Source organism: Tritonibacter mobilis F1926, from assembly GCF_000376545.2.
GTDB classification, from domain to species: Bacteria; Pseudomonadota; Alphaproteobacteria; order Rhodobacterales; family Rhodobacteraceae; genus Epibacterium; species Epibacterium mobile.
In genome coordinates, this window is record NZ_CP015231.1 from 1 (window position 1) to 57,671 (window position 57,671).

The 57,671-nt window shown below is 53.0% G+C and carries 55 protein-coding genes and 1 pseudogene; 37 read left to right on the forward strand and 19 right to left on the reverse strand.

Going from position 1 to position 57,671, the window contains the following annotated elements; all coding sequences use genetic code 11:
• Nucleotides 1–455 precede the first annotated feature (455 nt).
• The 5 genes from K529_RS15440 to K529_RS15460 form a co-directional block, all read right to left on the reverse strand.
• Complete coding sequence (locus tag K529_RS15440) at nt 456–812, reverse strand: HNH endonuclease (protein ID WP_052032004.1); 357 nt, start codon at nt 810–812, stop codon at nt 456–458.
• Between the two features lie 186 nt (nt 813–998).
• Nucleotides 999–1,217, reverse strand: coding sequence for a hypothetical protein (locus tag K529_RS15445; RefSeq protein ID WP_131665004.1), 219 nt, complete (start codon nt 1,215–1,217; stop codon nt 999–1,001).
• Complete coding sequence (locus K529_RS15450; RefSeq protein ID WP_040641568.1) at nt 1,214–1,405, reverse strand: hypothetical protein; 192 nt, start codon at nt 1,403–1,405, stop codon at nt 1,214–1,216. Before K529_RS15450 ends, K529_RS15445 begins: the two co-directional genes overlap by 4 nt.
• Nucleotides 1,392–1,811, reverse strand: a complete 420-nt coding sequence (locus K529_RS15455; RefSeq protein ID WP_005613704.1) for a hypothetical protein — start codon at nt 1,809–1,811, stop codon at nt 1,392–1,394. The genes K529_RS15450 and K529_RS15455 overlap by 14 nt, the downstream gene beginning before the upstream one ends.
• Nucleotides 1,812–2,006, reverse strand: coding sequence for a hypothetical protein (locus K529_RS15460; RefSeq protein ID WP_005613705.1), 195 nt, complete (start codon nt 2,004–2,006; stop codon nt 1,812–1,814).
• 96 nt (nt 2,007–2,102) lie between these two features.
• Here K529_RS15460 and K529_RS15465 point away from each other — a divergent pair, with 96 nt between their 5' ends.
• The 19 genes from K529_RS15465 to K529_RS15550 all read left to right on the forward strand — a co-directional run bounded on the left by K529_RS15465 (nt 2,103) and on the right by K529_RS15550 (nt 19,963).
• Nucleotides 2,103–2,588, forward strand: a complete 486-nt coding sequence (locus K529_RS15465; protein ID WP_005613706.1) for a P27 family phage terminase small subunit — start codon at nt 2,103–2,105, stop codon at nt 2,586–2,588.
• Nucleotides 2,581–4,269 carry a terminase large subunit gene (locus tag K529_RS15470; RefSeq protein WP_005613709.1) on the forward strand — a complete coding sequence of 563 codons (1,689 nt, stop codon included), beginning with the start codon at nt 2,581–2,583 and terminating at the stop codon, nt 4,267–4,269. The genes K529_RS15465 and K529_RS15470 overlap by 8 nt, the downstream gene beginning before the upstream one ends.
• 36 nt (nt 4,270–4,305) lie before the next feature.
• Entirely contained in the window at nt 4,306–5,514 is a 1,209-nt protein-coding gene (locus K529_RS15475; protein WP_005613712.1) for a phage portal protein, read from the forward strand.
• Nucleotides 5,507–5,671: a hypothetical protein gene (locus K529_RS23505; protein ID WP_157859747.1), complete on the forward strand. Its 165-nt coding sequence runs from the start codon at nt 5,507–5,509 to the stop codon at nt 5,669–5,671. Before K529_RS15475 ends, K529_RS23505 begins: the two co-directional genes overlap by 8 nt.
• A gap of 233 nt (nt 5,672–5,904) precedes the next feature.
• Nucleotides 5,905–6,378 carry an HK97 family phage prohead protease gene (locus tag K529_RS15480; protein ID WP_005613715.1) on the forward strand — a complete coding sequence of 158 codons (474 nt, stop codon included), beginning with the start codon at nt 5,905–5,907 and terminating at the stop codon, nt 6,376–6,378.
• 48 nt (nt 6,379–6,426) lie between these two features.
• Complete coding sequence (locus K529_RS15485; RefSeq protein ID WP_005613717.1) at nt 6,427–7,518, forward strand: phage major capsid protein; 1,092 nt, start codon at nt 6,427–6,429, stop codon at nt 7,516–7,518.
• A gap of 72 nt (nt 7,519–7,590) precedes the next feature.
• Nucleotides 7,591–8,136, forward strand: a complete 546-nt coding sequence (locus tag K529_RS15490; protein WP_005613719.1) for a head-tail connector protein — start codon at nt 7,591–7,593, stop codon at nt 8,134–8,136.
• Nucleotides 8,133–8,444, forward strand: coding sequence for a phage head completion protein (locus K529_RS15495; protein WP_005613720.1), 312 nt, complete (start codon nt 8,133–8,135; stop codon nt 8,442–8,444). Before K529_RS15490 ends, K529_RS15495 begins: the two co-directional genes overlap by 4 nt.
• Entirely contained in the window at nt 8,441–8,806 is a 366-nt protein-coding gene (locus tag K529_RS15500) for a hypothetical protein (RefSeq protein WP_005613722.1), read from the forward strand. The genes K529_RS15495 and K529_RS15500 overlap by 4 nt, the downstream gene beginning before the upstream one ends.
• Nucleotides 8,807–8,852: 46 nt before the next feature.
• Nucleotides 8,853–9,320, forward strand: coding sequence for a hypothetical protein (locus K529_RS15505; RefSeq protein WP_005613723.1), 468 nt, complete (start codon nt 8,853–8,855; stop codon nt 9,318–9,320).
• A 54-nt stretch (nt 9,321–9,374) separates the two neighbouring features.
• Nucleotides 9,375–9,596 (forward strand): hypothetical protein, encoded by a 222-nt coding sequence (locus K529_RS15510; protein WP_005613724.1) that lies wholly within the window; start codon nt 9,375–9,377, stop codon nt 9,594–9,596.
• A gap of 131 nt (nt 9,597–9,727) precedes the next feature.
• A complete protein-coding gene (locus tag K529_RS15515; protein ID WP_005613726.1) occupies nt 9,728–9,946 on the forward strand; it encodes a hypothetical protein in 219 nt (72 codons plus the stop codon).
• Nucleotides 9,947–10,065: 119 nt separating this feature from the next.
• Nucleotides 10,066–10,347 (forward strand): hypothetical protein, encoded by a 282-nt coding sequence (locus tag K529_RS15520; protein WP_005613727.1) that lies wholly within the window; start codon nt 10,066–10,068, stop codon nt 10,345–10,347.
• Between the two features lie 60 nt (nt 10,348–10,407).
• Complete coding sequence (locus K529_RS15525; RefSeq protein WP_005613728.1) at nt 10,408–10,887, forward strand: HK97-gp10 family putative phage morphogenesis protein; 480 nt, start codon at nt 10,408–10,410, stop codon at nt 10,885–10,887.
• Complete coding sequence (locus tag K529_RS15530) at nt 10,887–13,148, forward strand: phage tail tape measure protein (protein ID WP_005613729.1); 2,262 nt, start codon at nt 10,887–10,889, stop codon at nt 13,146–13,148. The genes K529_RS15525 and K529_RS15530 overlap by 1 nt, the downstream gene beginning before the upstream one ends.
• Complete coding sequence (locus K529_RS15535; RefSeq protein WP_005613730.1) at nt 13,148–13,756, forward strand: hypothetical protein; 609 nt, start codon at nt 13,148–13,150, stop codon at nt 13,754–13,756. The genes K529_RS15530 and K529_RS15535 overlap by 1 nt, the downstream gene beginning before the upstream one ends.
• Before the next feature lies 1 nt (nt 13,757).
• A complete protein-coding gene (locus tag K529_RS15540; protein ID WP_005613732.1) occupies nt 13,758–14,321 on the forward strand; it encodes a hypothetical protein in 564 nt (187 codons plus the stop codon).
• 47 nt (nt 14,322–14,368) lie between these two features.
• Nucleotides 14,369–19,411: a phage tail protein gene (locus K529_RS15545; protein WP_131665010.1), complete on the forward strand. Its 5,043-nt coding sequence runs from the start codon at nt 14,369–14,371 to the stop codon at nt 19,409–19,411.
• Nucleotides 19,412–19,423: 12 nt separating this feature from the next.
• Complete coding sequence (locus K529_RS15550; protein ID WP_005613737.1) at nt 19,424–19,963, forward strand: DUF4376 domain-containing protein; 540 nt, start codon at nt 19,424–19,426, stop codon at nt 19,961–19,963.
• 124 nt (nt 19,964–20,087) lie between these two features.
• Here the strand turns inward: K529_RS15550 and K529_RS15555 are convergent, their stop codons facing one another.
• Complete coding sequence (locus K529_RS15555) at nt 20,088–21,446, reverse strand: SIR2 family protein (protein WP_005613740.1); 1,359 nt, start codon at nt 21,444–21,446, stop codon at nt 20,088–20,090.
• A gap of 318 nt (nt 21,447–21,764) precedes the next feature.
• Between K529_RS15555 and K529_RS15560 the strand changes: the two genes are divergently transcribed.
• Nucleotides 21,765–22,571 (forward strand): hypothetical protein, encoded by an 807-nt coding sequence (locus K529_RS15560; RefSeq protein WP_040641574.1) that lies wholly within the window; start codon nt 21,765–21,767, stop codon nt 22,569–22,571.
• Between the two features lie 48 nt (nt 22,572–22,619).
• Here K529_RS15560 and K529_RS15565 read toward each other — a convergent pair.
• A pseudogene (locus K529_RS15565) lies at nt 22,620–22,862 on the reverse strand (PaaI family thioesterase); the annotation flags it as partial.
• Between the two features lie 58 nt (nt 22,863–22,920).
• Nucleotides 22,921–23,790: a methylenetetrahydrofolate reductase [NAD(P)H] gene (gene metF, locus K529_RS15570; protein ID WP_005613746.1), complete on the reverse strand. Its 870-nt coding sequence runs from the start codon at nt 23,788–23,790 to the stop codon at nt 22,921–22,923.
• 157 nt (nt 23,791–23,947) lie between these two features.
• Between metF and K529_RS15575 the strand changes: the two genes are divergently transcribed.
• Nucleotides 23,948–24,853, forward strand: coding sequence for a LysR family transcriptional regulator (locus K529_RS15575; RefSeq protein WP_005613748.1), 906 nt, complete (start codon nt 23,948–23,950; stop codon nt 24,851–24,853).
• A gap of 187 nt (nt 24,854–25,040) precedes the next feature.
• Nucleotides 25,041–25,826 (forward strand): inositol monophosphatase family protein, encoded by a 786-nt coding sequence (locus K529_RS15580; protein WP_005613750.1) that lies wholly within the window; start codon nt 25,041–25,043, stop codon nt 25,824–25,826.
• 183 nt (nt 25,827–26,009) lie between these two features.
• On the opposite strand, the gene K529_RS23120 is transcribed toward K529_RS15580, so the two are convergent.
• From K529_RS23120 to putA, 3 genes are all read right to left on the reverse strand, one after another.
• Nucleotides 26,010–26,396, reverse strand: a complete 387-nt coding sequence (locus tag K529_RS23120) for a GFA family protein (RefSeq protein ID WP_005613751.1) — start codon at nt 26,394–26,396, stop codon at nt 26,010–26,012.
• 27 nt (nt 26,397–26,423) lie between these two features.
• Nucleotides 26,424–27,194, reverse strand: coding sequence for a rhomboid family intramembrane serine protease (locus K529_RS15585; protein WP_005613753.1), 771 nt, complete (start codon nt 27,192–27,194; stop codon nt 26,424–26,426).
• 178 nt (nt 27,195–27,372) lie between these two features.
• A complete protein-coding gene (gene putA, locus K529_RS15590) occupies nt 27,373–30,780 on the reverse strand; it encodes a bifunctional proline dehydrogenase/L-glutamate gamma-semialdehyde dehydrogenase PutA (RefSeq protein WP_046002720.1) in 3,408 nt (1,135 codons plus the stop codon).
• Between the two features lie 112 nt (nt 30,781–30,892).
• Here putA and K529_RS15595 point away from each other — a divergent pair, with 112 nt between their 5' ends.
• The 3 genes from K529_RS15595 to K529_RS15605 all read left to right on the forward strand — a co-directional run bounded on the left by K529_RS15595 (nt 30,893) and on the right by K529_RS15605 (nt 33,446).
• Nucleotides 30,893–31,369: an Lrp/AsnC family transcriptional regulator gene (locus K529_RS15595; protein ID WP_005613216.1), complete on the forward strand. Its 477-nt coding sequence runs from the start codon at nt 30,893–30,895 to the stop codon at nt 31,367–31,369.
• 48 nt (nt 31,370–31,417) lie between these two features.
• Nucleotides 31,418–31,987, forward strand: coding sequence for a tetratricopeptide repeat protein (locus K529_RS15600; RefSeq protein WP_005613214.1), 570 nt, complete (start codon nt 31,418–31,420; stop codon nt 31,985–31,987).
• Nucleotides 31,988–32,306: 319 nt separating this feature from the next.
• Nucleotides 32,307–33,446: an AI-2E family transporter gene (locus K529_RS15605; protein WP_005613212.1), complete on the forward strand. Its 1,140-nt coding sequence runs from the start codon at nt 32,307–32,309 to the stop codon at nt 33,444–33,446.
• A gap of 44 nt (nt 33,447–33,490) precedes the next feature.
• Here K529_RS15605 and K529_RS15610 read toward each other — a convergent pair whose 3' ends face one another.
• From K529_RS15610 to K529_RS15630, 5 genes are read right to left on the reverse strand one after another with little or no spacing between them, the layout of a single operon-like run.
• Nucleotides 33,491–34,816: an aspartate aminotransferase family protein gene (locus K529_RS15610; protein WP_005613210.1), complete on the reverse strand. Its 1,326-nt coding sequence runs from the start codon at nt 34,814–34,816 to the stop codon at nt 33,491–33,493.
• 8 nt (nt 34,817–34,824) lie between these two features.
• Complete coding sequence (locus K529_RS15615; protein WP_005613204.1) at nt 34,825–35,934, reverse strand: phosphotransferase; 1,110 nt, start codon at nt 35,932–35,934, stop codon at nt 34,825–34,827.
• Complete coding sequence (locus K529_RS15620) at nt 35,931–37,220, reverse strand: ArgE/DapE family deacylase (RefSeq protein WP_005613202.1); 1,290 nt, start codon at nt 37,218–37,220, stop codon at nt 35,931–35,933. Before K529_RS15620 ends, K529_RS15615 begins: the two co-directional genes overlap by 4 nt.
• Nucleotides 37,221–37,238: 18 nt before the next feature.
• Nucleotides 37,239–38,801 carry an acetolactate synthase large subunit gene (locus K529_RS15625; RefSeq protein WP_005613201.1) on the reverse strand — a complete coding sequence of 521 codons (1,563 nt, stop codon included), beginning with the start codon at nt 38,799–38,801 and terminating at the stop codon, nt 37,239–37,241.
• Entirely contained in the window at nt 38,798–39,826 is a 1,029-nt protein-coding gene (locus K529_RS15630) for a histone deacetylase family protein (RefSeq protein WP_040641523.1), read from the reverse strand. Before K529_RS15630 ends, K529_RS15625 begins: the two co-directional genes overlap by 4 nt.
• Between K529_RS15630 and K529_RS15635 the strand changes: the two genes are divergently transcribed.
• The 5 genes from K529_RS15635 to K529_RS15655 all read left to right on the forward strand — a co-directional run bounded on the left by K529_RS15635 (nt 39,791) and on the right by K529_RS15655 (nt 45,789).
• Complete coding sequence (locus K529_RS15635) at nt 39,791–40,609, forward strand: GntR family transcriptional regulator (RefSeq protein ID WP_005613196.1); 819 nt, start codon at nt 39,791–39,793, stop codon at nt 40,607–40,609. The two genes, K529_RS15630 and K529_RS15635, sit on opposite strands and share 36 nt — an antisense overlap.
• A gap of 97 nt (nt 40,610–40,706) precedes the next feature.
• On the forward strand, nt 40,707–42,281 hold the full coding sequence (locus K529_RS15640) for an ABC transporter substrate-binding protein (protein WP_005613191.1): 1,575 nt from the start codon (nt 40,707–40,709) through the stop codon (nt 42,279–42,281).
• Nucleotides 42,282–42,356: 75 nt separating this feature from the next.
• On the forward strand, nt 42,357–43,328 hold the full coding sequence (locus K529_RS15645) for an ABC transporter permease (RefSeq protein WP_005613190.1): 972 nt from the start codon (nt 42,357–42,359) through the stop codon (nt 43,326–43,328).
• Nucleotides 43,325–44,164 (forward strand): ABC transporter permease, encoded by an 840-nt coding sequence (locus K529_RS15650; protein WP_005613188.1) that lies wholly within the window; start codon nt 43,325–43,327, stop codon nt 44,162–44,164. The genes K529_RS15645 and K529_RS15650 overlap by 4 nt, the downstream gene beginning before the upstream one ends.
• On the forward strand, nt 44,161–45,789 hold the full coding sequence (locus tag K529_RS15655) for an ABC transporter ATP-binding protein (RefSeq protein ID WP_005613183.1): 1,629 nt from the start codon (nt 44,161–44,163) through the stop codon (nt 45,787–45,789). Before K529_RS15650 ends, K529_RS15655 begins: the two co-directional genes overlap by 4 nt.
• A 215-nt stretch (nt 45,790–46,004) precedes the next feature.
• Here the strand turns inward: K529_RS15655 and K529_RS15660 are convergent, their stop codons facing one another.
• Nucleotides 46,005–47,027, reverse strand: a complete 1,023-nt coding sequence (locus K529_RS15660) for a LacI family DNA-binding transcriptional regulator (protein ID WP_227512251.1) — start codon at nt 47,025–47,027, stop codon at nt 46,005–46,007.
• Nucleotides 47,028–47,264: 237 nt separating this feature from the next.
• On the opposite strand from K529_RS15660, the gene K529_RS15665 reads away from it, so the two are divergent.
• The 7 genes from K529_RS15665 to K529_RS15695 all read left to right on the forward strand — a co-directional run bounded on the left by K529_RS15665 (nt 47,265) and on the right by K529_RS15695 (nt 54,932).
• Nucleotides 47,265–48,248: a substrate-binding domain-containing protein gene (locus K529_RS15665; RefSeq protein ID WP_005613178.1), complete on the forward strand. Its 984-nt coding sequence runs from the start codon at nt 47,265–47,267 to the stop codon at nt 48,246–48,248.
• Nucleotides 48,249–48,323: 75 nt separating this feature from the next.
• Nucleotides 48,324–49,829: a sugar ABC transporter ATP-binding protein gene (locus K529_RS15670; protein WP_005613175.1), complete on the forward strand. Its 1,506-nt coding sequence runs from the start codon at nt 48,324–48,326 to the stop codon at nt 49,827–49,829.
• Nucleotides 49,822–50,814, forward strand: a complete 993-nt coding sequence (locus tag K529_RS15675; RefSeq protein WP_005613173.1) for an ABC transporter permease — start codon at nt 49,822–49,824, stop codon at nt 50,812–50,814. The genes K529_RS15670 and K529_RS15675 overlap by 8 nt, the downstream gene beginning before the upstream one ends.
• Entirely contained in the window at nt 50,811–51,821 is a 1,011-nt protein-coding gene (locus tag K529_RS15680; protein WP_005613170.1) for an ABC transporter permease, read from the forward strand. The genes K529_RS15675 and K529_RS15680 overlap by 4 nt, the downstream gene beginning before the upstream one ends.
• Nucleotides 51,821–52,669, forward strand: coding sequence for a sugar phosphate isomerase/epimerase family protein (locus tag K529_RS15685; RefSeq protein ID WP_005613167.1), 849 nt, complete (start codon nt 51,821–51,823; stop codon nt 52,667–52,669). Before K529_RS15680 ends, K529_RS15685 begins: the two co-directional genes overlap by 1 nt.
• The gene (locus K529_RS15690) at nt 52,669–53,316 is read left to right on the forward strand and encodes a nucleoside/nucleotide kinase family protein (RefSeq protein WP_005613164.1); all 648 of its coding nucleotides are present in this window, start codon (nt 52,669–52,671) and stop codon (nt 53,314–53,316) included. The genes K529_RS15685 and K529_RS15690 overlap by 1 nt, the downstream gene beginning before the upstream one ends.
• A complete protein-coding gene (locus K529_RS15695; RefSeq protein WP_005613161.1) occupies nt 53,313–54,932 on the forward strand; it encodes an FGGY-family carbohydrate kinase in 1,620 nt (539 codons plus the stop codon). The genes K529_RS15690 and K529_RS15695 overlap by 4 nt, the downstream gene beginning before the upstream one ends.
• Before the next feature lie 161 nt (nt 54,933–55,093).
• Here K529_RS15695 and cydB read toward each other — a convergent pair whose 3' ends face one another.
• Together cydB and K529_RS15705 are read right to left on the reverse strand one after the other, a co-directional pair.
• Nucleotides 55,094–56,095, reverse strand: a complete 1,002-nt coding sequence (cydB, locus tag K529_RS15700; RefSeq protein WP_005613157.1) for a cytochrome d ubiquinol oxidase subunit II — start codon at nt 56,093–56,095, stop codon at nt 55,094–55,096.
• On the reverse strand, nt 56,092–57,516 hold the full coding sequence (locus K529_RS15705) for a cytochrome ubiquinol oxidase subunit I (RefSeq protein WP_198528128.1): 1,425 nt from the start codon (nt 57,514–57,516) through the stop codon (nt 56,092–56,094). The genes cydB and K529_RS15705 overlap by 4 nt, the downstream gene beginning before the upstream one ends.
• Nucleotides 57,517–57,671: the final 155 nt, after the last annotated feature.

The following is a 57,671-nucleotide window of genomic DNA, read 5'->3' on the forward strand; positions in this document are numbered from 1 at the left end:
GTATGAAGTTCAAGCATTATTCTGCCAACTGACTGGCCGTTATAACAAATGATCCAGTCATTTTGCCGGGGTGCCCGCCGCCGATCACTGTTTTTCTCATTGTCCACATGTGAGAACACTTAGTGAACATCTGTGGTGTGTCAACGTGTGATAAATATACAACAAAAACCAGCCAAAATCACCGTTTTAAACCTCAAAAACACATGGAAAATCAGGCAAAATCGCCAAAATGAGCATGTTTTGAGAGCGAAAAATACACAGCCACTCCAAGAAATGGCAAAACAGGGGTCGAAAACGGGTTTTTCGAAAGATGAAGGGGCAAAAAAGTCGTAAAATGGGCAAAAAACGCCCCCAAATTATAAAGTCGTTTTTTACGGAAAAGCACACAGCCATTGTAATTTTTTGCACGTCTGCGAATGGACCATTTTGAGAATGGTTCACAACTGGGCTGCTCCTTAGTTTTCTTCCATATACTTCTTCACCACGTCGCTAAAATCCCATTCCTCGATATAGTCAACGCCAGCCGCGTTTTCGGCTGCTGTTTTCCTGCTGTGGCAACTGTTTGTTCCGGGACCGTGGCACAGTGGCTGCACATTATTCATGTCGATGAAGAGTGACCAGTTTTTACGGAAAGAGCGGATGTGATCAACGTGGCTGGCTGGCGTGATCACACCAGCGGCATAACATGACGCACAGATCGGCATACGGCCTAAGCAAACGTCTCTAATGGCCTTCCACACCTTCGTAGCATAGAAGCGGTGATGTTCGTTGCCTGTGCGCGCGATCTGGTGGACCTTCACGCTCTTACGCAAGCAGCCATCCTCACCGCACTTGAATGCGCGGCAACCGGGAACTCTCGTGCACAACCGCTTAATCTTCCTGTTCTTCATCTTCGGCCACACAGTGCGTCTACACGCGCGAGATAGTTGTCCCACTCAATGATAGACTGTTCCGTATCGTGGCGGCTCACAGTTGGCAGGGGGATGGAGCAATATGTATCAGTCGCGTAGCCGTCCGGTCTGGCGCAAGCGCTCAACAGCACTAGCGCGGCCAACATTAATTTCTGTTTCAATGACACGTTTTGTTGCCTCCTTATCCTTTTCAAAATCTTTTATATTATCATCATAATCTTCTTTAATTCGCCCCATCTGATAGGCTGTGAAAAGCGCAAACATTGCGCCAGCAATCCACATAGCTATTTTCTTTAATCTATTCATTTCTTCACCTGCTTCGCGAAAGCGTCTAATCCAAACGCCGCGCCAGCCATGGTGAATGATGGCACAAGTAGTAGTTCAGCCACTTCTTTAAAATACGGATGCCAGAACCCTGCTACGAAACAGGCCATGGTGATGACAACCATGAAGGCTGCAAATTCTCGTTTGTATGTTTTATTACTTCCCATCATTCATTACACTCACTACACTATAATCTCCAAATAATCCTTTGCATTCATGAACCGCTTCAATATGCAATTCGTCAATTTCAAAATTGGTGAAAAGTCGCCAAGGGCCTGCAATGTTAAATCCTTCGGGTCTGCTGTGGTAGCTATCACCCGTTGTGTCTAAAAAGTTGAAGTTCACTCTGTATCCGAGAGGGTCATTCATTCTCAGGCCGACAAAATCGCAATCTCTCAATTTGTCGAACTTCACGAATACTTCTTGCACCCCGTCGTCTACTTTGTGACCTTCCACTAATTCAATTTGTCCAACGACAGGGAAAAACGCGGTTTCCAAATCCGGTTTCGCCCATGAAATAAGTGCAGTTGCGAGAGACGCGGCAAGTAAAAACATTTGGAAATTAAACATTTTCATTTAAAAGCCTCCTTTGAACACAAAGGTAAGGACGCCGACGACTACAAACGTGATGACGATCCAAACGACTTTTTTTGCGTTTTCTTCAAGCCCGCTGACATCAGTTTGAATATTTTTAATATTAGTTTCGTTCACAGCTATTCTTGAACTGTGCTCGTGCACTTTGTCGCGTATTTTTACAATTTCATCTGACACACCTAATTCCTCAAATTTAATTTCTCTAATTATTTAGGAATATAAACGTGCGTTTTGCCTAAATAATTAAAACAAGACACGATAAGAGGAATGAAAATGGCGGGCGTAAAAGGAAGGAGCGGAGGCAGTAACCGGAAAAGTCTCGCAGAACACGAGCGCGACGGCACGTTCAGGAATGATAAGCACGGTTCATTGTTGGTGAAGCCAGATCAATTAACGTGGTTGGAGATGCCGACTATTCTTGATCACACTCAACCAGTCACCAAAGAGATAATTTTTAAAACAATATCCGCGTATCTCTACAAATATGGCCAATCAGCAGCCGAAGATGAGCTAATGCTATCTCTTCTTGTTGATCAAGTGCAGATTTATCGTGACGCCAAGGAAATATACGAGACAGAAGGCGCAACAGCCACAATAGGCCGAAAATTAGCGTCAACTATCATTTCGGATACAGGCCGAGAAATTAGCCGCTATTTGGCCGAATTCCATTTAACGAAAAATACTCGCGCACCGATTCCTATTGAAGGTGAGAGCGAGGAAGTAGACCTAGTGGCAGATTTTTTGAAAGGAAATGAATAACTTTATATTAGACAGGAAAAGCACAGTTGATGATGCGATTGAATACGCGCGAAAGGTAGTCAACGGTGATCTGGTAGCGGCTGAATATATTAAAAAGCAGGCTGCGGTATTTTTAGAAGATATTGAGAAAACCCAATTTGAAAGCGGGTTTAGGTGGAAGTTTGATGCGGGTCTTGCTTCGCATGTAATTAACTATTGCCAGTTGCTGAACTTCGTGGAAGGCGCACAGGCGGGAACCAACATAATACTTCAACCATGGCAAGCATTTTTGCTGGCGAATTTATACGGCTGGGTCGATAAACAGGATATCGAAATAAGGCGCTTCACGAGAGCAATCGTTTTGGTCGCGCGTGGTAGTGGCAAATCAACGCTTCTCGGCGCTCTTGCTCTATATGAGCTAATTTATGCACCGATGGGTAGCCAGATCGTGACGATAGCTACCAAAAAAGATCAGGCCGAACTGGTCTGGGATATGTCGGATCGGATGCAACAAACATCTGATCCGAGACTGACACCGGGATACAAAAAATTAACGAACAAAATTAGCAACACCGAAAAATGGAACCGCTACACTGCATTGAGCAATAAGAGTGAACGCCAAGACGGTTTAGCCGTGCGCCTTGGTATAGCGGATGAGAGTGCTGCAATTAAAGACGACAACTTGTTTAACGTCGTCTTGTCTTCTATGAGTAAACCAAAATCACCGCAATTTATCCATATTACGACTGGTCAACCCGGCGCAGAGAATGGTTTTTTCTATGGTCAGTTAGATTATGCGAAAAAGGTGCTTGATGGAATTCTCGAAGATGAACGTATTTTTTGTTTAGCATACCAAATTGACGCGGGTGATGATTGGCAAGATATCGCTAATGTAATCAAAGCGCAGCCGAATTTAGGTGTATCTGCCTCTATTGAATATTACAAGGAACATTTGGAGCAGGCAAAAGTAATCCAGAGCATTGCTGCTAACTATCGCACGAAATATTTGAATGAATTCATTTCTACTACTGACTCGTGGATAGATATCAATAGCTGGAACAAGAATAGGGGCAAGATTGATAAGACTCTTCCCTGTTACTTGGGTCTCGATCTCGGCGCTACAGATGACCTTGTTGCGGTATCTGCTGCCTATGGGCCAGATAGTAATGGTCGTTTTCACTTTGATAGCACCTGTTTCGTGCCAGAGGCTGCATTTAGGGAAGCACCTAAGCACGTGCGCCCAATCTACTCGGCTGGTGTGGAAAGCGGCAAACTAATCGTTACAGAGGGTCAAGTTCGTGATGATGCGGCCATTCGCGAATATATCCGCAACTTGAGCCAAACTCATGAAATCCGAGAAATTTGCTATGACGATTGGTCAGCTTTGACGTTGGTAAACCAGCTTCAAGAAGACGGCTATGAGATGGTGAACATCCCTCAAAATATGAAGGCGCTTTCACCGATCACCAAAGAAGTAGAAATAAAGGTGAAGAATGGTGAGGTGATCCATGACGGCGATACGTTTTTGGCATGGCAACTCTCCAATTGTGAAGTCTACACCGATTTAAACGAAAACATCAAAGTTCGAAAGGGCAGGGACCGCGCGTGTAAGATTGACGCCATCATTGCATTTTTGATGGCGATGACACGAGCCAATATTAACAAACCAAAATCAGAGTTTAGTTGGTTCATACCTGAATAAATAACTGAAAGGAATTTAATGAGGAAATAATAAGAAATGGCAGGAAATTGGCTAAGTTGGTTGCGCCCCAAGGATGAGAGCGCAGCACCGATGGGGATGTATATTAGTCCCTACGTCTCAATCAAAAATGTAAATCTTGAGCCACAAGATGCACTGAAAAACCCCACGGTCTTTGCCTGTGTCAACGTGCTTGCAGAGACTGTTAGCCAGATGCCGTGGTCTACTGTTGACGCGACCAAGGCGGGCTTTGCGCCAGTCGATCACGATCTGAACAAGCTGCTGCGCCGACCTAACAGCAGCATGACGCGCGTGGAGTTCAAGAAGAAAATTGTTAGCGATCTTATGGTCTACGGCAACGTCTATTTGTTGAAGATCATGACGTCACAAGGGCGCGTCACTGAGCTTGTGCCGTTCGATCCGCCGAAGATCAAGTGCACTATCAGCATGTCAGGGGCCAGAACGTTCCATCATGAAGGTGGTCGCACGTATTCTGAGCGCGAAATCATACACATTCGAGACTTCATTTCTCTGGACGTGACTGGTCTGAGCCGTGTGGAGCAGGCAGCAGAGCTTATCGTTCAAGCTAACACCCTGGACTCTAATCTCACCCGATCCACTCGTGACAGTAGCAAGCTATCTGGCGTGATTTCCGTGGCCGAGTCTGTGCCACCTGAACAGGCGGCTGCTTTTACTGCTGACTGGAAGAAGAAATACGGCGGTGACGTAACCTTGCTTGGCGGGGGCGCGACCTACACGCCGATGACAAAGAGCAGCCCAGCAGACTCCGAGACACAAGAGCTAACCAAGCTCGAAATCGCCCGCATTGCGTCCATTTTCAGAGTCCCAAGCGCATTTTTGGAACTTTATGACGGCTCAAAATATTCCAACCTGAGCCAGAAGAATAGCAGCTTTTATCGCGACAGTATCAGCCCGCTAACTAAAAATATTTCTGAAAAACTGTCTCAGGCGCTTATCACTGATCCTGACAAAGAAATAGCTTTTGATCCGACAGAGCTAACCAAAGGCGATCTTGCTGCAACAACAAAAATAGCCAATGAAAGCTTCAATGCCGGAATTTTGACATTGAATGAAGCAAGAAATCTGGCGGGTTACTCTGCCGTAGATGGTGGTGACAAGTTTGTTGAAGCACCAAAATCACCAGAGCCAACCAGTCACAATGACTATGATGCAAATTCAACAGGCCAGTATGGGCCACGCACCAGTGAGGGATATTCCAATGAGTAAAAAGAAAGAAATTACAAAGAACATTGAGGCTCCAACGGTGGCAACTGTGAAGCACCCGGACGGTCACATATACGTAAATCGTAACATTGCAGAGCTTGAGGCTGCTTATGGCATGTCAAAAGCAGAATTGATTAAAAAAGGGTGGTCCTTCGAGTAAGGCCACCTGATTAATTTCACTAAATACAATCAGAAAGGAAATTTTATGAGGTAATAAAAGTTGAAACTCATCACAAAAGAATTGCCGACATCGGTAGAGGAAGTCACCGATGATGGCGAAGTAGTTGCTTACCTGTCTACTTTTGAAAATAGCGACAAGGTAGGTGACGTGATAGCGCGAGGCGCTTTTGACGACTTTATTATGTCGTTTGACCCGGAAGTTACAAAACTCCAATGCTTTACGGCCACCAGAACACCAAACTTATTGGCGAGTGGGTAGACCTTAAAGTTGATGACAAGGGCCTTATTGGTCGCGGTGTTATTTACAAAGAAACCACACAAGGTTCAGACGTTCACGCATTGCTAAAACGCAAAGCTCTGTCTGCCGTTTCCATTGGTTTCAGATCAAACGACTACGAGAGTCTGTCAAGTGGTGGTCGCCAGTTCAACAAAGTTGAGTTGGTTGAAACGTCCATTGTTCTCAATCCTTGTAACCCTGCTGCCGAAATTCTGTCAGTAAAATCTGATGATGGGTTGATAGCAGTTTCCGATTTGAAGTCTGTTTTGCGCAATGCGGGCCTCAATCGTGCAGAGATTGAAGCGCTTTTCAACGATGGTTGGACAGGTATTAAACAACTCCGTTCTTCTGAGGAAGTCGAAGAAAAGAGTGAAGATATTTTCAATATCCTCAACGAGTTCAAGTTTTAATTTCACTAAATAAAAGAAAGGATTTTTAAAAAGAGGTAATTTTCCAACATGGATAAAGATCAAGTAAAGGAGATTTTGGAATCTATTAAAGCGTCTGCTGACGAAAAATTCGAAACAAAAGCAGAAGTAGAAACTAAGATTGAAACTAAGGCCGACAAGGCGGAATTGGAAGCAGTAAAGGAAGCGATTGAAGCAGTAACAGCGAAGTTTGACTCCATTCCTGCAATTGTTAACAAAAATGAGGAAAGGAGTTTGGAACTAAAATCTGTAAACGAGGCATTTGTTAAATCGTTTGAAGAAAAGGGCGAGTATAGCGCCGACATTGAGGTAAAGGCGATCACTCAGACCGCGCCAGTCACTGGTTCTGTGAAGCCTGTGCTGGGCCTGTCTGGCGATCTGTTCGCAGCTAACCCAGTTCGCATGCTTGCGCGTAAGATCGACATCACCGGGTCCACTGTGACGCTTCCACGTAAGACTGGCTCTTACAATGCGGCTGTTGCAAACGCGACTAATAAAGGAACCAAAGCAAGTGGCGACAGCGCTGTTGCAGAGGTGGTCATCACTGCCCGCACAGTGAACGCCGCACAGGACGTCACCACAGAGAGCCAAGAGGATATCGTTGGACTGGACCAGTTCTACGCCGAGGATATTCTTGCAGAAATCGCTGCAAAAGAGGCGATGGAACACGTTGTAGCAGTTGAGGCGATCACCAACGGTGTGACTACAGCGGCAAACACTGGCGTGACTTTCGCTGACCTGAACACGCTGATTCATTCTGTCCCGGTTCAGTATCGTCAAAATGGTGTGCTTATGCTCTCCACTGACGCAATGGCTGCTATCCGCGAACTTGATGAAGCTGGAACTGGGTCCAAGCTGATCTTTGACCCGATTGAAGCCGTAGATCGTTTCATGGGCTTCCGTGTGGTCGAGAACGGTTACATGGCTGACATGACTGCTGGTAACGTGATCGGCGCATTCGGTAACTGGGGCCGTGGTCTAGTTCTTGCTAACCGCAAGACAGCGACTTTGACCCGCTCTAACGTCACTAAGCTTGGCCATATCTCCTACTACGGTGAGATGCGCTCCGGCATCGGTGAAGTAGACACAAACGCTCTACGTAAGCTGACCGTCAAAGCTTAATCCAAATTATTAAAACAAAGGGAACCGCTAATTTTGGCGGTTCCTTACTATTATCATTTTGAGGCGTCCCACATGGATTATAAAATAATAACAAAAAATCCAACAAACATTGTGACTGTGCCCGAATTGAAGGCGCAGCTAATGCTTTGGGGTGATAACAGCTATGACGCCGAATTGTTAAACATCATCGATGCAGCGGCTAACCTTGTTGAAGATGCATGTGGAAAATCTCTATCAACTGAATCAGTTCTATATCCACTAGATACTTTCAAAGATGTTGAGCTACCACACGAATATATTTCTGATCTAACCGTTCACTACTTTGATGTTTCCGGTGATGACACTTTGATGGATGCAAGTGGTTACGTTCTTGATGAAACTGGCATGAAGCCAAAGGTTTCTTTTAAAGAACTGCCAGCGCTATCGTCAGACCTTAGTTTCCCCATTTCAATAAAATACACTGCCACACCAAATGTGCCAGCACGCGTAAAGCATGCAGTTCTTGTTGCGGCAAGTGAACTGTTTGAAGTGCGTGGAGAAACGACTGAGAAGGCGAGGGCCAAAGCTGCGATCACAGTGGATAGGCTAATTGGCTCTTACAAGAGGGTGGCTGTATGATCAAAGCAGATTTTTACAAGCCAACAATCACGAAAGGAGATTATCAGGAAGATATACTAAGTTGGGCGCATCAGTTTAGCTCTGGTGTGAAAACCAAAACGGTCACTTTTAAGGACATACTAGCTGCTCAACAGAGTGTAAGCGATGTGTCTCTATTAGTATATTGTCGAAAAAACCCCAACACCATGGCGATAGAGAGCAACTGGCAGGTTGAGCTTGCGGGTGATCGTTACGAGGTGAACGGGATAGACGCTAATCCAAGCAACCGCGCTGAAATCATCCTTTATTGCGAGAGGGTGACGCCATGAGCCAGTTCAAGAAAGATATTTCAAAAAAATTGGCTGATGCTGTGCCGGGTGTTCGTGTTGTGCCAAGTTTTAATAATGGTCACTACCCAGCGGTGGTGTTTTCGTTTCGCAATGGTCAGCGAGAAGCATTCTATAAGGACAGTTATGGAATCGCAGAAACAGAGCTAACAGTATCAATATTTGCAGATAGCTATTCGAAGCAAACAGAACTGGCTGAATATATTAAGACTGATTTTCACGCATTTAACGGAACGATTGGTCAAACTCGCATCTTGAGAAGTGAAGTAACAAACAGTTTTGAGACCACGCTTGATGGCGGCAAAATATATCAAGAAATCATCACAATCCGCATTCTGATGTAACTAAATAGATAAAAGAAAGGAATAATTATTAAGAGGTAATTTTTAAATGTCAGGAATTTCAAAACGCCAAGTCGGATTAATCGCTAGCCTATTTTTCAGTGCTGCTAAGATCGACACTAAAGATGAAACAACTGTAGCAGCGGCTGCGATTGCTAATAATCAAGTGATTGATGTGGCCGACATGGGTGCATTGTCCAAGAGCCGTTCAGTTATCGACGTTCCAGTTTATGGTGAAGATTTTCAGAGTAAGCTCGTGGGGCAGGCAAGTGCGGACAGCTTCACATTCAATGTGACCTACAACAATGACAACGCGATCCACACAGCGCTGCGCGATGATGACGGCAAGACGGAACATTCGTTTATTGTGAAATTTGAGAACGGCGCAGAAGTCACTTATGCCGTTTTTGATGGCTACATTGAAACATCCGATCTGACTGCACCGCTGGATGACCGTATTCAGATGGACGCGTCAGTTGCCCGCACAGGTGGCGTTACATGGGTAGATAAAGCTTAAAATACACCAAAGGGGCTGCATTGGTGGCCCCTTTTTTACACAAAGAGAAAGGATATGACACCAGAACAAAAATTAGAATATTACATTAATAACTCAGAAAACTTAGAAGGCGGAGAATTTTGGTTCAGCCTTCGCAATCAGAAATATTATGCATTTATCATAGCCAAGGAACTATTAATCGCAGGTGCAGAGCCTGACGAAGCAATCGATTTGGCCATGGAGTTCGTGAACGGATATTACAACAACGCCATTAGAAAAGGCGCATGGAAGCTCTGATAGTTCAGGGCGAAGAATATATAAGATAAGAGGATATTACAAAAATGGCAAAATTAGGATCTATTGTTACGAGAAAACCAATCTCAACATCTTACGAGGGCTTGTACGTCCGTGACCTTCCTATGAAGGAGATGACAGACAAATTTGGAAGCTTGGAGACTGACCTTCAAGATAATCCCGAGGACACAATCACGCATGTGTTTGTCGAACTGCTGTGTGATGAGCGCGGCGAGCGCTTTGAAGACGCTCAAACATGGGATGATATCAATGCGATGTTCAGCATGAGTAATCTAACCGCTATCATGCAAGAGGTCAGTAACGCTCTTAATCCAACTGCGGAAAAAAACTAAGTAGGAGTTGGCAGCGGGTCGTTAGAGCATATCTACTCAGCAATGGTAGCTCCATTGATACTGTCAACTCCATCTCACATTCCGACGCATCGGACATATACCAACTTATTCAATCTGGCATGATTGGGCCGTATAAAGATTACGCTATTTCCTATAATCAATATGCAAGCTTAAACATCATTCGCGAAACAATGCTGGGCCTCATCTTGGGCAAAAAGCATAAGCCAGAGAAGATGATAGATTTTCATGACATGTATCCAACGATTGATGATTACATCTATCTTGGACAGGGCAAGGCAATCAGAGCCAGCGAGAAACAACGTAAAGGTTCTCTTGCAGTTAAAGCAGCGGCAATTTTTGTAGATGATTCAGCACCAGCTTGGCTGAAAGAAGCTGTATAATTACTAAATAATACTAAGGCCGCTCATATCGGGTGGCCTATTTTATTTAAGAGAAAGGATATGGCGAGATCAAAGGATATTAAAGTTGAAGGGTTGAAAGACTTAGAAAAGGCTCTGCGAGAGCTTGGAAAAGAGTTCGGCAGTCCAAAATACGCTGTGCAGGCTATGCGTCCAGCCGTGAAAGCTGCGATGAAGCCCGTGGAAGAAAAGATTGAACAAAATACACCAGTTGATTCAGGTGGACTAAAGGAATCTGTAACCACCAAGATAGGCAAAGCTACTAAAAAGATCAAAAAATCCAATCACTTTAACGACAATACAATTATAGTTGGCCGATCAGGATATTTTTGGAAAAAAGGTGAAAGCCGCTGGAACCAAGCTCTGGCCGTGGAATTTGGTAGTGAGAAAACGAGTGCATCTGCACCATTAAGAAATGCTTTCGATGAAGAGCATGCAGGCATGTTGCAGCGCTTCAAGGACACTTTAGGCCCAGCAATTGAAAAGAAAGGAAAGGCACTGAATAAGAAAAGAGGTAAGTAGTGGCAACAATTGCATCATTGAATGTGGGCCTTGGGGCAGACTCAGCACGACTAAAACGCGATCTGGATAAGGCCGAGTCTCACACAAAGAAATTTGGTAAGAGAGCGGCGCGTAACGTCAACAAACTGAGCAAGTCGTTCAAAGGTCTTGGCGCTGCAATGGCGGGTATCGCTGCGGCTGCCAGCATTGGTAAGCTATTAGAAACGAGTGACGCAATGGTGAAGTCTGCCGATGCTGCTGGTATCGCGTTTGACTCTTATCAGCGTCTACAGTTCGGGCTTGAACAGTCTGGTGTATCTTCTGCCGGGTTCCAGAAATCTACATTGAAGCTGAACAAGGTTCTACTTGACGCGAGTAGGGGTTCTAAGACCGCTGCTGACGCTCTTGGTCGTATTGGCTTATCATTTGAGCAACTGGACCGCATGAAGCCAGAAGAACGCTATGCGGCTGTTCTACGCGGTCTTGAGGGCATTGAAGACAAAGGGGCCAAGGCAGCTATCAGCATGGAACTATTGGGCAAGGAATTTGCTGGTAGAAACATCAAAACAGACGCCATGTTAGAAGCTGGTAAGGGCATAGCCACCATTTCAGAGGACTCCGCAAGGGCAAGTGAGCGTATTAACGACGCCATGAACCGCATTAAAACCAGCTTTTCCGCTGTGCTGGCCAACGCGATCATCCCACTAATTGACGGTATCAGACCTGCAATCGACGCTGTATCAAACTTCGCGGCAGACAACCCCAAGATGGCTAGTGCTATAGCGGGCATCGCTATTCTAAGTGTGTCAGTCGGTGCGCTCGGCGCTGCGTTCAGCTTACTGTCATGGCCTGTGCTGGCTGTGACTGCTGCTATCGCGGCTGCTGTGGCAATTTTTCAAAATTGGGACTCAATAGTCAAAAGCACCGACGCATTTTTGAGTGACAAGTTCGGATTTACGCTATCTGGCATTATTGAAAAAATTCAAAATTTGACTGGATGGTTGAGGGATAATCTAACGCCAGCATTCGAAATATTTAAAGATGGTGTTGGAGTCGTCACCGAGAACTTCACGCTTCTATTTGGCGCAATGAAAGACATCTTCACATTGGATTTCCAAAGTGCTGGTTCAAAGATGCAGGACGCATTCGGAAATGTCACGTCATTCTTTGTAAGAAATTTCGGTGACGCGTTCAAAAATATCGTTTTCAATATTAAGGAGCAGTTAACATGGGCATTTGAGAGCGTCACCACATCATTCAGTAACTTCTTTAAAGTGGCAATGAATGCAGCCCTGAAACCTCTGGAAAATTTTGTTAATGCCACAATCGACCTGCTGAACAGTATCAATCCCCTGAAAGATATATCGCATATTACTATCGGGCAATATGAGCTAGGCAAGATGCCCCAAAATCCCGGTTGGCAAAATTTCAATCAGACTTTGGGCACAACCAGCGGAACTGGCCTAACATCGGCTATCATGCCACCTGCTAACAATAGCACTGATGCAGCACCAACAACACCACCTGTCACACCGCCAAACAGCGGCAACGGAAACGGCGAGGGTTTCGGTAACACTGCTTCTGGCTCTGGTGGTTCAGGCGGTTCGGCTAAAAGTGATGTAAAACAGGAAGTTACAGATAGCTTTCTTGACAGTATTAAAAGCAGCCTTTCCCAAGCTCTGAAATCCGGTGACTGGAAGGAGTTTGCAAGCTCAATTTTTGACCAGATCACAGGCCGTATAATTGATAATTTTGCCAATGGTCTCGTTGACGGTTTGGCCGAAGGTCTGGGATTTGGTTCCAAGGACGGCAAAGGATTTTTTGACAATATATTTGAAAATTTTGGGAAGAACGTTCAAGGCGAAATGTCAACAGCGCTCGATGGGTCCAAATTCCAAGGTATATTCCAAAATTTTGGATCAGGTCTACAAAATATGATGTCTGGAATATTTGAAGGAATTGGCGGAATGTTCGGCGGAGTGGGAGGTCTATTTGGTGGAATTGGCGGAATACTTGGATTTAGTAATGGTGGTGTTGTGCCCCACAAACCCGGATTTAGTAAACTGGGCGTTGATAGCGTGCCTGCAATGTTGCAGCCCGGCGAAGTCGTTATTCCGACTGATGAAGTGGACAATGTGCTAAATAGAGGAAGCGGGACAGGAACAACTGTTAATTTCAATATTACAGGTGACATTAGCCGCCAGACTGAAAAAGCAATTTTTGAGATGGCACCAACAATTACCCAGATGGTCAACAACACCAACAAAGAGAACGGATTTTAATGGCATATTACTACAAAGGACAAGAAATACTCACACCATACAATATTTTTGATAATAGAACTGTTTTTCAAAACGAGTCGCTGAATCTTCAAAGAACCACCACATTCTTGCCGGGTCAGCGATTTGACCTGAACTTTCAAGTGAAACCAAGCCACGATCCCAGCGCTATCATGCTGGCTCATATCTCGGGCTTCCATGCAGTTGATACGATGATAATGCCACAAGGTCTGGGCATGGAAGAAAAGCGCACATTCAAAGGATCAGCCGTTGCAGCGAGTAATGCGGTGGCTGGTGCTGATGTTGTGTCAATTGTTGCAACTTCTGGTGATGGCGTAGGTAACATTATTCCCGCTGGCTACTTCGTAACATTCGCAGGGCATCCAAAACTCTACATGGTAGTTGAAGACGTTGAGCTAAACGACACCACCAACAAAAGTTTGAAAATATACCCGCGTTTGGTTGCTGATGTTGCAGCGAGTGAAGCCGTGAATTTGGGTGATGATGTTCAATACACTTACGAAAGAGATATCAAAACTGCACGTGGTGTGAGTTTTAATAATGGCGTTTTGACAAATCCCGGAACAATAAATTTAATAGAGAAGATATGACATGAAGGATAACGCAAATATTTTAAAAAATTTCTTAGAGACTGACCAAGAACTTGGCTACTTCGCTTTGGTTAAATTGGATTGGAATGCTACTCGATATCTGACCAGTTTGCCTCACGCGGTAACATGGAATGGCAGCGAGTATGCCAGTGATCCCCTGATTATGCAGTTTGACAGTCCAAGATACACTGAGGTCGTGGATAGGGAAGCATATACACTCACGCTAAACGGCATGGATGCGAGTATTAAAAATGAAATTGATACCGGAATTCTGCACCGTCCAGTGTCAATTTTTCTTGGCTTCACCATAAACGGCGTGCCGCAACTTGGCCTGAATGATCTGCTTCACGTTTACACAGGCACAGTGGCTAATCCAAAATATGTAGTGGATGATGACCAGATGTTGTTTGAGATTGAATGCTCTGCCCCATTGTCCAATTTGGATGCGGTATCAACAATATTCACAACAAAAGATGCCATGCGCCAGATTGATCCTACGGACACTTGTTTTGACAAAATATTGGAAAATAACACGCCAAGTTCGGTAGCTTGGGGTAAGGTATAAGCTAAATAATTAAAAGATAGAAAATAAGAAAGGATAAGTAATGTGACATGATAATCAATTTCATTATTGGGGCGGCTATCTCAATCGTATCAGGTTTGCACTCCCGTAGAAAAGCAAAGAAGCAGCAAGCTCGACTTGACGCCGAAATGGACAAACAGAAGGGTTTTGACGTCCCGGTAGATGGTGAGGCTATTAACTTACCGCTGGTTTATGGGTATGCCAAAGTAGGCGGGGTGCGATCAGTTGTGCACACTGCGGATAATGGTGCTATCGTTGCACCACCATCTGGTTTCGAAGACCGTGCAGTCAACTTGGGTGTGGGTAATCACGGCGGATCAAAAAAAGAATATATGGTTGTGCAGCAGGCATTCTGTCACGGCGATATTGACGAATTTTTGGATTTTGAAGTCGATGACCAAAACTACGATTATCACAAGTTTTCTCACCACATTCGTTTAAGTAAAAACGGCGGTGTTGCCGATCCTACAGCGGTGGCCTTCAATGTGCCTCTTGGTAATACCAATAAATTTACTGGGATGGCTTGGGCGTCCCAAGTTTACAAGTTGAACCGTGATGACCCTGAATATTCTGGCACTCCAAACCTAACAGCATACATTCGCGGAACTCGCGTCCGTGATATTTTCAATGATAATGGTGAATGGAAGTTCAGCAACGACTACACGTTTAGTAACAATTCGGCGGTAGTGATTGCTGATTATCTTACCAGACCTATTGAAAAGGGTGGGCGTGGCCTGCCTGATAACAAAGTTGATTTAGCTTCATTCGGACATGCGAAAGCAATTTGTGACACAATTGTTGCAAGCAATGTTGACGTGCGCGGGCGTGTAAATGGCGTGCGACCTGTTCAGGACGGTCAAGTTGAACCATTACCTTCAAAGCGTGATTTGAGACTTTACGAGTGTAATCTTGTAATTGATACATCTTCACCAAGCAGAGATATAATTGAACAATTACTTGAAACCATGGCTCAAGCAAAGTTGGTTTACTCCAATGGTATCTACAAGCTCAAATTGGACTATCCGGCAAGTGACGTTGAACAAGATACCCTAATTACTGCAACTTATTCTGATAACGATATATTGGGTAAGATCGAAGTTGCTGTGGCTGGTGCGAGTGAGCGCTTCAATCGCTGCGAAGTTAAGTTCAAAAATGAAAGTATGGATTATGCTAATGACAGTGTGTCATGGCCTGTTCGTGGTAGTGCTGCCCATGTCCAATATCTTGCCGAAGACAATGGTAAGCCGAACGAAACCACATACACTTTATTTGGTGGCACTCATCGTCAAAGTGCACTTGCTAAAGCAGAAGAAATTGTTAGAGAAAGTCGCATTGGCAAAACTATTAAGTTTAAGATTGATCGCAAAGCACTAGTTCATGAAATTGGTGACATCTTCAAGCTGAACTCAGTTGCAAGCAAGATCACCAACGAATTGTTTAAAATAACGGGTATCCGCATTGATAGTGAACTTAACGCGACCATTCAAGCAGAGCGCTTTGATTGGAACAGCCTGTCATGGAACGTGGAAGATAGTTACGTTGAACCAGCAATCGTAATTCCGGGAACAGTCGTTCCTAACGTATCCAACCTTACTTGGACTGATGGTAGCCGCATTGGTGACAACAAGAACAACGGCTATCTTACATGGACTGCACCAGACACAACGAGCGTGCGCCGCTATCACATTTGGGCAAAGCGTCCTGCCGTTGGTGAATGGGTGAAGATAAGTGAGACAGTTGAAGATCATTTTGACATTCCGGCTGATTTTAACAGCGAAGGGCACGACTACCAATTTCTTGTAAAAACAGAAAATAGCCGTGGCTACATCAGTCAGGGAGCGATGGTGCTTGCTGATCAGATGCCGAACTTGGTGCCAGTCTCTGGTGTGAGCTATGAAGTTGGCATGAACACTGTCAAGCTGGCGTGGTCAAACGCGGTGCCTCAGTTGGTGGGTGCTTATAAGGTCTACATGGGAACCAGCAACGTGCGCGGTGACGCCATCTTGTATGGAACTACCGCCAGCACTGAGATGATCGTTAGCCCGCTCACTATATCCAACTATTATTTCTGGATCGATGCGGTGGGCATGGATGGCTCTGTTGCGGCTGGTAGCTCTATTGTCGTTTCAGCGCTAGAACTGGGTATCAAGAGTGGTGATATCTCAGCAAATACAATTACTTGGTCTCACCTTGCTAACAACGTGCAATCCGACATGGAAGGCTACGTTTCATCAGCAAACGCGCATGCACAGGCGGCTAACACGAGTGCACAGGCCGCACAGGTTCATGCCAACAGTGCGAACACTGCTAAGACAACTGCGCAGAATGCGGCTACGTCTGCAAACAACAGTGCAAGCGCTGCTGCGACATCTGCGTCTCAGGCTTCAATAAGTGCAAACAATTCCGCTCAATCGGCAGCAGCGAGTGCAAACAGTGCGCTGGCTGCGAATACGCACGCTGGGACTGCGAAGACCTACCGCGATCAAGCTGCTATTTCTAAAAATGACGCGTCTGGTTCTGCTACTGCGGCTGCAACATCTGCGGGTGTGGCTACGAGTGTCAGGGACAACATGATAGCACGTAGCCTGAACCCCGTTTTTGAGTACGGCAAAGACGGATGGGAACAAGATCGCGGCGACGGCAATTATGCATCTAATGTAACCGTGGCAAACGGTCCAACAGGCGGTAACGCGCTCAAAATCGACTCCGCAATGTGGATACGCACGATTGATAAAATGCCAGTCGATACATCGCGCACGTATCGCATGATCGTCCGTGTAAAAGCAGTTGGCGGCACCTCCACATGCTACGGGGGTGTGGATACGTTTGACCAAAACGGTGATCGCATCACTGGTGGGGCAGGCACACACAGATACGTAGCCGGGAGCATGACCGTGCCCGATGACGGTAACTGGCATGAGATGACCGGGACAATTACTGGCGAAGGTGCGGATAGTGACCAGTTTCGTCCAGGAACCGCGATGATCAATCCAGTGGTTATTGTAAATTATGCATCTTCAACAGCTAACTATACGCTTGTTGATGTTGCATATCTTGAGGATGCAGAGGAAAGCACTATAGCTGCGACCCACGCTTCTGCGGCCTCAACAAGTGCATCAAGTGCAGCAGCGAGTGCGAATAATAGCGCTCAGTCCGCATCTGCGGCAAATAGTTCAAAGAATGCGGCTGAAACAGCGCGTAGCCAAGCACTTACATATCGTAATGAAGTGGCAACGTCGGCAGCAGAGGCTGCTGGTTCTGCATCTGCGGCTGCTATTGTCGAAGGCGTCGTGACTAAAACGATGAGCAGCGAAAACTTCAGCAACCCGGTTTTAAAAGATTGGAATAATTCAATCAACATGCCAGAAGGCTTTGGTGACGAACGAATTAACTCTGGCAATCGCTATTTTTCAAAAGTTGCTGGAAAATATTACAACGCCCTACAATTTGTTGTGCTGGACCAAAACGATGGTCACGCGAACAGACCATATTGTCGAATAGATTCATCACTAAATCACGAACTTGAACTTCCTTCTGCAAACAAGCTGGATGCATTGCGTGTCACGCTGGAAGTCGAAAAGATTTCCGGTGATTGGGGCGGCGCATGTAGTAGGGTAAGTTGGATAAGAGCAGATGACGGCGGCACAAATGCACACCAATATTATTATTTTGAAGATAATCTGTCAGATGAAAATGGTGTAATTCAGACCGTTGAATTTGAGATGACCAAACCTAATGGCTTTAATCCGGGGACCAATCCGAATAGCTCATATCTGGCGCTATATTTCTTTGGGACTGGAAATTACGGGGGCAAGCAAGACCTTCCAGTGAAATGGAAGCTTCACAGGGTGTCTGTCAAGCAAATCACACAAGGTGCCAGCACGCAGATCAGCCAAAAGGCAATTTCGGACATTGAGGGCAATCAAAGCGCCGCAATCGTGATGCGTGCCAGCACAAGTAACAGTGCGCTATTGGAATTGACATCTTTGACCGATGCTGAAACAGGCGGTTCCATCACGGCGGCTCGTATCGCGGCGGAAAGTATCCTTCTGGATGGGTCAGTAAAAGCGAACAAGATGGACGTTGATGGCCTTTTGCAGATCAGCGAGAACGGCGCTCTTTCGATTGGAAAAACTGGCGCATCCGATTATGCGAACAGCGGCATATTCTTTGGTCGCGACGGGTCAAATACCGGGTTCGGGTTCTTTGCAGGCCGAAACGATGGTAATGAAGAACAATATATTCGAGTTGTTAAAGACAGCTTCACGATCCGCAACGCACAATTTGAAATCAGTTCTGATACTGGGGCCACGAGTACTTACCCTCAATCGGGTACTTACACGCTGGATTCATCCAGTACCGTCATACGCAGTCTTGTGCTGGCTGGTGGTGGTGGCGGCGGCGGGGCAGGCGCGGACATGTTCTATAACGGACAACATGGCTCGCCCGGCGCTGCCACGGTGGTCGAATTGTTGGATGACAACAACAACGTGCTCGAAACTTGGCAAAGTGGTTCTGGATCGGGCGGCAGCGGGGGCAACAAGTCATCATTCGGCGACCCCGGTGGGCAGCAAACTGCAAGCTGGCGGTACAGCCAAGTCAGCCCATACGCCAATGGCGGCGTTGGCGGGTCAGGCAATGGCCGTGAAACTGGTGAGGCAGGCCGGGGCAGTCCTTTGACGACAATAAATGATTATGTTCTGCCGCCAGCAGCCACGAAAATCAGGATAACAATCGGGGGGGGCGGCGCAGGCGGTTACAACACGTCGGACTCGATGCGAGGCCAACCGGGCAGCGCCGGACTCGTGAAGCTGGTGGTCGAAGGGAGTGGCGTGCTGACAGCGGGCGTATTGTCACAGTCACCTTCTGTCAGCGGGACCATCCACGTTTCAAACGGTGTGGAACTGCCTGCTCTTGGACCGGGTCTTTGGACGGTGAGCGGGTCCAACTTCAGCAAAGAAGTGGACAACCACCAAATTGGTTCCGACGTGAAGGTCTTTGTAGCTAAAGGACGCCCGAAGGCCACAAGTGGAAATCACACCATCAGCTACGTTTTTTGGCCGATGAAGTAAGAGGAAAGGATATTGAAACAAATACTATTTTATGACCCCGCAACGGGAAGAGGCATATCAACAGCGAAGGGGCAGGCGGCATATCTGCCTGCTGCTTCCACACCGGAAAACCCGCACATCGAAACTTCTGAGGTCATCGATAATCCGGCGGATTGGATTGTGGCCAACGGTGTGGTGTCACGTGCTGTAGTTGTCACCAAGCAAATGGTTGATGCAGAACGTGACAGGCGGATTGCAGCGGGGTTTGTGTTCGACGGCAAGATGATCGATTTTGACGCTGTATCAAAGGAGAACATCACCGGGGCTGGCGCGATGGCGGGCACCGCTTTGGCGATGGGTGCTGTTGCGGGTGATCTGTACTGGCACGGTGGACCAGAGCCGTTCAGTTGGATCACGGCGGATAACACCAAGCTCGAACTGGATGCAGCCAGTATGTTCAGTATGAGCAAAACCGCTGGTAATCATGTCACTGCGCACTTCATGGCAGGCAGGGCGCTGAAAGATTTACCTGTTATCACAAGCACTTATGCTGACGATGAGTATTGGCCGTGAAAGAATCGTTTAAAATGTCTTGTTCTGAGGTAACATTTTCATGTTCGTGAGTGAGTGACATTGTTACGTTTATTAGCCCAAGCTAAACCCCGGTGATCTGATCACCGGGGCTTTTTGTAAAAAATCAGTCAAGCCACTGCGGATCACATTTCTGATGGGTTTCTACCTTTTTGAGAAGTTCTAACGCATGTTCAGAGTACTTGTGAAATACTGTTTTATTTACTTTATTTGATTGTTGAAACTTAGTGTCGGACGCCTTCATATCAAAACCTGTGTCCCGTAGAACTATCTTCATTAGCTGGTCAGCTTTGTGCCAACTATTACCTCCAAGAAGTTGTCCAAGTTCTGTGATCGAGTAAGGAAAATGAAGTGCTGTTTTAGAAGCATCATGAATTGTTGTGATGCCCAACAGTTTCGCAAACTCTTCTTGATTCTCTAGCTTTCCTTCTAGAAATTGAAAGTCAACTTCAAGCTTTGTTTTCGGCGTATCAGTTCTGGATAACTCATATGAGCGTGCGAGAATCGCTCTCATCAAGTTGGCGGGGATTGAACTTAAAGCATCAGGAGACTTGAATGCATCAAATACCCACTCAAAGTCCGACGTGACGATCAGCTTAACTCGTACACTTCTGTTTTCCTCAATCTGTATTAGCTTCTCAGAAGCATATGAGGTCTTTTTCTCTGCTTCCGGGTCGTATTCGATAAAGTATATATTATCGATAAGCGATCCCGGTAGCGCAAGCGCTTCGTCTATGTCCGACAGGATCGCTCTAACGTTGGGATCACTTGCGCCATAGCCGACAATTAGCATTGGATGTTCATTGAATAGAGAGAGCAGACGCGCAGCAATGAATTTCTTCTTTTTATGAAATTTATCGTAATCTTCTTGAGTGATGATTACTTCTGAAATTTCATCTACGCAGCCATGAATCTTAAATATTTCACCGACAGTGAAAGGCATTCCTTTGAGTGCGGACTGGCCAACAATTACAGTGTGGTTGGGAAATGTTTTCTCAAGAAATGTGTCATAGTTGGTTGTAAGCACCGCGTGCGGTTTTATTTGTTGAAGTGCCGAAATCTCTTTAAACCAATTCTCGTCAATGTCTGATAGGTGATCGGGGGTTTTTTCTTTTATTATTGAAGAAATTGCATGCTTCAAGAATGAATCTGCCGGGGCATCTGCGTCGAACAGTTCCTTTGGAAAGTTGTTCTCTCCTGTACCCCAAGCCCATTCGCGATACTTTTCGGCGAAGATACTTCCTATTTGTGGAGGCGATTCACAAGATTGAGCGTAGTAAGCATAGCTTTTGTCGATTAGTGGACATTCGTTCGCTAGTTGTTGCAACAGTTCAGTCCAACTAGGCGCGTTGAAGTATCGCCTTGAAAGACCTGCACCCACGAAGAGAACTGGCTGGCAACAAAGTTTTTCAATTTGTGCTGCAATGTCAGCACGAAGATGTTCTTTGTACTCTTCGTAGTCCAAGATGTTACTCCAAATAGTTCTTACATATGAACGCCTTCTATTACTATGCCGACCATGCAAACTAGTAAACTCTGAGATTGAGGTAGTAAGAGACCCACTCACTTGGGTTCGTGGATGGTCGTAGACACTATTATGCTGGTCCACGGTCAAGGAAGTGGTATGCCTATTGCACCACCTAGAAGAGCGGCGTGACATTTGATTGAAGAAATCTGCACTCCTGCATGTGCTCCATGGGCATCTCAACGGTTGGTGGGTTGGCTGAGAGACTCGGAACGCATACCAATCTGGTAAGTCGTCTGGTCTGTAGGAGTTCGCGCATTGAGATACCCGCTTTTTAAGCATTTTTGTTCGTACTTACTTAACACGCCGATGGGGTTAGCTATCGGCATCATTTTTACCTGCGTTCTTGGGGTGGTGTTCGATGATGACTTTTTTGTGGGGTTCACAAAACACTATACGTTCGTGGTTTCCGCTTCCTTGTCGCTGGTTGTTGCTTCGTTCGCAGTTGCTGGGGTGTTCTCAAACATTGCCAGCCAGCGCGAGAAAGACGAAGATAGCCGAAAACGGAAGCTATTAGCAGCAAGGGCTAGGTTGCCGTTGGCGTTGGCTGAGATGAGCAAAGCTTGCACGGAGGGAGTTCGTCTTACGGTAGAATATCCTAGCATTCAAAGTGACCTTACTAAACCACACTCACTGCTGGATAAAAGTGCAGTAAAACTGCGATTGTCAGAGGAAACATATCGAACTTTGGAGCAAGTAATCGAGTTTCATGACAACGTAGATGTAGCACAACGCGTAGTGCGTTTTCTGCAATTATATCAGTCATCTACGCAACGTTTACTGGCGCAGTTTGAGCCTAGAAAGCTCATTCAGTATTGGGGCGAAGGGAATCCAATGAGGGTCCGAGCTGTAGAGTGGGCGTTAGTGCAAGCTATTGTGATATCACTGTTTCGGTATTCCCGCGAAGGAATACTTCCGCCAGTGACTCCGGATACCGTTAGAACTGCGTTGCAGCTTGATCAGCAAACAAGTTTGAAGATTGGAAATATTGATGATTATCAGAAGGATATACAGGCAGTTCACCGCAGGTATCTTGAACAGGACAACGCTTTTAATCGTACGTGATATCAGCAAGTGGTGAATTGAGGCAATGGTATCCTTATTGCCTCACCTATCCAAGAGCGTGCCGTACCACCCGCCATGCACGGTGCCCATCGGATTGGTGACGTTGAATTCGGGTGTGCCGCGAAACACCACACGGCCCGGCTCAACGCTCTTCAGGTGATAGCCAAGTGTTTCGCCAATCGGCGGGCCGGGCAGGCGGCCTTCAAGGATGCCGGTCATAAAATCAAGACCAGAGATCTGCGCGACCTCAGAGAGCGGCATCAGGTCCGTGGGGGATTTTGCAACTGACATGACGTCCTCCAGTCTGCGTTGTGCAAACGCTAGGAGGGCGCCATGGGCTCAACAAGTGTTACGCGACGTTCTGCAGGCGCGCTTTGGATTTTACACCAAGTGCGTGGCACACATCGCGGGTCAGTTCCGGGCGATTCAACGTGTAGAAATGCAGCTTCTTCACACCGCCATCCAGAAGTTCAGTGCAGAGTTCACTGCAAAGTGCCGTCGCCAGTAGGTCGCAACGATCATCGCGCTGTGCTTTCTCAAAGGCCTCATCGAGCCACGCCGGAATGGTTGTGCCACAGGCTTCGGCAAAGCGGCGCACACCTTTCCAGTTCTCGATCGGCAAAATGCCGGGAGTGATGCGATCGGTGTCAATGCCTGCCTTGGCGCAGGCATCGCGGAAGCGGAAGAAGCTCTCGGCCTCAAAGAAAAATTGCGTCAGCGCCTCATCGGCTCCGGCGTCCAGTTTGCGCTTGAGCCACTCCACATTGGCCTGCTGGCTGGCAGCTTCAGGGTGGCTCTCAGGGTAGGCCCCGACGCGCAGGTTGAATTTACCCTTGGCCGCCAGCGCTTCGATCAGTTCCACTGAAGAACCAAAGCCATCCTCAGTCGGGGTGAAACGGCCCTGTTCTTTCGGCGGGTCACCGCGCAGCGCAACAATATCCGTGATGCCCGCCGTGGCGTATTGATCCGCAATGTCGAGGGTTTCCTGTCGCGTTGCAGACACGCAGGTCAAATGCGCCGCAACCTTGAGGCCGGAGTTCTTATGCAGCGTCGTCACTGCATCGCGGGTCAATTCGCGGGTGGTGCCGCCCGCACCATAGGTGACGGACACAAAGCGCGGTGCCAGCGGTGCCAGAGACTGCACCGTGTCCCAAAGCCGAAAGGATGCTTCGAGGTTTTTGGGCGGGAAGAATTCAAAGGAAATCTCTGGCGTGGTCACTGTCGTGGCTCCTCGGAGGCGGAGCGCCCTTGGTCGCGCGCTCGGAATGTCGTGTTTTGCGTCACTTGTGTCGCATCAGGTTTGACCCCTTTTCACATGAGAGCTATCAGTGAATCAAACTCATATTTCTCAAGAACAACATGAGGCGGATCGAAGTATGCATATCGAGTTTCGTCACCTGCGCACCATCAAGGCGATCCATGAGGCGGGAGGATTGGCGCGGGCTGCGGATCAGCTGAACATCACCCAAAGCGCGCTTAGCCATCAGATTAAAGGTCTGGAAGAACAGGCCGGGGTAGAGTTGTTTCTACGCCGTTCCAAGCCGATGAAACTCTCGGCAGCGGGGTTGCGCCTGTTGCGGCTGGCGGAACAGGTCTTGCCACAGGTCGAAGCGGCACAGGCAGAATTCTCTGCCCTGCGTGACGGCGAGGCGGGGCGGCTTCATATCGCCATTGAATGCCACGCCTGTTTTGAATGGTTGTTTCCGGTGCTTGAGGGGTTTCGCAAGAGCTGGGGTGATGTGGATGTGGACATCCGTCCCGGTTTGGCCTTTGAGGCGATGCCTGCGTTGATGCGCGAGGAGGTGGATCTGGTGGTCACATCCGATCCCGAGGATATGTCCGGTGTCACCTTCATTGAGCTCTTTGATTACAATCCGGTGTTTGTGGCCTCTGCCCAGCATGCGCTTGCCTCCAAACCCTATGTGGAGGCAGAAGATTTTCGCGGTCAGACGCTCATTACCTATCCTGTGGAGCGCACGCGTCTTGATGTGTTCAGCCAGCTTCTGATCCCGGCCGGGGTGGAGCCTGCAAGCATTCGCAAGGTCGAGCTGACGGCGGTGATCCTTTTGCTCGTGGCCTCCAATCGCGGTGTTTCGGTATTGCCGGACTGGGTGGTGCGTGAAGTGAAATATTCCTCGGATTACGTCACGCGCCCGCTGACCAAAGAGGGCATTACCCGCAGGCTTTTTGCAGCCATTCGCAGCGATGATGAGAGCAAGCCCTTTATGCAAGAGCTGATCCGCCTCGCACGTGTCGAAGCACGCAAGCTGCAACTGCAATAGGCCCGCCTGCTATTGGGCCTGTACGAGCGATGTTTTAGATGCGGGGGCACATTGTCGTCGTCGTTCTTATGCGCCCAGTGCATGGCTGAAACTTCCTCGCAACAGGGCTTGGCCTCTTGGCAACTGCGGCCAGCCCGTGTATGGGCACCCTTTGACCGACATCTCCCCCGCAAGGACAGCTCGTACAATGATTGGTAGCGCAAATCTCAACGTGATGATCAAGGCCGCTCGCAAGGCAGGCCGTTCCCTGGTGAAGGATTTCCGCGAAGTGGAAAACCTGCAGGTCTCCACCAAGGGGGCCGGAGATTTTGTGAGCCGCGCGGATATCGCCGCCGAGAAGATCCTCAAAGACGAGTTGATGGGCGCGCGCCCCACCTATGGCTGGCTTGCTGAAGAGGGGGGCGAAACCCCCGGTGAAGATCCAACGCGTCGTTGGATCGTGGACCCCTTGGATGGCACCACCAACTTTTTGCACGGTCTGCCCCACTGGGCAGTGTCCATCGCGCTGGAGCATAAAGGCAAAATCGTTGCCGGGGTGATTTACGACGCCGCCAAAGACGAGATGTTCTTTGCCGAAAAAGGCGCGGGTGCATGGATGAATGAGACCCGCATTCGCGTCTCTGCCCGTCATCGCATGATCGAGTCGATTTTTGCCACTGGTCTGCCCTTTGCAGGTCGTGCCGACCTGCCGGAAACTCTGCATGATCTGGCGCGTCTGATGCCTGCCTGTGCCGGGGTGCGGCGTTGGGGTGCGGCGGCGCTTGATATGGCCTATGTGGCTGCGGGTCGTTACGAGGGATTCTGGGAACGCCGCCTGAACGCGTGGGATCTGGCGGCTGGGATCATCATCGTCAAAGAGGCGGGCGGTCTGTGCGAAGCCTTGGACGCCGATGAATCAATCATCGAGAGCGGTGACGTGATTTGCGCCAACGAGCCGATTTTTGAGAACTTCACCAAGGTAATCCGCGGCTGATAAGGCTGCTTGGCTGCCTTAAGGTGGCGACAGGATTTGAAGACACCCCGATTGCGTCATACCGCAGCGGGGTGTTTTTCGTTGAACGCAGGTGCTTTTGGTGCGCCAGAGGTGCGTCGTTCGTGTCTCCTGTCGGATGCCTCCGGCGGAGGTATTTGCAAAAGGTGAAAACGTAGGGCTGCACTAATCGGTCGTCCGGTCTGAAGGGTGGTTAACCCCGTCATTCCAATGAATTTCGCCGTATGTTTGCGCATGGGTGCGCGGATTGCCCGCGTCGATACAGCCGAGGTTTACGCCGCATTCGGACGGGTTTGAGCGGCGTTGGTGGTAGACGTATATGCCGCAGGTCTTGCAAAAATAATGTTTCGCAGTGTGTGTGCCCCAAGTGTAGAGGCTCAGATTATCGCCTCCGCGCAAGAGTTCTATTGTGTCTGCATGGGCGGTGACGGCTGCCGCGCCCCTGCGCAGGCAGAAGGAACAATCACAACGGCTTGCAGAGGCGAGGCCCTGCGGAAAAGCGGCAGTAATCTCGACCGCGCCACAGTGGCAGCTGGCGGTGTGGTGTTCCATGTACGCCTCCTTTGGCAGAAGTTTATGTTACTTGCCCCATGGTCCACTGGGGCGACGTGGGAGATTTCTGGCCACCCGTGGGATGCGGCTTGCACTATAGGTGGTTTCCGGGTGAGGGGGCTGGCCATGTGTGCGAGACCAGTACCTGGGCCCGCCGCGTTTGAGCCAGAGCGGAACCGTAAGCGCCAGTCCGATGAAGAAGCCGCCAGCATGTGCCCAGTATGCGACGCCACCAAGGTTCGGATCGGCATTGAGGCCACCAAAAAACTGCATTGCAAGCCAGAGCCCGAGCATGATGAAGGCGGGTATGGGAATGATGCGAAAGAAGATGATCAGAATGATCAATATATCGACGCGCGCCTTTGGGAACATCAAGAGATAGCCACCCATGACGCCCGCGATCGCACCGGATGCTCCGACTAAGGGGACATTGGACATTGGTGCAGACATCACATGTACGAGTGTCGCGCCGACACCTGAGACGAGATAGAACAACAAGAAGGGTAGATGGCCCATCTCGTCTTCCATATTGTCGCCGAAGATCCACAAAAACAGCATATTGCCGGCCAGATGCATAATACCGCCATGGATGAACATGGAGGTGAGCAAGGTGAGCGGTGCCTCCTCCATCATGATCTCGCGCGGGACAGCAGCGAAAGTGGCGTAGAACAACGCCATACTGCGGTCGGTGGGGAAGCTCGTGGAATACCAAAGATAGCCAAGAATATTGGCTGCCATCAGCAGATAGACGACATAGGGCGTTCGGCCAGATGGGTTGTGGTCGCGCAGTGGAAACATGCGCTGACGCTGAGCCGTTGACGCGGGGAGGTCAAGCGAAATGGGAGGTTTGGGCGATATGTCTCGCGTGATCTGAAGTGTGCGGCTGAGGTGATCTCGAACCCACGGGGAACTTATGTTTAAGAAGGCCTCGCCGCCCGCCCCAAGGGTGAGCGGCGAGGATTGTTCAAGGTGAGCGTTAGCCGTTGCCGCCCAGAAGGGCCGCATTACCACCGGCGGCGGTGGTATCGACGCAGACGTGACGCTCCGCGAGAACGCGCGCACGGTCCGGGGCTCCGGGGATGAGCGGGACAATCGGGCCGTCACGTTTGGCGAGGCTTTGCTCGATTTCGCGACCGGTGGCCTCATCGCCCCACCACAATACGCCGGAGATCCCGTCGATATGCTGGAGACGATGCAGATCCACCATTCCGTTTGCCTCAATCGCGGTTCCACCGAGATCGGTGACCATTTTGGCCTGTTCGGTAACGGCATCTTTGCCGGGGCCCATGCACAACAGAGGCGCCCGCGCCGAAACCGTCAGACGGTTCGATTCACCTGTAGGGCCGGGCAGAGAGGTGGTTTCCGGGCGTCCGGGCTGGCCGCTCTCGCCGGGGATTTCGCCCATGGTCTGATCCCAAACCGTGGTGCTCTGGCGGCGATCCGGGGCGCAGAACCGGGCCAGATAGTTGGGGCCACCCGCCTTGGGTCCGGTGCCGGAAAGGCCCTCGCCACCAAAGGGTTGGCTGCCGACGATTGCGCCGATCTGATTGCGGTTTACGTAGATGTTGCCCGCGTGGATACGGTCACATACGTGCTGCACGCGGTCATCAATCCGGGTTTGCAGACCAAAGGTCAGCCCATATCCAGTGGCGTTGATGGCGTCGATCACGTCATCAAGTTCGCGCGACTTGAAGGTTGCCACATGTAGTACCGGACCAAAGATCTCTTCTTTGAGATCACTGATCCCGCTGATCGAGATCATGGTCGGGCCAACAAATGTCCCCCCCTGCGGAGCCTGCATTTCCTTGAGCACGCGGCCTTCAGTGCGGGCCTGATCGATGTGGGCGAGGATTTTTGCGCGCGAGCCTTCGTCGATGACCGGGCCGCTGTCGGTGGACAAATGCCATGGATCGTCAAGATCCAGCACTTCCATCGCGCCCTTGAGCATGGTCAGCACATCTTCGGCGACGTCCTCTTGCAGGTAGAGGCAACGCAGCGCCGAGCAACGCTGGCCCGCTGACTGAAACGCACTCTCGACCACGGCTTGCACGGCCTGTTCCGGCAGTGCGGTAGAGTCCACGATCATCGCGTTCAGACCACCGGTTTCGGCGATCAGGGGCGTGCCGGGCGCGCAATGCTCGGCCATGGCCGAACGGATGCGCATGGCTGTCGCGGTAGAGCCGGTGAAGGCCACGCCACCCACACGCGCGTCACCTGTAATCGCCGCACCAACCTTGGAGCCACGACCGGGCAGGAACTGCAGCGCTTCGCGCGGAACACCTGCCTCGTGCATCAGCTCAACCGCGCGGAAGGCCACCAACGGAGTTTGATCGGCAGGTTTGGCCAGCACCGCGTTGCCTGCAGCGAGTGCCGCGGACACCTGTCCGGTGAAGATCGCCAGTGGGAAGTTCCACGGCGAAATGCAGGTAAAGATCCCTGCAGGTGCAGCATCGGGGATGCGGGAAGCGTAGTAACGAAGGAAATCCACCGCCTCGCGCAGTTCCGCCACCGCGTCCATCTGGGTTTTGCCTGCTTCACGGGCCAGAAGCGCGAACAACTCGCCAAAATTGGCTTCATAGAGGTCGGCCGCTTTGTTGAGCGCCGCCGCGCGCACCTCTGCGGGGGCGTCCCAAACATTGGCGGAGGCAAGGGCAAGTTCCACATCCTCGGCGCTGGATTGGGCGACAGAACCGATTTCGCTGAGATCGCTGGGGTTTGTGACCGCAACGCGGGTTTCAGGCATTGCCTCACCCGCGATCAGTGGCACTGCGTCCCATGTGGCATCGCGGAAAGGGGCGCGGGCTTGTTCGATCGCGGCCAGAGTTGGCGCGTGGCGCAGATCGAACCCTTTGGAGTTGGTCCGCTCCGGTTGGAACAGGTTCGGGCCGGTGGGAATATCCGTCGACAGGTCGTCCACCTGCAGGAAAGGATCCGCTGCAACCTCGCTTGGCGGCACGTCTTCGTCGACGATCTGGTTCACGAAGGATGAGTTGGCGCCGTTTTCCAGAAGACGCCGCACCAGATAGGCGAGCAGATCGCGGTGCGCCCCAACCGGCGCGTAGATGCGGCAGCGGGTTTTGTTCTTGTCCATCACCATCTGGTGCAGGGTCTCACCCATGCCGTGCAGGCGCTGGAACTCATAGGCCTGACCGTCCTCGGCCATGTGCAAAATGGCGCTGACGGTGTGGGCATTGTGGGTGGCAAACTGCGGATAAATCCGATCTGTGCGCGACAGGAGTTTGCGCGCATTGGCGATATAGGACACATCCGTGAGCGCCTTGGAGGTAAAGACCGGAAAGCCGTCCATCCCCTCGACCTGAGCGCGTTTGATCTCGGTGTCCCAATAGGCCCCTTTCACCAGACGCACCATGAAGCGGCGGTCGTATTTTTCCGCCATCTCATAGAGCGCATCAATCGCCAGCCCGGTGCGTGGACCATAGGCTTGAACGACAACACCAAAGCCGTCCCAGCCCTTGAGTGCTGGATCAGAGATCACCTCCTCGATCACCTCGAGCGAGATCGACAGGCGGTCGGCCTCCTCGGCATCGATATTGAGACCCATTTTTGCAGCCTTGGCCAACAGCGCCAGTGCCTTCAGGCGCGGCACCAGCTGTTGCTTGACCGAGGCTTCTTTGGCGATCTCGTAGCGCGGGTGCAGCGCCGAAAGCTTGACTGAGATGCCGGGGTTTTCGCGGATGTCGCTGCTTGTGCAAGCACTGGCAATGGCCGAGATCGCGCGGGAGTAGGCAAGGTGATAGCGCGATGCATCGGCTTCGGTCCGTGCGGCCTCGCCCAGCATGTCATAAGAATAGGTATAGCCTTTTGCTTCCATCCCGGAGGCCCGTTTCATCGCGCTCTCGATGGTCTCGCCCAGTACGAACTGGCGTCCCATCTCCTTCATCGCGCGACCAACGGCGGTGCGGATGACCGGTTCACCCAGACGTTTGATCGCGCCGCGCAGGGCACCGACGGGGCTTTTTTCTTCGTCCAGTACCTTGCCGGTCAGCATGAGCGCCCAGGTGGAGGCATTGACCAGCGAAGAGGTCGATTTACCCATGTGCTTGCCCCAGTCCGAGGGCGCGATTTTATCTTCGATAAGGGCGTCAATGGTATCCGCATCCGGTACCCGCAGCAGCGCCTCGGCCAGACACATCAGTGCCACGCCTTCGTCGGTCGACAGGCCATATTCAGCGAGGAAGACCTCCATCAAACCGGGCGAGGAATGGCCGCGGATGTCCGTCACCAACTGGGTGGCGGAAACACAGATGGCAGAGCGATCCGCCTCGGAAAGAGCAGCCTGTGCCACCAGCGCGTCGCGCATGTTGGCCTGGTCCACATAGGTTCCGGCATCAATCCGGTCGCGCAAGCGCATATCACGAGTCATTTCTGTTCCCCTTGGTCAGAGATTTTGCCCCTTTTATCCTGTCCTCACTGGTCATTTGTCCTGATTGTCGCGATAGTACAGGACAAATGCGTTTATTTGCGGAGGGTTTTTGATGCAATCGCGCTTTCCCGGATTGGACCGGTTCGATCAGGCGATTCTGCGCGAGTTGAGCCACAATGGCCGCAGTTCCGTATCTGACTTGGCCCGCGCAATCGGACTGTCGAAGTCGCCCACGCAGGCACGGTTGAAACGGCTGGAGACGGAAGGGATCATTCAGGGCTATCGCGCCATGATTGATCCGATCCGGCTGGGGCTTGATCACGTGGCGTTCGTTGAGGTGAAACTCACCGACACGCGCGAGGCGGCACTGGCGTCGTTCAACGCTGCGGTGGTGCAAGTGGCCGAAATCGAAGAGGTTCATATGCTGGCCTCACATTTTGACTATCTGCTGAAAGTCCGCTGCCGATCCATGTCAGATTTCCGCGCAGTTCTGGGTGAGAAGATCTCCTCGCTGCCGCATGTTTCTTCCACTTCGACCTACATGTCGATGCAAGCGGTAAAGGACGACGCGGGCCTCGGGCCGATCTGACGTGCAAATGTGACTTGCCTGCGGTCGCATGAGCACCACCAATATAGCATGTTTATGCGTTTCGTGTTGCCCACTGTTTTTACTTTTGCCCTATCCACTACGGCCTTTGGGCAGGGATGCCCGGAGGCACCGGACCACTCCGCATCGATTACAGCACTCTTGGCAGACGTTCAGGCGGCGGAGAGTGAAGCTGAGGCACAGCGCCTCGGCAATCAGCTTTGGGAGTTTTGGGCGGATGCGCCCGACGCCCGCGCGCAAGAGATCCTGGATCGTGGAATGACACGTCGCTCCGCCTATGACTTTCTGGGGGCGCTTTCGGATTTTGATCGGCTGATTGATTACTGCCCGGAATATGCCGAGGGCTATAACCAACGTGCTTTTGTGCATTATCTGCGCCGCGATTTTGCCGCAGCGCTACGAGATCTGAACCGCGCCGTGGAGTTGTCCCCACAGCATGTCGCTGCCCTAAGTGGCCGGGCATTATCTCTTCTGGGGTTATCGCGCCTTGATGAGGCAAGAGCGACACTCCAAGAGGCGCTTAACCTCAACCCGTGGCTGCCAGAACGATATCTTCTCGACCCAGGCGGGCCGTTGGCAGGTGATGCGGTCGAACTCTAGGCTCAGGTACCCATTGATTTGCGTATGGAGGCGTGCAGGGGCCTGAACACGCCGATCTCTTCTGGTTGAGCGACGCTTAGATGGCGTGCCTGCGTATTAGGCAATAGACTGTGCTTCGCGCCTAAAAGCACCCTGATATCTTCCAATCCATCATCGCATTCGTCATCTACGTGGTATCAACCCTGATCCCATCTGGCCGATCAGACCGTGCCCTTGGAGGGGTGAAACCGATGGAGGTGATGTCGTATTTGCATTCGCTGATCGAATTGTGTCATCTCGCCGAGAAGTCCATAGTCCCATCAGGCAAGAAAGCGGGATCATGTCGAAAGATAGCAACAAGATGTCAGGGCTTTTGGATGAAGTTGAAAGTCATGCTCGGCTGCGTACGGTTGCGCTGATCATTATCGCGTTTGCTGTGGTCTTGTTCTTGCTGGTTCAGGCCCGTTTTCTTCTTATTTCATTGGCTGTTGCGATTATCTTATTCTCGCTCACCTCAGATGTGATCCGCCTGATCGCACGTCAACGTATTGGTCGACTAGGTGTGCCAAACTGGCTTGCATCGGTCGCGGCGCTATTGCTCATTTCCACCGCATTGCTGTTGTTGTCGTCGATCCTTTTGGCGCAACTTAATACAGTGCTGAGCACCACTCTGTCTTATGCGGAACGCGCGCCGTCTGCGGTGGCCTCTCTTTTTGCATGGATGGGTGAAGACGTGGAACGGGCTGTGCTCAACTCGTTGAACAGTGTCGAGTTGTCGAGCTATGTACGCACCGTCGCCGGGCAGGCTGGCAACCTGATGCAGGGCACAGTTCTGGTTATTCTATTTGTTGGCTTTTTGTTTGCGGAGCGCATTTGGTTTAGCACCAAAATGTCGAACTTCTTCGGAGATGAGGCTCAGGCCGAACGTGCGAATAAGATCATTACCTCGATCATTCACCGCGTGAACTACTACCTACTCGTCAAAACCGCTGTGAGTGTGATCACTGGCGTAATGGTCTATGCAGTCGCGTCATTCTTTGGCATCGAATTGGCACTGTCTCTGGGCATCTTGACTTTCATACTGAATTACATCCCCAACATTGGCTCCATTGTTGCGACGGGGATGGTGGCGTTGGTTGGGTTCGTCGAAACCGGAGAACCCACGTCGACCGCCTTGCTGTTCTTGATCACGGGGCTGATTCAGTTTGTGAATGGCAATGTGATCGACCCTCTGCTAATGGGTCGCGCGCTGCGTTTGTCTTCGTTTGGGATCATCTTGAGCCTTGCATTCTGGGGAGCCGTCTGGGGCGTGCCTGGCATGTTTCTGTCGGTCCCAATCATGGTCATGATGCTGGTAATCTGCAGCCATGTACCCGGGTTGCGAAAGGTTGCAGTCTTGCTCTCTCGGGAAGGCCTTCCAGAAGATGAGCGCGAACTCGATCGCTTTAACGATGAAATTGAGGACCGGAAGGCACTTTGAATTTGCGCCTCGGCGCGAGTAACTCAGTTCCCCCCAAAAAATGCTCATCGCTGAGTTGCAGCTGCGAACGCGGCCTCAATGGCATCCAAGAAAAGTTGCGCTTCGGTCTGCTGCAAGACAAGTGGCGGGCGGATTTTGAGAATATTGGCGCCCGGGCCCGTCGCGCTTATAAGAACACCGTTTTCGCGCAAATGGTTGACTACAAAATGCGCAAGCGTTGCATCAGGTGTATGCGTCTCGTGCGAGGTGATGCATTCGACCGCGAGAAACAATCCAGCGCCTCGAACATGACCGATCTTCGGGTATCGGGTCGCGATATGCTGCAAACCCGCCTTCAGGAATGCGCCTACTTTGGCCGCGTTGGCTTGCAGGCCTTCTTCCTCGATCACATCAAGCACCGCCATTCCCGCGGCTGCAGCGACAGGGTTGCCGCCAAAGGTGTTGAAATAACGCGCTTTCTCTCCAAATTCCTGAACGAGTTCGGGCCGCATTGCAGTTCCCGAAAGTGGGAAACCGTTACCCATAGGTTTGCCCATAGTGACCATGTCGGGCACGACCCCATGGCGTTGAAATCCCCAGAACGCATCTCCTGTACGGGCAAAGCCGGGCTGCACTTCGTCGGCGATAAAAAGCCCGCCCTCGGCGCGGATCAGATCGACCGCCGGTTGCAGAAAACCCACCGGGTCGGGGTGCAAACCGTCGCTGGAAAAGATCGTGTCGACAATGAATGCTGCAGGCTCAATCCCATCGGCACGCATCTGCGCAATCGCGTGGGCCAGATCGGTTGCGAGTTTGGGGCCTTGTTCGGCTGCGGGGATACGTAGTGTATCTGGGGCATCAATCAGGCGGATGCGGGAACTGCGTGGAGGGAACTCCCCTAACGAGGGGGATAGTTCGGCAACCGCTTCGGTCAGCCCGTGATAGGCAAGACGGGTAACGATCACGCCCTGCCGCCGGGTATAACTTCGCGCAATACGCAGGGCGATATCGTTTGCCTCAGACCCGGTGCAGGTGAACATAACATGCCCAAGTGCGTCAGGCATTGTTGCCAATAGACGCTCAGCATAGTTCACAACGCCTTCATGCAGATAACGGGTGTGGGTGTTCAAGGTGCTGAGCTGGTTGGAAATTGCCTCCACCACATGGGGATGACAATGACCGACAGATGCGACATTGTTATACGCATCCAGATATCGGCGTCCGTCCTTATCCCAAAGCCAGACCCCTTCACTGCGCTGGATATGCAGTGGCTGATCGTAAAAGAGCCGGTAAGCTGGACCAAGCGCCTTTGTCCGGCGGTCGATCAGGGCCTTGTCGGTTGCGTCGAGTGCGCTCGCCCGAGCACTGTCATAGGCGTTTATCATGGTCATGGGTCACTCTATATTGCCGCCGCGCGTTTCAGGGCGTTGATCACGGTTGCGTCACCAATTTGGTCAAGCGTGGCAAGCCCACGCTGCGCGGCGTCGGCATTGCGTAGAATGTACGGCGCATTAGCTGGATACCGGCGCGCGCGTGACGCACCGATAGCAAGCGTGGTGGTATGGCGCAGGCGAATGAGGCTTGGCAAAAGTGCGATTTCTTCAGGCTCTAGCTGCAGGCAGTTTGTATAGCCTGACACCATCTCGCAAATCGCACGCAGCGGATCAGTTCCACTTCCGATCTGATAGGAGCAGGCCACGGCAAGATCGCATGCAATCGGCGTGTGCACCATATCCCCAAAATCGATCAGCCCAACGGGGTAGGTGGCATGGGGAGCATCGACCAAAATATTGTGCGGATTAAAGTCATTATGCACGATCTGCGCTCTGAGACGCGGCAGCAATGGCGCGATTTCAGCCTCAAAGTGATCAAGCCTGCGCTCCAATTGAGCGCGCAGGTTGATGTCCCGAATATCCGTCAAAAGTGGACGTAAATGGCGCGCCCGTTTGATGTCCCATTGCAGGAAATGATTTCCACCGGCGTGAAAAAAGCCACGCAAACCAAGAGTTACGCGCGCATGGAAGTTTCCCAATGCAGAGTAAAGGTTGGGGCCGGGCGTTGCATGACTGAGGGTCGTTCCTTCCAGATAAGACATCAGCCGCACAACGTGGCTTTGACCGTCAGATGCGGTGACAATCTCGGCAGCTTTGCCGTTCAGGCTGGCGCAGATCCGTTGTACGGGCAGGGTGGGATCCGTCGCGGCAAGATGCATCAGCGCCGCGGTCTGCATATCTGTTACCGTGCGCTCTTCGGCCGCATTGGTGATCTTCAGGAGCGCCCGTTCGCCTGTTGGCAGGGTAATCAGGAAGTTGGCGTCTTTTTCCGCCGATAGCGGTTTGATCGCGCCTGACAGGCCATAACTCCGCAAGGCGGTTTCTGCAGCAAGCGCGCAGTCAAAAGCGGGGGGATCCTGCGCTAGCAAATCCGTTTTAGGGCTGGCCTCTTCATGAAGCACTCCGCTCAGAAATGGGGGGAGACCGTTTCGTGGGATTAACCCCGCATCGCTCATGGCGTGATGTCCTCAGTCCCACACCATTCGGCGATAAACAGTGCTATGGCTTGGGTGATTTTCTTGACCGAATTGAGGCTGACGGATTCATTTATCCCGTGAATATTGCGCGACTTCGGCCCGTAGCAGAGCGCCGGGATCTTGTTGTAGAGCGCATATACCCGCGTATCGAGATAACCGGCTGTCATGAAGGATTGAAGCGGCGCGCCGATAGCGCTCTCATGAGCGCGCTCCAACACCGCTTCGGCATCGCTGCCGGGCTCCAGCACATAGCCCTCGGCATGAAAGCCGTTAAAGACGATCCTTGGTGGATTGTTGGACAAGAAACCATCGGTCTGGGCGAAGGCTTTGACCCGTTCGGTGATTTCGCGTGCGGCGTCTTCTGCACTGCGGCCGGGGTAGATGGAAACACGGCAGTCGATGTTGCACCACGACGGCACCGAAGAGGCCCAATCGCCACCTTCAATCTTGCCTATGTTCAGGTTGATCGGATGTGCTTCCTCCTCGAAATGGGGATGGTTGCCTTTCTCGGCGTTCCAATCCTCCTCCATGGCGCGCAGGGCTGTGATGACGCGGGTGGCCGCATCAATCGCATTTGCACCTTCGCCCATTTCGCGCACATGCACAGGGACACCGCGCACCTGCACCTGAAACCAGATGACGCCGGTATTGGCACGCACCAGCATTTCTTCTTCCGGCTCTGGGATCAGCACTGCATCGGCGGTGTAGCCCTGTAAAAACGTTTGTAAAGCACCGTTACCAGTGGATTCTTCCTCTACCACAGATTGTATGTAAACCGTTGCAGCCGGTTGCAGCCCGATCCGGCGCAGCGCATCCAGTGCAAAAATATTTGCCGCTGCCCCCGCCTTCATATCGCCCGCGCCCCGGCCATACATCCAGTCGCCTTCAATCCTGGCGGAGAAGGGCGGGCTATCCCACATATCGTGCAGCCCCTCCGGCACCACATCGAGATGAGATTGAAGGATCAATGAGCGACCAACCTCTTTGGCTGGACGGTGGATTCCCACCACGATTGGGGCGTCGGAGTGGTCGTCTGAGTATTTCGAACCGCCCGGATGCGCCTCGATTGCAGCACGGTCCATCTTGAAACGGTCCATCGCATAACCACGATTTTGTAAGGTGCGAAACAGAAGATCCTGAATCGCATGCTCGTGGCCGCGCAACGATGGGATTTGCACCAACTGTTGCGTATAGCTGATCTGATCAGAGAACCCGTCGTCAACCGCCTGAAGGATGCGCGCTTTGAGATCTGGATCGAGAGACATGTCGTTTCCTTTCAGGGATTAGAGCATCGCTTCGATGAGGAAGGGGCCCGGTTCTTTCGCTGCATCCTCAATGGTGCGCATCAGATCGGTTATGTCTTCGACGCGTATGCCGGGAACTCCCATCCCTTTGGCAAGTGCCACGAAATCCAGCTGTGGGCGGTCGAGGTTCAGCATGCTCAAGGCATCGGGACCGGGTTGCGCGCCGACATTGTGCAGCTCGCCCTTCAGAATTTCATATGACTGATTGGCAAGAATGATTGTTGTGACGTTGGAGTTTTCTCGCGCTTGCGTCCAAAGCGCCTGAATGGTGTACATCGCTGACCCATCCGCCTGAAGCGTGATCACCGGACGATCCGGGCAGGCAATGGCAGCCCCGGCAGAGAGCGGTAGGCCGATACCGATCGACCCGCCAGTAAGCGCCAGCCATGTGTTGGGCGCGGCGCTATCTCCCGCAGGGAAGGTGGCCCCGCCAGATGATACCGCCTCATCAACCACGATGGCATTTTCCGGCAACGCATGCGCGAGTGCCGCGCCGAGGTTCTGCAAGGTTATTGCCCCGGCTTGCGGCCGTGCGGGTCTTTTAGAGTCATGCGGTGTGGCGGCTTTGGCTTCGATGCAATCGGCCAGGGCTACTAAGGCGGCGGGACCATCGCCGTCAACGGCAGCCAGTGTGACAGTGTGGCAATCTGTTGGCAGAAGCAGACTTGGTTTGCCGGGGTAGGCAAAAAAGGCCACCGGCGGTGGGGTCTCGATCAGGATGGCGCGTCTGTAGGGCGCGAGGCATTCGAGCGCGGCATTGATCGGATAGGGGATTTTATTGATCGCAAAATGCCCGTGACCGCGCTCTATACGGCGGTTTGATGTGGGCGCGAGGATATCAGCCCCGGTCTTTGCCGCGATGCCATGCAACACGGCCATGGCATCCGGGTTCTCCAACACCGAACTCCCCACAAGTAAAACGGTTTTCTCGCCGCTTTCGAGTGCCCTGATCGCGGCATCGAGCGCACGTTCGTCAAGCGGGGCCGCGGCGTGTGGGGCAACAACAGCTGCCATCTTGCCGCCTGCATCCCAACCAATGTCTGCAGGTGCAATGAGCGAGGCAATTTTTCCCGGCTTGCTTTGTGCCACGGCCAACGCGGTCATCGCATCGGCTGCGAAACTGCCTGCATCGCGGCCCGAGCGCACCCAGTCACTGAATGGCGCGCACGCGCCTTCAACATCTGCAGACAGTGGCGCGTCGTATTTTTGATGGCGCAAAGCGTGATCGCCCACGAGGTTCAGCATCGGCACGCGCGCTTTGCGGGCATTGTGCAGATTGGCGGCCGCATTGGCGAAACCGGGCGCAAGATGCAGCAAAGTCACCGCCGGTTTCTGGGCCATGCGCGCATACCCATCGGCAGCCCCTGTTACCACACCCTCAAAAAGCCCAAGCACGCAGCGCATCAATTTGGTCCGGTCCAGTGCGTCGACGAATTGCATCTCGGACGTGCCGGGATTGGCGAAACAGACATCGACCCCACCTGCATGCAGGCTTCGAACAACGCTCTCGGCACCGTTCATTGTCTCAGGTGTCTTGCTCATGACGTGGCCTCGCGGAATGCTGTGAGAAAGGATCTGGCGTTGTCGGCCAGCGAGGGGCCAAGGTAGCCGCCCTCCTGAATGAGGGCTGTCGGAAGGTTGAGCGCTGCCAACCGTCGTGCCATTTCGGCAAAGCCCTCCGGATAGACCGAGACGGCGGCAAGCGGGTCATCGACCGCCATGTCAAAGCCAAGCGAAACAACCAACGCCTCTGCGCCAAAGTCGCGTATCGCCGAGAGCCCTGTGTCGAGCGTGGTCAACACATCTTCTTGGCTCGCGCCCTGTTCAAGCAGCAGGTTCAGCGATTTTCCAGCCCCGTCCCCTTCGCCCGTTTCATCCGCATGACCAAGAAAGAATGTCGGGTAGGTCGCGGGATCTGGATGCAGAGAGCAGAAGAAAACGTCGCCGCGTTCATAAAAAATATCGAGAGAGCCATTCCCGGTATGCACATCCACGTCAATCAGCGCGACCTTGGTGTAGGTCCGCGCCAAGTGATGCGCGGCGATCGCGGCATTGTTGAAAAAGCAGAATCCGTTGGCACAATCGCGCATCGCGTGATGTCCCGGCGGACGGCAGAGGGCATAGGCCGCGCGCGCCCCTGACGCGACGGTTTCAGCGGTTTGCACTGCCGTTTGCGCCGACCAATAAGCGGCGTCCCATGTACCTTCGGTCAAGGGAGTCGATGTATCAGTCATCCACCAGCCCAATTGACCATGGATATCCTTTGGCACTTTGCCACGTCGCACACCGGGGTGCATCGTGGGAATCGCCAGTGCCTCTGACCCCGCGCTTTCAACAAAACGGGCGTGGGCGGTGGGTAGGAAATCGACATAGTCTGGATTGTGAACCGCCTTGATCGGGTCCAGCCCATGGTCCTGCGGCTTGGTGATTTCGAACCCTTCGCCGATCAGCATATCGCGTATAATTTCAGCACGTTGGGGCTGTTCTTGATGCGGCATCGCCGCCCCGCGCCGAAAGTAATGAGTCGGCGCATGGTGCAACTGGCGTTCGTCAAAAAAGACTCTCATCATATTCCCTGTGGACCAATGGTGTTGTGCCAGAGCATTGCAGTTCAAATTTGCCAACTCAACAAGAATGATGCATCATGCATCAAAATAGACCATGAATTGGTCAGCCAAGAAGAGGGCAAGATGGCCGAAATCAATCAAGTTTCATTGGGTGACGCCATCTATCAGCGGCTTAGTCAGGACTTGGTCAGTGGCAAGCTGCGTCCAAATGAGAAGGTGACAATTCGGGGACTCGCGGAGCGTCTGGGGACCAGTTCGACTCCGGTTCGGGATGCGGTGCAGCGACTGTTGCGAGATGAGGCGCTGGAGCAACGGAGCATGCGCGATGTGCGTGTGCCGGTGCCGACCAAGGCTCAGTATCTTGAAATCGCGAGCATCCGGCGAGAGTTGGAAGGCTTTGCCGCAAGCCGCGCGGCCGAGATGGTAGGTCCGAAAGAAATTCGCCGCCTAAATCAGATCATTGAGAAAAATGAGGCAGCGGCCAAAGCCGGGCGCTGGTCGCAGGCTGTGAAGTACAATCAGGAGTTCCATTTTGCACTGGTCGAAGGGGCCGATATGCCCATTCTTTTGGCTATTCTCAGCAGGCTTTGGCTGCGAATGGGGCCGTTGATTGCCGGGTACTACGCCCGCGAACAGGTCGCCTTGGTTCGACATCATCAAACAATTGTTGCAGCCTGCGAGAATCGCGACCCTGCCGCCGCGGCGGCTGCAATGCGTGCGGACATCGATGACGCAAAGGAGGGGATCATCAGATACATTGAGTCATTCACGACCAACGATTGACACACCCAAACCCTGCACAGCGCAGGTCTAGTGACTAGCGAATGCACAAATCGGCGCCAGATCGAACGTGCTCGCGGAATAGATTCAACAGGAGCCAATGGGGAAAGACATGTTTAAAACTACTAAATTGACCGCAGCCGTTTTAGCGCTGGCGCTCGCTGGGCCGCTCGCCGCGCAAGATGGCACACCCAAAGCGGGGGGCACGCTAAATGTCGTAATCCAGCCAGAGCCGCCCAGCCTCATGATCGGCCTTGTACAGAACGGGCCGACGCAGATGGTCGGGGGCGACATTTATGAGAGCCTCTTACGCTATGATTTTGACCTGAAGCCTGAGGGCCAATTGGCGGAGTCGTGGGAAATTTCGGAGGACGGCAAGACCTATACCTTCAAATTGCGCAAGGGCGTGGTCTTTCATGATGGAGAACCGTTTACCTCGGCCGATGTCGAATTTTCCATGGATAAGTTCCTGCGCGAGACGCACTCGCGCATGCGCACCTATATGGAGCACGTCGAGAGTATCGAGACACCGGATGACTACACGGTTGTGTTCAAGCTGAAGCAACCTTTCGGCCCGTTTATCGGTATTTTTGAGGCGGGCACCGCGCCCATGATCCCCAAGCACATCTATGAAGGGACGGATTTTGCCAATAACCCGGCAAACAACACGCCGATTGGCACCGGTCCTTTCAAGTTCGACAAATGGGAGAAGGGTAGCTTTATCCATCTCGTGAAAAACGAAGACTACTACATGGAGGGGAAACCTTATGTGGATGAAGTCTACTATCACGTGATCCCAGACGCCGCCTCGCGCGCGGTGGCCTATGAAACCGGTAAGGTGGATGTGCTGCCGGGCGGTTCTGTCGAAAATTTTGACGTGGCGCGTATTCAGGCGATGGACAATACCTGTATCACCGACAAAGGGTGGGAGTATTTTGGTCCGCTATCATGGATGTGGGTCAATAATGACAATAAGCCGCTCGATGATGTGAAGGTGCGCAAGGCCATTATGCACGGCATCGACCGTGAGTTCGCCAAGGATGCTCTGTGGAATGGCCTTGGCAAGGTTGCGACCGGCCCACTCTCCTCCTCCACCCGGTTTTACGATGGCGATACGCCAGACATTTCGTACGATCCGGACAAAGCCAAAGCTCTGCTTGCTGAAAGCAGCTACAACGGGGAAACCATCCGCATTCTGGGCCTGCCCTACGGCGAGACATGGCAGCGTTGGGCCGAGGCGGTCAAACAGAACCTCAGTGAAATCGGTATGACAACCGAGATCGTGCCTTCTGACGTAGCGGGTTGGAACCAGAAGGTTGCGGATCGTGATTTCGATCTCGCTTTTACCTATCTCTACCAATATGGCGATCCGGCACTGGGCGTTTCGCGGACCTATATGGGTGACAATGCTGCCCCCGGCTCGCCATGGAATAACGTGGCGGATTACCAAAACCCCGAGACGGACAAACTGTTTGAGGCCGCTGCGCTGATGGCCAGCCCCGATGACCGCATGGCCGCCTACAAAACGATCCAAGATAAGATCGTCGAAGATGTGCCAAATATCTGGTTGCTGGAACTGGGTTTCCCCACGATCTACCGCTGTGATGTGAAGAACCCCGTCAACACTGCGTTTGGTTTGAATGACGGGTTCCGTGACGTCTGGATCGACAAGTAACAAGAGCGAAAATGCTCAAGGTCTGGGCCGTTTTAGCGGCCCGGACACTTCTCGGAACCAAACGGGGCGGATAGTGTGATACGTTTCATTTTGGGCAGGTTGATCAAGGCAGTCTTTATTCTGCTGGCCATCCTTGTCTTCAATTTCCTGCTGATCCATGCGGCGCCGGGTGACCCTGCGGCTGTGATGGCCGGTGAAGCCGGGGCAGCAGACGAAAAATTCCTTGCAGACCTGCGTGCCAATTTCGGGCTGGACCAACCCCTTTATGTCCAGTTGTGGCTTTATATCAAAGGCGCGGTGCAGCTCGATCTGGGGTATTCCTTCCGCCAGCAGATGCCGGTCGCCGAAATGATTGGGGACCGCTTGCCTGCAACGCTTTTGCTGACGGGCGTCGCATTTGTGCTGTCGCTGGTGCTGGGTGTCGCTGCGGGTGTGGCGGCCTCCGCTCGGCAAGGGCGGTGGGGAGATACGATCATTTCCACCTTTGCGCTCCTGTTTTATGCAACACCCCTGTTCTGGGTGGCGCTGATGGCGACACTCGTGTTTTCCGTTTGGCTCGAATGGTTGCCGGGATTTGGCTACTCCACCATCGGCGCGGGTTACACCGGACTGGCTCATGTGCTCGACGTGGCCAAACACCTGGTGCTGCCAGCCTCCACACTGGGGCTGTTTTTTACTGCGATTTACATGCGGATGACGCGCGCTTCGATGCTCGAAGTTTCGCGGTTGGATTTTGTGAAGACAGCACGTGCCAAAGGGTTGTCTCGTGGCGTGATCCAACGACGGCACATTCTGAGAAACGCGCTCTTGCCGGTCATTACACTTGCTGGCCTTCAAGCCGGGCAAATTTTCGGAGGAGCAATTCTAACCGAGACCGTTTTTGCATGGCCGGGCATCGGGCGGCTGATGTTCGAAGCCATCAACCAACGGGATTACAACGTCATCCTTGGCGTCTTTTACATCTCAGCGGCCATGGTACTGCTGTTCAACCTGATCACGGATGTCATCTATGTCATTGTTGATCCGCGTATAAGGCTGACAACATGAAGAGCTTTTGGACACGTTTCAGCTATAATCGAGGCGCGGTGATCGGTCTTGTAATCCTGACACTTGTTATCGCGACGGCCATTCTCGCACCTTTCCTCTTTCCACAAAGCCCGTGGAAAATGGTGCAACGCCCGTTCCTGCCACCGTTTACTCAGGATGGGTTGCCACTGGGCACCGATGCGCTTGGCCGCAATGTGCTGTCGGGCCTCGCCCATGGGGCCTATGTCAGCCTCTTGGTGGGTTTGGTTTCCACAATTGTTGCACTTGCAATCGGCGTTCCTGTCGGCGCGGCAGCGGGATATTTCGCCGGGCGTACAGATGATGCGCTGATGCGATTTACGGAGTTTTTTCAAACAATTCCGAGTTTTGCTTTGGCGATTGTGCTTTTGGCAATCTTTCAGCCCAGCCTGACCTTTGTAATCATCGCAATTTCTATCGTGTCATGGCCGCCTGTGGCGCGGCTTGTCCGGGGCGAGGTTTTGTCACTCAGAACCCGCGAGTTTGTGGAAGCGGCCAGCCTTTCGGGTCTTGGCAACCTGCAAATCATCCTCCGCCACATCCTGCCAAATGCGCTGCCGCCGATCATTGTGCTCGCGTCGCTGATGGTGGCGCAGGCGATCCTCTTGGAAAGCTCCCTTTCTTTCCTTGGGCTGGGTGATCCGAACATCATGTCATGGGGCTATATGATCGGCGCGGCGCGCACCGTGATCCGCACCGCGTGGTGGCTGTCGTTCCTGCCGGGGATGGCGATCCTTTTGACCGTGCTGGCGCTGAACTTGATTGGCGAGGGCCTGAATGATGCGTTGAACCCACGCTTGACGAGGAAATCCGAATGACCCTGCTCAGCATATGTGACCTCTCTATCGCCTTGCCACTTGGAGCGGATCGGCTTTACGCGGCCAAAGACATCAATTTTGACCTCGCCTCTGGTGAAATTCTCTGCATCGTCGGAGAAAGCGGGTCGGGAAAGTCCATGTCTGCCAATGCTGTCATGGGTTTGTTACCGCAAGGGGTCGAGCCGGATAGTGGCAGCATCACTTTTGACGGCCAGTCGATCCTTGATTTGTCGGAAAACCAGTTGCTGAAGCTGCGCGGCAGTCGCATCTCGATGATCTTTCAGGAGCCACTCAGCGCGCTTAACCCCCTCATGCGTGTCGGGGCTCAGATTGCCGAAGTGTTTGAGGCCCACGGCGCGTTGACGGGTGCCGAACGGCGCGCACGGGCCCTCAAACTGCTGGATGAAGTCGGTATCCCCGATCCGGAAGCGGCGATCAGAGCCTATCCTTTCCAGCTGTCTGGCGGGCAAAGGCAACGGGTTATGATCGCCATGGCCTTAGCACTGGAACCGGACATCCTGATCGCAGATGAGCCGACCACCGCCCTTGATGTGACAACACAGGCGCAAATTCTTGCGCTGATCGAGGATCTGCGGAAAAAGCGTGGCATGGCTGTGATTTTTATCACCCATGACTTTGGCGTGGTGGCAGATATCGCCGACCGGGTGATCGTTATGAAAAAGGGCGAGATTGTTGAAGCCGGTCGTGCGCCGGATGTGTTGTTAAACCCGCAACACCCCTACACCCGCGCATTGATCGACGCGATCCCGCGGCTGACCAAAACAGAGCCCGTCGAAGAGGTCGAACGCGCGCCTTTGCTCAAGGTCGAAGGTGTGCAAAAAACCTTCTCGACCGGATCTGGCACATTGTTTGGCAAACGCCGGGTCGTGAAGGCCGTGCAAGATGTGAGCTTTGATCTCTACGCGGGCGAGACCATTGGCATCGTTGGAGAATCTGGGTCGGGCAAATCAACCGTCGGTCGGTGCCTGGTGCGCCTGCTTCATCCCGACGGGGGGCGGGTGTTGATGGACGGCGTCGATATTGCCCATATGGCTGGCGCTGAATTGCATGCACAGCGACGCAAACTGCAAATGATCTTCCAAGACCCGTTTTCATCGCTTAACCCTCGTGCGCGTGTTTCACGGATCCTTACAGAAGGCATGATCGCCTATGGTATGCCCGACAAAGAAGCGAAGGCCAGAGCTCGAGAGTTGCTCGAATTGGTCGGTTTGGATGAGACCGCGATGAAGCGTTTCCCGCATGAGTTCTCCGGCGGCCAACGACAAAGGATTGGCATCGCACGCGCACTCGCACTGGAGCCTGCGATCATTATTGCGGATGAGGCCGTCTCGGCGCTTGATGTATCTATTCAGGCGCAGGTGTTGGATTTGCTGGCTGAACTAAAGGTACGATTGCATCTGTCGATGCTATTCATCACTCACGATTTACGTGTGGCAGCACGTATTTGTGACCGTATTATCGTGATGCAAAAGGGGCAGATCGTCGAAGCCGGGCCTGTCAGCAAAGTGCTGCATGATCCCGACACCGCTTATACCCGCAGTCTCCTAGAGGCTATTCCGGGGCAAGATTACGAACGCAGTCTAGCGGCCGCCGACGCAGGATAAGGCATGAATTTCGTCAAGGTAATCGCAGTGCGGCGTGTCAAAACATCCCACTGCGGTTGCCTTCAGGTACCTTTTGAACAGCAGCGATCCGACTTGCACGCAAGTTCTTGAGCCACAACGCGGAGTTGCCGCTGGAGCGCTTGTGTAATCCGTCCGGTTGGCCGGGGCATATGACGATCATGAGGGCAGGTACGCGCGGCATGCCCTCTGAGGCTCTAATCCGCCGCGCGGTAGAGTTCGGGCTGCACGTATTCGATCACGGGAGGGTTCTCATTTTCGAGAAGTGCGAATGCACGTTGAACCAACATTTTATGGCGTTGCCGCATCATGTGAACTGGAAATCTGAGCAGCTGACCAAAGGGCTCATAGTCAAAACAACCAAATGAGCAAGCGGACAATTCGTGTTCAGGTAGAGTTGCCAGAAACCTGAGAGTACCCTCGAAGACCGAGTCTGAGTTGATGAACAAACCTGCGGGTAGCCCCCCCAGCTGTGCGTAAAGCTCCGTGATCGTGCGTGTGGCAGCCTCCAGATCATAGGTAGAAGCCAAGATTTGCTGTGCTGATATCTGGCCTACCTGTGCGTACATCTCTTCGCTAAAGCCGTCGACACGGTTCTTGGTTGAGGGCAGCGTTCGATCGCCCCCCACAAAATAGACTGTCTCGCGCGGGTCATCGCCGAAGCTCCTCCCGCGTTTGGTCATCGAGGCGATAATTTCTCGGGTCAGAATGCGCGCGCCGGTGCGGCTGTCTGTAACCACAGAGGGCGCAATCGCGCAGGGCTGGTCAACAAAGACATGTGGAATGCCCGCTGCACGGCATTGATGGCTCAGATCGTCGGGGGCAACAGTGCCAACAAAGAAAATCGCATCGATCGACCAAGAGGTCAGGTCTGCCACGGTGGACCGTTCCTCATCGGGGTCGCGTCCAGTGGAAATAATGACCGGGCATTGATTGCGAGCACGGACTTCTTGGGAAAACGTCTGTGCGATGTTGGAGAAGAACCGATTATATTCTGGCATCAACAAAGCGACCAACCCCGAACGGGATGTACGAAGGGCGCGCGCCTGTAAGTTCGCAGAATATCCATGTTCGCGAGCGATCTCGATAATGCGCTCAGCGGTTGCCTGGGCAATGCGGCGTTTTTTCCACGTACCATTCAGCGCTGCACTCACCGTCGAAGGCGAAGCGCCCGCGCGTTTGGCAATGTCGTAGATCGTCTTTTTCTGCGTGTCCGTCATGACCATGACATATGCGACAAATGCGCGACTGACTATCGGATGTGAACAGCCGTTGACAGTTTGTCCTGCTTTCGTGTTACTGTGCAACATCGATTGTGCAGCGCAGAATCGCTGTAAGCCACGATCGCTGAGGAGGCGTGTGGTTTTTTTTAGCATCGGTTGCACAATCGGTTGTGCATATGCGAGCGTAGTTGCGCGACAGGAGACGCGGGATTGGCCTGCGCAAGGGAGGAAGACATGAAGAGATTGACCGGACTGGTCAGCGCATTGGCGTTGACCGTTGGAATGGCGAGCACTGCGGTTGCCGAAACTTCCATGGGGATCGTCGTCAAAATTGGCGGTATCCCGTGGTTTAACGCCATGGAAGACGGGATCGCGCGCCGCGCCGCCGAACTGGGTGTCGATGCAGAAATGATCGGCCCTGTCTCCGCCGACCCGGCTCTGCAGGTGCAGGCGATTGAAGATCTGATCGCAAAAGGTGTCGACGTCATTGGTGTGGTCCCGAATGACGAGGCCGCATTGGAGCCGGTGCTCAAGAAAGCGCGCGATGCGGGCATCATCGTGATCTCGCACGAAGGACCGGGGCTTGAGAATGTCGACTGGAATTTCGAGCTGGCCTCGGCCGAGGGCTTTGGCGAGGCGCATGCTAAGCTGCTGTCCGACAAGACCGAGGAGGGCGGCAGCTATGCGGTCTATGTTGGATCTCTGACGGTGCCGCTGCACAACGCGTGGGCTGATGCGGCAATAGCGTGGATGGATGAGAACCGTCCGGATCTCAAAATCGTTGGCGACCGGTATGGTGTCGCCGAGAATGTCGATGATAGCCGCTCGACTGCGCTTGATTTGATCGCTGCAAATCCGGACCTCAAGGGTTTTCTCGCATTTGGCAGCCAGGGACCGATCGGGGCTGGCCGCGCAGTGGAGGAACGCCGCAAGACCGGTGAAATTCAGGTCATGGGACCATTCTCGCCCGGGCAGGGTCGCAAAATGATCCACTCGGGCGTGCTGACCGGTGGCTACATGTGGAACCCGGCGCAGGCAGGCGAGGTATTTGTCACCCTCGGCGAGATGCTGGTGAAGGGTGAGAAAATCGAGGCTGGCACCGATATTCTGGGGCTCGGCGTTGTCGACCCAGATGTCGAAGGTCGAGATATAATCACCGACAACCTCTTGGAGATCAACGCCGAGACGGTGGACGATCTGGCCGAAAAAGGGCTCTGAGCGCCTGACCATCCGGCAGATGAGGGCACAGGCGCGGCCTTGCCTTCATCTACCACCAGCAAACAGAGGTGATCCATGACACCTGCTCCGGCAGAGGAATTTGCGCTGCGCTTGCACAAGGTCTCCAAGTCCTTCGGCGGGGTGCAGGCGCTGAATCAGGTCGATTTCGAAGTGCGCGCGGGCGAGGTGCACTGTCTCGCGGGCGAGAACGGCTGCGGAAAATCGACCCTTATCAAAGTGGTAACAGGGGTGCATCAACCTGAACAGGCGGGGTTGATCGAGCTTTTCGGCGCGGCCGTGGACCGGATCACGCCGGTGCAGGCCCGTCAGCGCGGCGTGTCGGTGATCTGGCAGGATCTCGCGCTGTTTCCACATATGAGCGTGGCGGAAAACATCGCCTTTGACGATCTGGTCGGTCTGCACCCCCAGTCGGTGCGCTATCGCGAAATGGCCGAAAGATCCGGCGAGGTTCTGTCCCGCCTAGGGGTCAACATGGATTTGGCCGCGCCGCTCAACGATCTACCGATTGCGCAGCGGCAGGTGGTGGCGATTGCGCGGGCGTTGATGAACGACGCGCGCCTCATTTTCATGGATGAACCAACAGCGTCTTTGACCCAATCCGAAACAGATCGGCTGCTTGATATTGTACGCAAACTCTCCGCTGCCGGGGTCGCAATTGTGTTTGTCAGTCACCGTTTGGCAGAGGTGCTTGATATTGCAGAACGGGTCACGGTGGTCCGGGATGGCAATCTGGTCGGAGTGTACCCGACCGAGGGCATGACGCAGGCCCGTTTGGGGGAACTGATGACCGGGCATTTGATCGAACACGAGGTGGTCGCGCGGGATCTGCCTGATGCAGATGTTGTGTTCGAGGCCAAGGGCCTGTCGCGTCAGGGTGAATTTGCCGATGTGTCTTTTGACATTCGCGGGGGCGAGGTCCTGGGGCTGACCGGGCTCATCGGCGCTGGTCGAACCGAGCTGGCCCATGTGATGATGGGGCTGCGCCCCGTCGATACGGGAGAGATGCGCCTAGAAGGAGCGTCTTACCGGCCCGGTAGCATCCGCGACGCAATCAGGCGCGGGCTTGCGTATGTTTCCGAAGATCGCCTGTCGCTTGGTCTTCTTCAGAAACAATCAATTGCCGACAACACGGTGATTTCGATTTTGCAAAAGCTGACCACGGCAACTGGGCTGATCTCAGATCGCGACAAAGCGGCGACGGTCAATCACTGGATCCGTGAATTGGGCGTCAAGATTGGTGCGCCCGAGGACGCGATCTCGACCCTGTCCGGCGGCAATCAGCAAAAGGTGGTGCTGGCAAAATGGCTGGCCACGGAACCGCGCCTGTTGATCCTCGACTGCCCCACCGTGGGGGTCGATGTCGGCGCGCGTGCGGGCATTTTCCGCATCGTTCGCGCCTTGGCGGAGGAAGGGCTGGCGATCCTCTTGATCTCGGATGAGGTCACCGAGGTCATGTATCATTCCGACCGCATCCTGCACATGGCGGATGGCCGCATTCGCCAGACCTATGACCCGCGTGACATCACTGTCCCCCAACTTGAGGAGCGGATCTATGCGTGATCTCTTGCGACCCTATAAGATTGAGCTTCGGCTGGCCGTGGTACTGGCGCTCATCTGTATCGTGCTGGCTGTGGCCGCGCCGCAATTTGCCACCTTGCCCAACCTGACCTCGCTCCTGAACAACAGCGCCGTAAACCTGATCTGGGCGGTTGGGCTGCTGGTGGTGTTGATTGCAGGCGGGATTGATATCTCTTTTGCGGTGGCCTCCTCGGTGGTGCAGTACATCGCCGCCAAGCTGTTGATCAGTGTCGGCGGCGGCAATTGGTTGCTGGGGTTCTTGTTTTGCGGCTCACTCGGCATCCTGCTTGGGCTGCTCAATGCGTGGCTGATCCACGGTTTCCGCATCATCTCGATCGTGGTGACCATCGCCACATTCAACGCCTTCTTCGGTCTGCTGATGTTCTTCAGCGGCGGGCGCAACATTTACGATCTGCCCGATTGGTGGACCGCGCGCATCTTCATCTTCGAGTATGAAAACGCGCAAGGTATCTGGTCGGAACTGACACTGTCGGTCGCGGTGATGATCGGCTGCGTGATCGCCACATGGGCACTGATCCAGCGCAGCAATATTGGACGACAGCTCTATGCCTTTGGCGACAATCCTGAAGGTGCGCGCCGTGCCGGCGTCAATATCGCTGTGATGCAAGGGGTCGCCTTTGGCTGGATGGGATTGATGGCGGGCATTGCCGGTCTCTGTCAGGTCAATATTGTAAAGGAGGTGGTGCCCAATGCGCTGTATGGGCGCGAGCTGGAGGTTCTGGCCGCGGTTGTTCTGGGGGGTGCCCGGCTGGGCGGCGGCAAGGGGACCATTTTGGGCTGCATCCTCGGCGTCATGTTTGTCGCCATCACGCAGAACGGGCTGAACCTGCTCGGGGTGTCGCCCTTTGCATTCCAGATGATTATCGGCGCTGCCATCCTGATCGCCATTTCAACATCCAATATCGATCTGTCGCTGCGGCCACGTCGCAAGGAGGCCCGCTCATGACCGCGCTGTTGTCACGCATGTCCCGGATCAAAACCGGTCCTCATGGTGAAAACCTTGGGTTGCTGGCAATGCTGGGCCTGCTGGTTTTGCTCTTCTCGCTGGCCTCTCCGAGGTTTTTGACGGGTGCGAATCTTGGGTCGATGGGATTTCAGATGCCGCTCTTGGGTCTGCTGACCCTTGCGATGCTGGCGCCGATCCTGTCGGGGGGCCTAAACCTCGCCATCGTGTTTACCGCAAATATCTGCGGGCTGACGCTGGCATGGACCATCATGCAGTTCGGCGGCGCCGAAGCGGGCATCGGGGCCTTTATACTCGGTTGCGCGCTGGCCTTGCTGGTCGGCGCACTGGCTGGCGCTGCGATGGGGTCGGTGGTCGCCTATGTGGGCGCGCATCCGATCCTGGTGTCGCTTGCGATGATGATCTTTCTGCGAGGACTTGGAGAGTTCCTGACCCGGGGCGGCGACATTTCCGGCTTTCCTGATTACATGCGCGTTCTGGGTCATGGCTCCCTGATCGGTATTCCCGTGCCGCTGATCCTGTTTGGCCTGATCGCGCTTGGATGGCATGTGTTGCTGCGCCGCACGCCACATGGGTTTTCGGTCTATATGACCGGCTCGAACATGCGGGCGGCGGAGTATGCGGGCCTCAATGCCAAACGCACGCTGGTGCTGATCTACACGCTTTCCGGGGTGCTGTGCGCGATCGCAGGCATTCTGATGGCGGCGCGGTTCAATTCGGTGCGCGTGGGTCACGGCGAAGCCATGCTGCTGATCACGGTGCTGGCGTGTTTCCTCGGTGGGATTGATCCCTTTGGCGGGCATGGGCGCGTTGCCCCCGTCATCATCGCGCTGGTGATCCTGCAGGTGCTGTCTTCGGGCCTCAATCTGATTGGCGCTAATCAACATCTCGCAACCGCCGTATGGGGCCTATTTCTGATCGCCGTCATGGTTCTGCGCTCTGGCCGCCTGCGGCAAATATTCGACGTATTCTTCGGAAAGGATAAATAATGCAAGGCTTTGGCGTACATACCAGCATGTGGACGATGAATTGGGATCGCGAAGGCGCGGAGCGCGCCGTGATAGGAGCACAAGCCTATGGAGTCGATTTCATCGAAATCCCGATGCTCCGCCCCGCTGAGGTCGACACGGCCCATACTGCGGCCCTGCTTGAGCGCAGCGGATTGCGGGCGGTTTGCTCTTTGGGGTTGCCAGAACAATACTGGGCATCGGTCAACCCGGAGGGCGCGATCACCTATTTGAAACTCGCGATCGATAAAACCAAGGCCTGCGGCGCAGAGGCTCTCTCCGGTGTGACGTTTGGTGGGATCGGGCAGCGCACCGGCACCTATCCAACCGAAGGAGAATACGACAATGTTGCGCGCGTCCTTGAGGCCTCGGCGGCTTATGCGAAATCGGTCGGTTTGCTATTTGGCATTGAGCCGGTGAACCGTTACGAAAACCACCTGATCAATACCGGTTGGCAGGCCCGTGACATGATTGAGCGCGTGGGCTCCGACAATATCTTCATCCACCTTGACACCTATCACATGAACATCGAGGAAAAAGGTGCCGCCAACGGTATCCTCGATGCGCGCGATTATCTGCGTTATATTCACCTGTCCGAAAGTGACCGTGGCACACCGGGTGAGGGCTGCTGTGACTGGGACGAAGTCTTTGCCACCTTGAAAGCGATTGATTTCAAGGGCGGGTTAGCAATGGAGAGCTTTATCAATATGCCGCCTGAGGTGGGTTTTGGTCTGGCCGTTTGGCGCCCGGTGGCACGTGACCATGATGAGGTGATGTCCAAAGGTCTTCCGTTTCTGCGCAACAAGGCTGCGCAATACCGACTGATCTGATGTCACATGTGATCGACATGGAGGGTCTCTTTGCGGAGGCTCTCACGCTGATGGACGCACCTGGTCGGCGATGTCTGGCAATTGCCGGAGCACCGGGCTCTGGCAAAAGCACCACAGCGGAGACCCTCCACAGATGGTTAGAGGCGCGCCGCCCCGGTGCAAGCGCGGTGCTCCCGATGGATGGTTTCCACTTCGACGATGCCATTCTGGAAACCAAGGGGCGGCGGCCATGGAAGGGCGCGCCAGATACATTTGACGTGGGCGGGCTGCTTTCGGTCTTACAAAGACTTCAGGACGATCACGAAGATACGGTGGCCGTGCCGGTGTTCGACCGGGATCTGGAAATTTCACGCGGATCAGCACGCCTGATTGATCGCAAGGCCCGGCTGATTATCATCGAAGGCAACTATCTTCTCCTCGCGCAGTCTCCATGGGATCGCCTGCAGTCACGGTTCGACAAAACTGTCCTGATTGATGTGCCCGAACCCGTGCTGGCCGCGCGGTTGCGGCAGCGGTGGCTGCACTATCAACTGACCGAAGAACAAATACTCCACAAGCTTGAAGCCAACGATCTGCCCAACGGTCGAGAGGTGATCGCGAAGAGCCGGGTGGCAGATCTGATATTGCGACAGGAGACACCAGCATGAGCGACCCTATGCAGTATTTTCTCGGCGTGGACGTGGGCACCGGGTCGGCCCGGGCAGGTGTATTTGACAACCGGGGACATTTGATCAGCAGTGCAAAGACCGCATTAGAAATGCATCGCTCTGATACTGGGCATTTTGAACAATCCAGCGCGCAGGTCTGGCGCTCGGTCTGCACGAGTGTGCGCGAGGCAGTGGCCGGGGCGGAAGTCGATCCTGATTTGATCGTTGGCATTGGATTTGATGCCACCTGCTCACTGGTGGTGCAGGGCGCGATATCCGGGGTGGGTGATCCAAACCATCCGGAGCGAGATATTATCGTTTGGTCTGACCACCGTGCCCGCACGCAGGCAGAACGGATCAACGCGAACGGCCATTCTGTGCTGGATTATGTGGGCGGCACCATCTCGCCCGAGATGCAAACGCCCAAGTTGCTCTGGTTGCGTGAAAACCTGCCCGAGGTTTATTCATCCGCTGCTCATTTCTTTGATCTGACGGATTTTCTGACGTGGAAAGCCAGCGGTGCATTGGAGCGTTCGATTTGTACCGTGACCTGCAAATGGACATATCTCGCCCATGAAGATCGTTGGGATGCCGGTTATTTTCATAGCATAGGGTTAGGTGATCTGGCTGATCAGGAATTCGCCCGGATCGGATCCCGAATTGTCCCAGCCGGGACCTCTCTGGGGAAGGGGCTGACACCGCAAGCGGCAGCAGAGATGGGCTTGAGGGCGGGTGTCGCGGTGGCTGCAGGGCTGATTGATGCACATGCGGGTGGTTTGGGGACCGTTGGAGCCAGTGGCGCATCGGATGCGGCATGCCAGACAATGGCCTACGTCTTTGGCACTTCGTCCTGTACGATGACGTCCAGCACTGTTGCACATTTTGTGCCCGGTGTTTGGGGGCCATATCGGTCCGCGATGGTGCCGGGGCTTTGGCTCAACGAGGGCGGCCAGTCTGCGGCGGGCGCGGCCTTGGATCAACTCACCGCATCGCATCCTGCAAGTGCCGAAGCCGCGCAACTGGCGGCGGAATGTGGTATGGGCCTGACACAATGGCTCGCAGATCAGGCACTCAACAAGGTTGCACACCCTAGCGAGGCGGTTGGACTGTCCCATGGGTTGCATGTGGTGCCCGAGTATTTGGGTAACCGCGCGCCATTTGCTGATCCCAAACGCCGTGCAGTGGTCGCAGGTCTGGGATTGCAACAAGGTATCGACAGTCTTGTGGCGCTCTATGTGGCTGGATTGTGCGGCCTTGCGTACGGGTTGCGCCAAATTCTGCAGGCACAGGCCGGGCAGGGCATAACGGTGAGCGCTTTGTCCGTCTCCGGGGGTGCAGGTACACATCCGCTGTCTTGTCAGGTTCTGGCTGATGCCACGGGTCTGCCGGTTGAGGTCACAGAGAGCACAGAACCGGTACTGTTGGGATCGGCCATGGTGGCGGCCGTTGCGTCAGGGCGATACGGCGCGTTGACGGATGCGATGCCGAACATGTCACGGGTCGCCCGTAGGGCAACGCCAAACAGCAGCTATGCAGCTCAGCATCAGCAGCGGTTCGATGCATTTACAGAACTGCAGAATGTGGCCGCAAGACTAGCAACAATCGAAAGCCACTAGCTTGGTTATGGTGAGTGCTGCGCCACATGGGTAGGCACAGCACTCACACCGCATTCATAGGATCATCGCACGAATAAGCATTGCGACCACCCCGAGGATTGCGACGCTGACAAACCAGAGGCCGATAAACCAAACCCATTTTATCAGAAGGGCGCGCTTCATCAGTGATAGCCCTCCGACGGATCCATCTTGCCGCGAAATACCCAGTAGGCGTAGGCTGTATAGCCCAAAATAATGGGGATGAGGATCGCGGCCCCGACCAGCGTAAAGGCAAGGCTCGCATCAGGGGCGGCCGCCTCCCAGATGGTCAGGGAGGGCGGGACCATCATCGGATAGAAGCTGATGCCGATGCCGATATAGCTCACCACAAAGAATCCCAGTGCGGCCAGAAACGGCTGCGCATCCTTGCCATCGTTCAACCCTCGAAAGAAGGCCCAGGTCAGGCCCAGCATCAACAAGGGTACGATCATGGAAAATAGGCTGCCGGGAAGATTGAACCAGCGTTGAAAGTACTCTGGCTCCTGAAACGGGGTCAGAAGACTGACGAGACCGATGAGGCCGAGCGTTGCAGCGCCAAGCCACCATGCATAGCCGCGCATTTGCATCTGAATGTCATGCTCAGTCTTGAGCACAAGCCACGTCGCGCCGAGCAAGGCGTAGCCGATCACAACGGCAAATCCGGTCAGCACGGAAAACGGCGTGAGCCAATCGAACCAGCCACCTGCATAGGCGCGCCCGTCGATCTCGACCCCCTGCACCAATGCGCCCAGCGCGATACCCTGACATAGGGCCGCGACAAATGACCCACCGAAGAAAGCGATATCCCATAGGCGTTTGTTCTGAGTACGCCAGCGATATTCAAAGGAGACGCCGCGAAACACCAACGCCAAGAGCATGAGTATGATCGGCATGTAGAGAGCCGGCATCACGATGGCATAGGCGAGTGGGAAGACCGCAAACAGACCACCACCACCGAGAACCAGCCATGTCTCGTTACCGTCCCAAACCGGTGCGACAGAATTCATCATCAGGTCTCGATCTTGTTCGGATTTCCCAAAAGGGAATAAGATACCGATTCCAAGATCGAACCCGTCAAGGATGACATAGGTCAGGACTGCAAAAGCAATGAGCCCCGCCCAGATGAACGCAAGATCGAATATCATTGAGCAGTGTCCTTTTCGCCGGGGGTGAAGTCTTCTTCGATCTGTTGAGCCGGTGTAATCCCGGCAGTGCGGATAGGACCGTCTCTAAGACCAAGGCGTGGCGTTGCCGGGCGTTTGTTCATCATCTGCAGCAGGTAGTATGTGCCCGCACCAAAGACGAAGAAGTAGACAATAATGAAGGCAACGAGTGAGGTCGCAACGGCTGGGGCCGCAACGGGCGCAAGACTATCGCTCGTTCGCAGGAGGCCGTAGACGGTATAAGGTTGTCGCCCAACTTCTGTGGTGATCCATCCTGCCAGCACCGCAATAAAGCCGGTCGGACCCATCAAGATTGCTGCACGGTGCAACCAAGGTGTTGTGAACAATGTGCCACGATAGCGAGCCCAAAGGCTCCAGAGGCCCAGCCCGAGCATCGCAAAGCCAAGCCCGACCATCACCCGGAAGCTGTAGAACACAATGGCGACGGGCGGCTCTTCATCGTCCGGGATCGTGTCCAGACCATCAAGTGGCGCGTTCAGCGAATGCTTGAGGATGAGAGAGCTTAGTTTTGGGATTTCGAGCGCGTAATCGATCTGTCGTTCAGCCTGATTTACGATGCCGAACAAAATGAGCGGCGCACCGTCCGGGTGGCTCTCATAGTGGCCTTCCATCGCCATGACTTTTGCGGGTTGGTACTCAAGGGTATTGAGCCCATGCATGTCGCCTGCATATATTTGCAGCGGTGTGACAATCGCTGCCATCCACATGGCCATGGAAAACATACGCCGCGCTTCCTGATCGCTGCGATCGCGTAGCAGATGCAGCGCGCCCACTGCCCCAACCACCAGTGATGTGGTCAGGAAGGCCGCTAGAACCATATGCACCAAACGGTAGGGGAAGGAGGGGTTGAAGACGATCTGCCACCAATCCTCGGGAATGAACTGCCCGTTCTCGGCAATCGAAAACCCTGCTGGGGTCTGCATCCAGCTGTTTACGCTCAGGATCCATGTGGCCGACATCAACGTACCAAAGGCGACCATGGCGGTTGCAAACATATGGAGTTTCTCGCCCACGCGCTCTCGCCCGAACAGCATGATGCCGAGGAAACCCGCCTCGAGAAAGAAGGCCGACAGGACCTCATAGGCCATGAGGGGACCCACAACCGGTCCGGCCTTGTCGGAAAAAACCGACCAATTGGTGCCGAACTGATATGACATTACAATCCCCGACACGACCCCCATCCCAAAGGCCACGGCAAAGATTTTTTTCCAGTAATTGAACAGCGTCAGATAGGTTTGATCTCGGGTTTTCATCCATAACCCATTCAAAACCGCCAGAAAACTGGCAAGCCCGATGGAGAGCGCGGGGAAGATGATATGAAATGAAACGGTGAAGGCGAACTGTATGCGTGCCAATGTCTCTGCACTGAAACTGTCGAGCATGATGTCGGTCCTTTTCGCTCGGTCCTCGATATCCGCGATGGGCAAGTGCGGCTGGTGATTGCCTAGCGGCTCGCGGTTCACCGGGTCAGTGACAAGGTCACCGAAGTTGCACATAACCTACATCGCAAATAGAAATTTGAGCGACGAGAGCAAGC

Excerpts from the sequence above, each read along its gene's own strand:
- K529_RS15445 (WP_131665004.1), bottom strand. The coding sequence starts at position 1,217 with ATGAATAGATTAAAGAAAATAGCTATGTGGATTGCTGGCGCAATGTTT.
- K529_RS15450 (WP_040641568.1), bottom strand. The coding sequence starts at position 1,405 with ATGATGGGAAGTAATAAAACATACAAACGAGAATTTGCAGCCTTCATG.
- K529_RS15455 (WP_005613704.1), bottom strand. The coding sequence starts at position 1,811 with ATGAAAATGTTTAATTTCCAAATGTTTTTACTTGCCGCGTCTCTCGCA.
- K529_RS15465 (WP_005613706.1), top strand. The coding sequence starts at position 2,103 with ATGGCGGGCGTAAAAGGAAGGAGCGGAGGCAGTAACCGGAAAAGTCTC.
- K529_RS15470 (WP_005613709.1), top strand. The coding sequence starts at position 2,581 with ATGAATAACTTTATATTAGACAGGAAAAGCACAGTTGATGATGCGATT.
- K529_RS15475 (WP_005613712.1), top strand. The coding sequence starts at position 4,306 with ATGGCAGGAAATTGGCTAAGTTGGTTGCGCCCCAAGGATGAGAGCGCA.
- K529_RS23505 (WP_157859747.1), top strand. The coding sequence starts at position 5,507 with ATGAGTAAAAAGAAAGAAATTACAAAGAACATTGAGGCTCCAACGGTG.
- K529_RS15480 (WP_005613715.1), top strand. The coding sequence starts at position 5,905 with ATGCTTTACGGCCACCAGAACACCAAACTTATTGGCGAGTGGGTAGAC.
- K529_RS15485 (WP_005613717.1), top strand. The coding sequence starts at position 6,427 with ATGGATAAAGATCAAGTAAAGGAGATTTTGGAATCTATTAAAGCGTCT.
- K529_RS15490 (WP_005613719.1), top strand. The coding sequence starts at position 7,591 with ATGGATTATAAAATAATAACAAAAAATCCAACAAACATTGTGACTGTG.
- K529_RS15495 (WP_005613720.1), top strand. The coding sequence starts at position 8,133 with ATGATCAAAGCAGATTTTTACAAGCCAACAATCACGAAAGGAGATTAT.
- K529_RS15500 (WP_005613722.1), top strand. The coding sequence starts at position 8,441 with ATGAGCCAGTTCAAGAAAGATATTTCAAAAAAATTGGCTGATGCTGTG.
- K529_RS15505 (WP_005613723.1), top strand. The coding sequence starts at position 8,853 with ATGTCAGGAATTTCAAAACGCCAAGTCGGATTAATCGCTAGCCTATTT.
- K529_RS15510 (WP_005613724.1), top strand. The coding sequence starts at position 9,375 with ATGACACCAGAACAAAAATTAGAATATTACATTAATAACTCAGAAAAC.
- K529_RS15515 (WP_005613726.1), top strand. The coding sequence starts at position 9,728 with ATGACAGACAAATTTGGAAGCTTGGAGACTGACCTTCAAGATAATCCC.
- K529_RS15520 (WP_005613727.1), top strand. The coding sequence starts at position 10,066 with ATGATTGGGCCGTATAAAGATTACGCTATTTCCTATAATCAATATGCA.
- K529_RS15525 (WP_005613728.1), top strand. The coding sequence starts at position 10,408 with ATGGCGAGATCAAAGGATATTAAAGTTGAAGGGTTGAAAGACTTAGAA.
- K529_RS15535 (WP_005613730.1), top strand. The coding sequence starts at position 13,148 with ATGGCATATTACTACAAAGGACAAGAAATACTCACACCATACAATATT.
- K529_RS15540 (WP_005613732.1), top strand. The coding sequence starts at position 13,758 with ATGAAGGATAACGCAAATATTTTAAAAAATTTCTTAGAGACTGACCAA.
- K529_RS15545 (WP_131665010.1), top strand. The coding sequence starts at position 14,369 with ATGATAATCAATTTCATTATTGGGGCGGCTATCTCAATCGTATCAGGT.
- K529_RS15575 (WP_005613748.1), top strand. The coding sequence starts at position 23,948 with ATGCATATCGAGTTTCGTCACCTGCGCACCATCAAGGCGATCCATGAG.
- K529_RS15580 (WP_005613750.1), top strand. The coding sequence starts at position 25,041 with ATGATTGGTAGCGCAAATCTCAACGTGATGATCAAGGCCGCTCGCAAG.
- K529_RS23120 (WP_005613751.1), bottom strand. The coding sequence starts at position 26,396 with ATGGAACACCACACCGCCAGCTGCCACTGTGGCGCGGTCGAGATTACT.
- K529_RS15585 (WP_005613753.1), bottom strand. The coding sequence starts at position 27,194 with ATGTTTCCACTGCGCGACCACAACCCATCTGGCCGAACGCCCTATGTC.
- putA (WP_046002720.1), bottom strand. The coding sequence starts at position 30,780 with ATGACTCGTGATATGCGCTTGCGCGACCGGATTGATGCCGGAACCTAT.
- K529_RS15595 (WP_005613216.1), top strand. The coding sequence starts at position 30,893 with ATGCAATCGCGCTTTCCCGGATTGGACCGGTTCGATCAGGCGATTCTG.
- K529_RS15600 (WP_005613214.1), top strand. The coding sequence starts at position 31,418 with ATGTTTATGCGTTTCGTGTTGCCCACTGTTTTTACTTTTGCCCTATCC.
- K529_RS15605 (WP_005613212.1), top strand. The coding sequence starts at position 32,307 with ATGTCGAAAGATAGCAACAAGATGTCAGGGCTTTTGGATGAAGTTGAA.
- K529_RS15610 (WP_005613210.1), bottom strand. The coding sequence starts at position 34,816 with ATGACCATGATAAACGCCTATGACAGTGCTCGGGCGAGCGCACTCGAC.
- K529_RS15615 (WP_005613204.1), bottom strand. The coding sequence starts at position 35,934 with ATGAGCGATGCGGGGTTAATCCCACGAAACGGTCTCCCCCCATTTCTG.
- K529_RS15620 (WP_005613202.1), bottom strand. The coding sequence starts at position 37,220 with ATGTCTCTCGATCCAGATCTCAAAGCGCGCATCCTTCAGGCGGTTGAC.
- K529_RS15625 (WP_005613201.1), bottom strand. The coding sequence starts at position 38,801 with ATGAGCAAGACACCTGAGACAATGAACGGTGCCGAGAGCGTTGTTCGA.
- K529_RS15635 (WP_005613196.1), top strand. The coding sequence starts at position 39,791 with ATGGTGCAACTGGCGTTCGTCAAAAAAGACTCTCATCATATTCCCTGT.
- K529_RS15630 (WP_040641523.1), bottom strand. The coding sequence starts at position 39,826 with ATGAGAGTCTTTTTTGACGAACGCCAGTTGCACCATGCGCCGACTCAT.
- K529_RS15640 (WP_005613191.1), top strand. The coding sequence starts at position 40,707 with ATGGGGAAAGACATGTTTAAAACTACTAAATTGACCGCAGCCGTTTTA.
- K529_RS15650 (WP_005613188.1), top strand. The coding sequence starts at position 43,325 with ATGAAGAGCTTTTGGACACGTTTCAGCTATAATCGAGGCGCGGTGATC.
- K529_RS15655 (WP_005613183.1), top strand. The coding sequence starts at position 44,161 with ATGACCCTGCTCAGCATATGTGACCTCTCTATCGCCTTGCCACTTGGA.
- K529_RS15660 (WP_227512251.1), bottom strand. The coding sequence starts at position 47,027 with ATGACGGACACGCAGAAAAAGACGATCTACGACATTGCCAAACGCGCG.
- K529_RS15665 (WP_005613178.1), top strand. The coding sequence starts at position 47,265 with ATGAAGAGATTGACCGGACTGGTCAGCGCATTGGCGTTGACCGTTGGA.
- K529_RS15670 (WP_005613175.1), top strand. The coding sequence starts at position 48,324 with ATGACACCTGCTCCGGCAGAGGAATTTGCGCTGCGCTTGCACAAGGTC.
- K529_RS15675 (WP_005613173.1), top strand. The coding sequence starts at position 49,822 with ATGCGTGATCTCTTGCGACCCTATAAGATTGAGCTTCGGCTGGCCGTG.
- K529_RS15680 (WP_005613170.1), top strand. The coding sequence starts at position 50,811 with ATGACCGCGCTGTTGTCACGCATGTCCCGGATCAAAACCGGTCCTCAT.
- K529_RS15685 (WP_005613167.1), top strand. The coding sequence starts at position 51,821 with ATGCAAGGCTTTGGCGTACATACCAGCATGTGGACGATGAATTGGGAT.
- K529_RS15690 (WP_005613164.1), top strand. The coding sequence starts at position 52,669 with ATGTCACATGTGATCGACATGGAGGGTCTCTTTGCGGAGGCTCTCACG.
- K529_RS15695 (WP_005613161.1), top strand. The coding sequence starts at position 53,313 with ATGAGCGACCCTATGCAGTATTTTCTCGGCGTGGACGTGGGCACCGGG.
- cydB (WP_005613157.1), bottom strand. The coding sequence starts at position 56,095 with ATGATATTCGATCTTGCGTTCATCTGGGCGGGGCTCATTGCTTTTGCA.
- K529_RS15705 (WP_198528128.1), bottom strand. The coding sequence starts at position 57,516 with ATGCTCGACAGTTTCAGTGCAGAGACATTGGCACGCATACAGTTCGCC.